This window comes from Enterobacter sp. SCRI0065, from assembly GCF_059766475.1.
In genome coordinates, this window is sequence record NZ_JCBAJB010000012.1 from 1 (window position 1) to 57142 (window position 57142).

The following is a 57142-nucleotide window of genomic DNA, read 5'->3' on the forward strand; positions in this document are numbered from 1 at the left end:
CGTTTTCCTCATTCAGAGTCAAGCGTTTATTTTCGCTTTTCTCTGCTGGCGTTCATCTCTGAACCCCGCTAACCCGGCGGCCTGTAAGCCGTTGTTCCGTGTCAGTGGAGGCGCATTATAGGGAGTTATTCTGAGGTAGCAAGAGGAAAATAAGAAAAAGTTTTCGTTCGATTATTTTTCAAACATAACGTTTATTAAACCTTCTGATTGCCCGTTAATTGTGCGATTTCCCGGGCAAACGCCGCGACCTGCGGCCAATCGGTATAGACCACTTCTTTACTCGTATCCGTTTCCCCGCCCGTCATCTTCATAATTAAGCGAATCATCACGAGGTCGTACCAACGATAACGTGGGTAACGCAGCGCTCCCGCAAAGACAGCGCACCGTTCTGGCTGCCATGGTGAGTTCAACAGGAACTTGCGCGTGTAGCTGTTGGTCTGCGGCGTACGCTTTTCGGGCTTACGCGCCACAAGGTTGACAGAATAGAAAGCGCTCGGCAGTGAATTCAACGTAACAGCATGCTTCTTCACAAAGCGATCAACCGCAGGATGGAAGTGTCCATAGCGAATCGATGCGCCAATCACCACACGGTCATAGTCCTGCCACACAATCTCTTCAGTGCGATTCAGGTTTACCACGTCGGCATAGACGCCCTGTTCTTTTAATTCAGATGCTATATAAGAGGCAATCTCACGCGTTTGTCCGTCTCGCGTGGAGAAAAGAATCAATGTCTTCACCAGATACTTCCTTAGTCGCGCCAGAATGTGGGGGTAAACAGGACCAGCAGCGTAAAGACCTCAAGACGCCCAAAAAGCATATTGGCAATCAGGATCCATTTCGCCACCGGATTCATGCTAGCAAAGTTATCCGCCACCACGCCTAGCCCAGGCCCAAGATTATTGAGCGTCGCCACTACAGAGGCAAACGCCGAGAAATCATCAACACCCGTAGCGATGATCGCCAGCATGCTGACGATGAAAACCAGTGCATAGGCAGAAAAGAAGCCCCAAACGGCTTCCAGAATACGTTCCGGTAACGCACGGTTACCAAGCTTAATACTGTAGACCGCATTCGGATGCACCAGGCGTTTCAGTTCACGGTTCCCTTGCTTAAACAGCAAAAGGATACGAATGACCTTCAGGCCGCCGCCCGTTGAACCTGCACATCCACCAATAAAAGCAGAGCATAAAAGCAATACGGGTAAGAACAGCGGCCAGCGGGCAATACTGTCTGTGGTAAACCCTGCGGTCGTCGCCATCGACACCACCTGGAAAAATGCCTGATTGACGGTGGTCACCGCCGAGCTATAGACATCGTGCAACCACAGAACCGAGGTACAGATCACCACCAGCGTGAGCTGAACCCCAATAAACATCCTGAATTCCGGGTCGCGCCAGTACACCTTCAAGCTGCGTCCACTGAGTAACGAGAAGTGCAAACCGTAGTTACAACCGGAGATCAGTAAGAAGACGGCAATAATCGTGTTGATGGTTGGGCTATCGAAATAACCCACACTCGCGTCGTGCGTGGAGAAACCGCCAATCGCAATAGTAGAGAAGCTGTGTCCGATCGCATCGAATGCCGGCATTCCGGCAAACCAGAGTGCCAACGCACAGGCCACGGTCAGTAACACATAGATGAACCAAAGGGTTTTGGCCGTCTCTGCAATACGCGGGCGCATTTTATTGTCTTTTAGCGGACCAGGCATTTCCGCGCGATACAACTGCATCCCACCAACACCCAGTATTGGCAGGATCGCCACGGCCAATACGATGATCCCCATACCGCCAAACCATTGCAGCATCTGTCGATAAAAGAGAATAGCGTGCGGGAGTGAATCCAGCCCCACCAGCGTTGTCGCGCCCGTGGTCGTTAAACCAGAAAAGGATTCAAAGAATGCATCGGTCACCGTCAGATTAGGCTGCTCGGCAAAGATAAACGGTAATGCCCCCACGCTGCCCAGCACGGTCCAGAACAGGACAACGATTAGAAAGCCTTCGCGGGATTTCAGCTCGCCTTTCTCTCGACGGTTTGGCCACCAGAGCATTGAACCAATCGCCAGTGCGGCGAAGAAGGTCTGCGTGAACGCGCGCCCCGCGCCGTCCCGATAGATAAGCGCCACCAGTCCTGGGAGGATCATTGTCCCGGAAAAGAGTATGACCAGCAGTCCAACGATTCGGGTTATGGCACGAAAATGCATCTCTGCCGTTTCCTTTGGTATTCAGAAAGTAAGGTGGGGATTATTCTTCAATCGGCAGTAATTGCAACGCACCGCGACTAAAATCAGCCAGTTTTGCCGAAAAAGCCGCCTGCTCCGCCTGAGGAAGCGCCACACGTAATTGAACCGTCGCCTGATAATCACTGAAGACAACCATGCCGTTAAACTGCTTCAACAGCGTTTCGATGCCGGATAAATGGGCGTAATCACACAACAAAGTATATTCGGTTAATGGCGTTTTGCGGAGAGTATTGAGTTGATTCAGTGCCTGCTGGACGCCACCACCGTAGGCCTTAACCAGACCGCCAGTGCCTAACAATATGCCGCCGTAGTAACGAACGACGACGGCAGTGATTTCACCGACACCACTTCCCATTAGTTGAGAGAGCATCGGTTTTCCTGCGGTTCCCGCAGGCTCACCATCGTCAGAAAACCCCAGCTTTTGCGAATCGTTTGGCGCTCCCGCCACCCAGGCCACGCAATGGTGGCGCGCATCGGGGTGTTCTGCGCGTACCGATTCGACAAAGGCTTTCGCCGCTTCCACGCCGTCGGTGTGGGCCAACAGCGTGATAAAGCGGCTCTTTTTGATCTCTTCGGTGAAAATGACCGGTTCGGCCGGTATCAGCCAGCTTTCCATCAGGCCAGCTTCTGGTCTCGCGTCATATTCTCGATATTGTTTTCGTGGATGATCACGTTATCTTCAATACGAATGCCACCAAAAGGTTTCAACGCGTCAATTTTCTGCCAGTTAAAGTGTTTGCTGTACTGACCTTCACGCCACGGCGTTAACAGTGAATCAATAAAATAGATACCCGGCTCAATGGTCAATACCATGCGCGGCTCAAGCATGCGGGTACAGCGCAGGTACGGATATTTAGACGGCGCAGCCAGATGCGTACCGGTGTCATCCTGCATAAAGCCCGCAACATCGTGAACCTGCAGACCCAACGGATGCCCGATGCCGTGCGGCATAAACGGCCCGGTGAGATCGTTCTCCACCATCGCCTCTTCGCTCATGTCGGTCACAATCTGATGTTTACGCAGCAGTTTGGCGATGCGCTGATGGAATTGAATATGATAATCAACGTAACTCGTACCCGCTTTCATGGTGCCAATAAGCGCCAGCTGTTCGTCATTCACGTCTTTGATCAGATGCGCGAAATCGGTATCGCCATTCGCAGCCCAGGTACGGGTTAAATCGGCAGCATAACCGTTGTACTCCGCGCCTGCATCCAACAGGAAGCTACGCGCTTCAGACGGCACGCGGTGATCCAGTTTGGTGTAATGCAGAACAGATGCGTGCTCGTTCAGCGCCACAATGTTGCTGTAAGGCACATCAGTATCGCGATGGCCTGTCGCCGTCAGGTACGCCTGGTTAATATCAAACTCGCTCATACCGGACAGGAATGCTTCATGCGCCGCACGATGGCCGTTCACCGCCGTTTTCTGCGCTTCACGCATGCAGGACAGTTCATAGTCAGTCTTGTAAGCGCGATAATAGTGCAGATAATCCAGCACCCCTTTCGGGTTGATTTTATCAGCCGGAATATCCAGACCCAAAGCACGTTCCGGTACAGGACCAATATAAGCAATATTGCCGCGTGCGGCGGGCAGTTGGCTGCCGATACCATCCGCTTTAGGCAGCGCGATAACGTCCACTTCTTCGGTCCAGAAAGAGGTCGGCAGAGGTTCCACGTTGTGCCAGTAATCCACCGGCAGATAGAACCACAGTTTTGGTTTGTTTACGCCGTCCACCAGCAGCCAGCAATTTGGCACCTGAGTCACCGGCACCCAGGCTTTAAACTGCGGGTTCACCTTGAAGGGGTAGGCATGGTCATCGAGGAAGACATTGATCAACTCACCGGAGTGAATAAGTAGCGCATCCATTTTAAAACGAGCCAGTACGTCGCGGGTACGTTCCTGCAACGTAACGATATGATTCTTATAAAGTGCTGCCAGTGAGTCCATCATTATTCCTTTCGTCTTTGACCTCAAGTATCCGCATATTAGCACACCTGGCTATACCTGCATCATTTCGACCGAGCGTGATCGGTGCAGCATTTTTTTAAAGAGTAATTTGCATTTCTTTAACATAAATCCCACACTCCGTCTCATCTGGTATGACCAGATCCACTTGCTGGATTCAGGAGACTGACATGCTCTACAAAGGTGACACCCTATACGTGGACTGGCTGGAAGATGGCATCGCCGAACTGGTGTTCGATGCCCCCGGCTCAGTCAACAAGCTCGATACCGCGACCGTAGCCAGTCTTGGCCACGCGCTAGATGTACTCGAAAAACAAACGGATTTAAAAGGGCTGCTGCTGCGCTCAAATAAAGCGGCCTTTATTGTCGGCGCGGATATCACCGAATTCCTCTCTCTGTTCCAGGTACCTGAAGAACAGCTGAGCCAATGGCTGCATTTTGCCAACAGCGTCTTTAATCGCCTGGAAGATCTGCCGGTTCCCACGATTTCTGCCGTTAATGGCTACGCGCTGGGCGGCGGCTGTGAGTGTGTACTGGCGACCGACTATCGTCTTGCTACGCCAGACCTGCGAATCGGCTTGCCGGAAACCAAGCTGGGCATCATGCCAGGCTTTGGCGGCTCCGTTCGTATGCCGCGCATGTTAGGTGCTGACAGCGCCCTCGAAATTATCGCCGCAGGTAAAGATGTTGGAGCCGATCAGGCGCTGAAGATTGGTCTGATCGATGGCGTCGTGAAAGCGGAAAAATTGCATGAAGGTGCGATTAGCGTTCTGCGTCAGGCCATCAACGGCGATCTCGACTGGAAAGCCAAACGTCAGCCCAAGCTTGAACCTCTGCATTTAAGTAAAATTGAAGCCACCATGAGCTTTACCATTGCCAAAGGCATGGTGATGCAGACGGCGGGCAAACACTATCCGGCACCGATTACCGCCGTGAAGACTATTGAAGCTGCCGCTCGCTTTGGTCGTGAAGAAGCGCTGAAGCTCGAAAACCAAAGCTTCGTTCCGCTGGCCCATACCAATGAGGCCCGCGCACTGGTGGGTATCTTCCTGAACGATCAGTTCGTGAAGGGTAAAGCGAAACAGTTGACCAAAAACATCGAGACGCCGAAGCAAGCTGCCGTTCTGGGCGCTGGCATCATGGGCGGCGGGATTGCATATCAGTCCGCCTGGAAAGGCGTACCGGTGATCATGAAGGACATCAACGACAAATCCCTGACGCTGGGAATGACCGAAGCCGCCAAGCTGCTGAATAAACAACTGGAGCGCGGCAAGATTGACGGTCTTAAACTCTCGGGCGTAATTTCAACCATACAGCCAACGCTGGAGTACACCGGCTTTGACCGCGTGGATGTGGTTGTGGAAGCGGTAGTTGAAAATCCGAAAGTCAAAAAAGCGGTACTGGCAGAAACCGAAGAGAAAGTGCGTCCGGATACCGTGCTGGCTTCAAACACCTCAACAATCCCCATTGGCGAGCTGGCGAGCGTACTGAAGCGCCCTGAAAACTTCTGCGGTATGCACTTCTTTAACCCGGTACACCGTATGCCGCTGGTCGAAGTGATTCGCGGGGAAAAAACGTCTGACGCCACTATCGCAAAAGTGGTGGCCTGGGCGAGCAAGATGGGTAAAACCCCGATTGTGGTAAACGACTGCCCTGGCTTCTTCGTCAACCGCGTGCTGTTCCCTTATTTCGCTGGCTTTAGTCAGCTGCTGCGCGACGGCGCCGACTTCCGCAAAGTCGATAAGGTCATGGAAAAGCAGTTCGGCTGGCCGATGGGCCCGGCGTATTTGCTGGACGTGGTTGGGATTGATACCGCACATCACGCCCAGGCGGTGATGGCCGCTGGCTTCCCGCAGCGCATGCAGAAAGATTATCGCGATGCCATCGACGCCCTGTTTGACGCCAGCCGCTTTGGGCAAAAAAACGGTCTGGGCTTCTGGCGCTATAAAGAAGACAGCAAAGGCAAGCCGAAGAAAGAAGAAGATGCCGCCGTAGACAGCCTGCTGGCCGATGTCAGCAAGCCAAAGCATGACTTTAGCGACGAAGAGATCATTGCCCGTATGATGATCCCGATGGTTAACGAAGTCGTGCGTTGTCTTGAAGAAGGCATCATCGCCAGCCCGGCAGAAGCCGACATGGCGCTGGTTTACGGCCTCGGTTTCCCTCCGTTCCACGGCGGCGCATTCCGCTGGCTGGATACGCTCGGCAGCGCAAAATATCTCGATATGGCGCAACAATATCAGCACCTCGGTCCGCTGTATGACGTACCGGAAGGGCTGCGTAACAAAGCACGCCATAACGAACCCTATTATCCCCCAGTTGAGCCTGCCCGTCCGGTCGGCGAGCTGAAAACGGCTTAAGGAGTCACAATGGAAAAGGTTGTCATTGTCGATGCAATTCGCACCCCGATGGGCCGTTCAAAGGGCGGCGCATTCCGTCACGTACGCGCGGAAGATCTCTCCGCGCATCTGATGCGTAGTCTGCTGTCACGCAATCCGGCTTTGGAAGCGAGCGCTCTGGACGATATTTACTGGGGCTGCGTGCAGCAGACGCTGGAACAAGGCTTCAATATTGCGCGTAATGCCTCGTTGCTGGCGGAAATCCCACACTCGGTTCCGGCAGTAACCGTTAACCGGCTGTGCGGATCTTCGATGCAAGCGCTACACGACGCGGCTCGCATGATCATGACCGGCGACGCGCAAGCGTGCATGGTGGGCGGCGTGGAACATATGGGCCACGTCCCCATGAGCCACGGCGTTGATTTCCATCCGGGTATGAGCCGCAACGTAGCGAAAGCAGCGGGTATGATGGGCCTGACGGCGGAAATGCTGTCCCGCATGCACGGCATCAGCCGTGAAATGCAGGATGCTTTTGCCGCGCGATCTCACGCTCGAGCCTGGGCCGCAACGCAGTCTGGCGCGTTTAAAAATGAAATTCTGCCCACTGGCGGCCATGACGCTGATGGCGTGTTAAAGCAATTTTACTTCGATGAAGTCATCCGCCCGGAAACCACGGTTGATGCACTTTCCGCACTGCGACCGGCATTCGATCCTGTGAGCGGAACTGTGACTGCGGGTACGTCTTCAGCCTTGTCCGATGGCGCTGCCGCCATGCTGGTGATGAGCGAAAGCCGTGCTCGTGAATTGGGCCTGACGCCGCGTGCGCGCATTCGCTCAATGGCGGTGGTCGGCTGCGATCCGTCTATTATGGGTTACGGCCCGGTTCCCGCATCCAAACTGGCGCTGAAAAAAGCGGGGCTGACCGCAAGCGACATCGACCTGTTCGAAATGAACGAGGCGTTTGCCGCGCAGATCCTGCCGTGCATTAAAGATTTGGGCTTGATGGAGCAAATCGACGAGAAGATCAATCTGAACGGTGGCGCCATTGCGCTGGGTCATCCGCTGGGCTGTTCCGGGGCGCGTATCAGCACCACGCTGATTAATCTGATGGAACGCAAAGATGCTCAGTTTGGTCTGGCAACGATGTGTATCGGGTTAGGTCAGGGGATCGCGACGGTATTTGAGAGAGTGTAAATCAGGAAAAGTATCTCTGCGCCAATGACGTCAGAACAAGGCGTCATTGGCGCAGAGAAACAGTTTAGTTGCCGTTCTTCCCGCCTGTCAGGGGCGGGTTTTTTTATGCCTAGATAAACGCGAAGGCATCGCCGAACAGACGGTCTTCACGCGCACCACGTTCATTGCAGAACAGGTCACGGGCAATTTTCGCCATCTCAAAACGACCGGCAATATAGATATCATGCTCCGCCAGCGTGCCGTGATCCTGCAAGACTGCCGTCAGAACAGTACCTGAACGCCCACGCCAGCCCTCTTCAGGCTGCTCGACAACCGGCTCGATACGCAGGTTCGGGTGAGTGACACTTAATGCTTCAAGCTCAGACAGATCGTAAAGGTGCTTCTCTTCACGCCCGCCCCAGTAGATGGTGATATCACGGTTTGGATTACGCGCCAGTGCGGTCAGCAGGATAGAGCGCACGTAGGAGAAGCCCGTACCGCCAGCAATGAGAATGAGCGGACGATCTTCATCGTCTCTCAGCCACGCTTCGCCGTGTGGGATATCAACGTCAATGACACGCTCTTTCAGGATGCGATCCATGACCGCCATGGCATACAGATTCAGCTCTGACGCACCAATATGAAGCTCAATAAATTCCTGCTCCGCAGGCGTCGACGCCATAGAGAAAGGGCGCTTATCACGCTCATCCATCACAACCATTAAATATTGGCCAGCACGGAAAGAGAATGCCGCCTCTGGCACTAAACGGACGCGATATACGGTGTCGGTGATAGCATCTACTGAAGTCACTTTACAGCTTAAGGTTGTCATTCGCTCTCTCTGTCGGGAAATCTATAGGGCTAACGGTCAGACTCAGGCTTACCGTTATTCATAATGGCCAGTTCATCCCAGATCGCGTCGATTCGCGCTGTCACCTCAGGATCTTTTTTGATCGGTCGACCCCATTCACGTGAGGTTTCGCCGGGCCATTTATTGGTGGCATCCAGTCCCATTTTTGAGCCAAGGCCGGAGACCGGTGAGGCAAAATCCAGATAATCAATTGGCGTATTTTCGACTAACACGGTATCGCGCGCCGGGTCCATACGCGTAGTAATGGCCCAGATAACATCATTCCAGTCGCGAGCGTTAACGTCATCATCGCAAACAATAACAAATTTGGTGTACATAAACTGGCGCAAAAAAGACCATACGCCCATCATTACGCGTTTGGCATGGCCCGCGTACTGCTTCTTGATAGTCACAACCGCCAGGCGATATGAACATCCTTCCGGCGGCAGATAGAAATCAACAATTTCCGGAAACTGCTTTTGCAAAATGGGCACGAACACTTCGTTCAGCGCGACACCCAATACCGCCGGCTCATCTGGCGGACGGCCAGTATAAGTCGAGTGGTAAATGGCATCTTCACGCTGGGTAATATGCGTAACGGTGAACACCGGGAAATTATCGATTTCGTTGTAATAGCCCGTATGGTCGCCATAAGGTCCTTCCGGTGCCAATTCGCCCTGCTCAATGTATCCTTCCAGCACGATTTCCGCACTGGCAGGGACTTCCAGATCGTTGGAAATACACTTAACCACTTCGGTTTTTGTGCCGCGCAGCAGGCCTGCGAAAGCATACTCAGAAAGCGTATCGGGAACCGGCGTTACGGCTCCCAGTATAGTCGCCGGGTCGGCACCCAACGCCACAGAGACAGGAAAACGCTCGCCAGGATGCGCTGCGCACCACTCCTGGAAATCCAGCGCGCCGCCGCGATGCGACAACCAGCGCATAATCAGCTTATTTTTGCCGATTAGCTGCTGGCGATAAATACCCAAATTTTGGCGTTCTTTGTGCGGCCCGCGCGTGACGGTGAGACCCCAGGTGATCAGCGGCGCGGCATCTTCTGGCCAGCACTGCATAATTGGGATACGGGTCAGATCAACAGCATCGCCTTCGACGATTTTCTGCTGGCAAGGCGCACCACGCAGACGCTTGGTTGGCATATTCAACACCTGCTTGAACTGCGGCAGCTTATCGAACAGATCGCGGAAACCTTTTGGCGGCTCGGGCTCTTTCAGGAAGGCCAGCAGTTTGCCCACTTCACGTAACGCAGTGACATCCTCCTGCCCCATCCCCATCGCCACACGCTTCGGTGTGCCAAACAGGTTACAAAGCACCGGCATGGAATAGCCTTTCGGTTTTTCAAACAGCAACGCGGGGCCGCCAGCACGCAAGGTACGGTCAGCGATTTCTGTCATTTCCAGATAAGGATCAACAGGAATTGTGATGCGTTTGAGTTCGCCCTGCTTTTCCAGCAGCGCCAGGAAGTCGCGTAGATCGTGGTATTTCATGCAGTTAGTCATGGCCTCTCTATAAGCGCTTCATTATACGGCGTTCGTCATCAGGACGCTGTAATTTTGTTAAATTAGCGTGAAGTTCCACGCCATCTTCCTCTTCTGGCCCTTATAATCACCTTAGCGATCCCGCCAGGGTTTTGATATGCTTGCGCCGCGAACAAAGGGAAAGAGTGATTATGCAAGCCTGGTATTTACTGTATTGCAAGCGTGGGCAACTTCAGCGCGCGCAGGAACATCTGGAACGTCAGGCGGTTAATTGTCTGACGCCTGTGATCTCGCTTGAAAAGATCCAGCGCGGTAAACGCACCACGGTCATCGAACCCCTTTTCCCGAACTACCTGTTCGTCGAGTTTGACCCAGAGGTGATTCATACCACCACCATCAGCGCCACGCGAGGCGTCAGCCACTTCGTGCGTTTTGGTACGAGCCCGGCGACCGTCCCTTCGACAGTCATCCATCAGCTTTCAATCTATAAACAGCCCGACGATATCACCGATCCTGAGACGCCGTTCCCCGGCGATGACGTGGTCATCACCGAAGGCGCATTCGAAGGGCTACAGGCAATATTTTCTGAGCCAGACGGCGAAGCGCGCTCGATGCTGCTGCTCAATCTGCTCAACAAACAGGTGCTTCAAAGCGTCAAAAACACCGCTTTTCGCAAAGTTTAAAAACTCACGCCAAACAATCGACGCACGTTTTCATCCGTTTGCGCGTCCAGCCATTGCATCTCTTCGCCACGCCAGTGTGCGATTCGCTCAACAATATGGCCAAGATAAGCAGGTTCATTGCGCCGTGATGCGGGTTTAGGCTTCATATCACGCGGTAGCAGGTAAGGCGCATCCGTCTCGATTAACAAACGATCGGCAGGAATAACTGGCAACAGTTCACGCAGTTCTAGCCCGCGCCGTTCATCGCACACCCAGCCGGTAATACCTAAGTACAGACCCCGTTTCAGACAATCTACAGCTTCCTGCCGGGAACCCGTAAAACAGTGCAGCACCGCGCCGGGTAATTTATCGAGCCAAGGTTCAAGCAGCGTCAGAAAACGCTCGTGAGCATCACGGCAGTGCATGAATACCGGCATACCCTTCTCCGCCGCCAGAGCAAGCTGGGCGGTAAATGCCGTCTCTTGCTCCGCTGGGGTCGAAAAGTTGCGATTGAAATCAAGGCCACACTCACCTATCGCGACAACGTCTTGCGCACTGGCTAATGAATAGAGCGTTTCAGCACTTTCTTCATTCCACTGGCTGCTGTCGTGAGGATGAACGCCTGCGGTGGACCAACAGTGTTGATAGCGCTGCGCCAGCAACTGTGCCTGCTCGCTTTCATGGAGGTTAGTTCCCGTCAGGAGTAACCCCTTTACGCCCGCAGAAAATGCGCGCGCGACAACATCATCGCGATCTTTGGCGAACTGGGCACTGGTCAGATTCAATCCGATATCAAACATGCGGTCTCCCATATGACAACCGCCCTTACGGGCGGCTGGTTTTATTCTTCTGTCGTTTTCTCAGGTTCGTCTTCTTCGTCTTCCTGCGAGCGTCGCTTGCCCACATAGAAGCGTGAGAAGAACACGCCCACTTCAAACAGGCAGTACATCGGTATCGCCAGCAACGTTTGCGAGAAAACATCCGGCGGCGTCAGTAACATACCGACAACAAAGGCACCGACCAGCATGTACGGACGTTTCTTGCGCAAATCTTCAGGCGTGGTCACCCCCATCCAGCACAGCAAGACAATGGCAACAGGCACTTCGAAAGCCACACCAAATGCCATAAACAGGGCCATGACAAAGCTGAGATAGCTGGCGATGTCTGTCGAGACTTGTACCCCTTCTGGCGCAGTGTGCGTCAAGAAGCCAAAAGCCAGCGGGAAGACAACGAAATAGGCGAATGCCATGCCGATATAAAACAAGAGCGAGCTGGACACCAGCAGCGGGATCACCAGCTTACGTTCATGCCTGTACAGCGCTGGCGCCACAAACGCCCACACCTGATACAAAATGACCGGCGCAGAGGCAATGAGTGACACCCAGAACGTTAATTTTATTGGTGTAAAGAACGGCGAAGCCACATCGGTAGCAATCATGGTCGCGCCGATCGGCATCTGTTTAATCAGCGGCGCGGAGACCACCTGATAGATGTCGTTAGCGAAATAGACCAGACACAGGAAAATAAGCATGACCGCAGAAATGCTATATAACAGGCGCTTACGCAGCTCGATAAGATGCGTGATGAGCGGTTGTGTATCTTCTACTGCCATAATTACGCTTTATCACTCGACGAGGGGGATGATTCGGAAACGGGTGCAGCAACTTTCACTTCCGTGGGCGTCGCTTTCACAACAGGCTCTTGCGGCGCTTGCGAAGGCGCACTAGCCTGATGCTCTGCATCTGCAGGCGTCACGCCTTCATGCTGTGCTTCGTTATCTTTCACCAATGGGTTACGAATGGTGTTAGCTTCATCGCTCGCTTTTTCAGGATCGTTGACGCTGTAGGAGCGCTTCATGGATTCAGCCGCTTCACGCAGTTCGTCCATCGAAGCTTTCAGCTCAGGCGACAGGTTCTCCATGCTCGCCTTTTCAACTTTTTTCAGGCTATCCTGAAACTCCTGGAGCTTAAGTTCCTGCGCCAGTTCATTTTGAACCGTTGTCGCCAGTGAACGCAGCGCGCGCACCCAGCCTGCAACAGTTTTTACAGCCACAGGTAAACGCTGTGGCCCTAATACGATCAGGCCAATCACGAATACCAGCAGCAGTTCACCAAAACCAATGTCGAACACGAATTACACCTGCTCTTTATCGTGGCGTTTAGCGTCTTCTTTTTTAGCTTCTTCTTGTTTATCAGCGAGAGATTTAGCCGTGAAATCCGCATCCGGGCTGGATTTTTCCTGCTTATCTTTGTCTTTGTCTTCGTCATCGCTAATGGCTTTTTTGAAGCCTTTAATAGACGCGCCGAGGTCGGAACCAATGGAACCCAGTTTTTTGGTGCCAAACAGCAGCACAACAATGACGGCAATGATCAACAATTGCCAGATACTGATACCACCCATACAACATCCTCGATAGATGATTAATTAATCAGGTCGCATTATACGTTTGCAACCCGGCGATAGCGACGCAAATTCAGCGCGTTTTTCTCCAGCCAACCAGCCAAACCACCAGGCCACCGGCCATGAGCCACGCGGGCATCATTTCCCACTCCGGGCGGTTAATCAGCAACAGCGTACCACTCAGCAACAATGTGGCACCGATCCCAAAGAGATAACGGGATTGACCCTGACGCACACGGTTAGACTGAAGCTCGCGAGCGATTTTATCCATGCTGTGCTTAAGGTTCTTGCTCTGACGCAAACTGTCGTAAATCAGTTCCGGAATCTCCGGCATTTTTTCAATCCAGAATGGTGCTTTCTCTTTAAAAGAACGCACTAGCGCAGGAAGACCAACCTGATCCTTAATCCAGGACTCCAGGAAAGGTTTAGCTGTTTTCCATAAGTCTAACTGAGGATAGAGCTGACGGCCTACGCCCTCAACGTAAAGTAATGTTTTTTGGAGTAAAACTAACTGAGGCTGAACTTCCATGTTGAAGCGACGCGCGGTGTTAAACAGATTCAGCAGAACATGGCCGAACGAGATTTCCGACAGCGGCTTCTCAAAGATCGGCTCGCAAACGGTACGGATCGCGAACTCAAACTCTTCAACGTTCGTATCTGGCGGAACCCAGCCGGAATCGACGTGCAGCTCAGCCACCTTACGATAATCGCGATTGAAAAAGGCGATAAAGTTCTCTGCCAGATAGCGCTTATCTTCTTTGTTCAGCGAGCCCACGATACCGCAGTCGATGCCGATGTATTTCGGATCTTCAGGGTGTTCATAGCTCACAAAGATGTTGCCAGGGTGCATATCCGCGTGGAAAAAACTGTCGCGGAATACCTGGGTGAAAAAGACCTGAACACCGCGCTCAGCCAGCAGCTTCATGTTGGTGCCCTGCTTTTCCAGTGCGACCACATCTGATACAGGAATGCCGTAAATGCGCTCCATCACCATCATGTCCTGGCTGCAATAATCCGAATAAACCTCAGGTACATAAAGCATCGGGCTGTTTTCAAAGTTACGGCGCAACTGGATAGCGTTTGCTGATTCACGCAGCAAATTCAGCTCATCAATAAGCGTTTTTTCATATTCGCGCACGACTTCCATCGGGCGCAGCCGACGCCCATCTGGCATCAGTCGAGGAACCCAACGCGCCAGCCGATAAATCAGCTTCATATCCGCTCTGATCACCGGCAGGATGTCCGGGCGAATGACCTTAATGACAACCTCTTTGCCGTTCTCTTTCAGGCGCGCAGTATGGACTTGCGCAATAGAAGCAGACGCTAAAGGCGTAATATCAAAATCATCAAACCAGGTTTCGACAGGAATATTGCCCATCGCCTCTTCGATCTGCTGTTTCGCCCGTGCACCATCAAAGGGAGCAACGCGATCTTGCAGCAAAGCCAGCTGATCCGCGATCTGCGGCGGGAAGAGGTCGCGACGGGTGGAGAGCATTTGCCCAAATTTTATCCAGACTGGACCAAGTTCCTGCAATGCTAGCCGTAACCGCTCGCCCAGCGGCCGATCTTTATGCCGATTTGGCATCCAGAACAGCGTGCGCCGCCAGATTCGTAGCGGCAGCGTAATACGCATTTTGGGGATAAGCTCATCGAGCCCGTAACTCAAAAAAGTGCGAACGATAAAATAGAGGCGCCGAATTTCACCAGGCGTCATTTGCCCTCCAGTTTTTCCAGCCGTGTGGTTAGCGCGTCAACCGCACGAGCAACAGCAGCGGTTTCTTCAGCGAACCAGGCCACTTCTAGCGATCCTGGAGCCATACGCCACTCTTCAGTCATCACCTCGGCAACGTAGCGCTGCTGACGCTGTACACCTTTGCGCAAGAATGACGTGCCGCCATGAATGGCCTTGCTGATACCTTCAGCCGCAATATCACCGATATAAGGTGCAAGTAACTCTGCCGGGTCAAACTCAGCCAGATCGGCAAGGGCAACAAAGTTCTGTACCACCTGAATATCGCCTGCCACTTCCAGTTCGCCGCTGCGAATGAGCGCCGTTAACTGCTGACGATCGCGAAGCTTCGGTAATACGCTCATATGGGTAATGACCGAGCAGTCCGCCTCGCCTTCCCATTCTCCCAGCACATCCAGCTGCCGTTCACTGAAGACCAGCACGAGCGGCGTCGAGAACTCTTTCAATACGATACGGAGTACCTTTCCGTTTAAACGCTGACGCGCGGTTTTCAACGCAGGTGAGCGATACAGAAAAGTATTCAGGACATTCTCGATGCCAGCAGTGATCAGGGGTTTAAAAGGCATTACCCACCTCCACTCAGAACTTGTAGCCGCGATGGAGCGCAACAACGCCTGCCGTCAGGTTGAAGTATTCAACGTTCTCCAGGCCAGCGTCCTGCATCATCGCTTTTAAGGTGTCCTGGTCCGGGTGCATACGAATGGACTCCGCCAGATAGCGGTAGCTTTCTCCGTCCTTTGCCACCATTTCACCGATACGAGGCAAAATGTGGAACGAGTAAGCATCGTAGGCTTTGCTTAACGGTTCGATAATCGGTTTGGAAAATTCCAGTACCAGCAAACGTCCACCTGGCTTAAGCACGCGGTACATGGAGCGCAGCGCTTTTTCTTTATCAGTCACGTTACGCAGACCAAAAGAGATGGTGATGCAATCGAAGGTGTTATCCGGGAACGGCAGAGCTTCTGCGTTTGCCTGAACGTACTCAACGTTACCGACCACACCAATGTTGCGCAGCTTTTCGCGCCCCATCTTCAGCATCGAATCGTTGATATCCGCCAGCACTACGCGCCCTGTCTCACCGACCATACGGGAGAATTTCGCGGTTAAATCACCGGTTCCACCTGCCAGATCTAATACCGTTTGACCACGACGAACGCCGCTACAGTCGATAGTGAAGCGCTTCCACAAGCGATGAATTCCGAATGACATCAGGTCATTCATAACATCGTACTTTGCCGCCACGGAATGAAATACGTGAGCGACCATGTCAGCTTTCTGCGCCTTGGCGACAGTCTGAAAGCCAAAGTGCGTAGTATCTTGTGAATCCTCAACCATCTCAGTGCCTGCTAATCAGTCAAATGTTCGTGAAGTGTAACAGATTGGGCGCGTTTGCCCTACGATTCAACCGCCCTGAAAGAATCGGTTTGCCTGCGTTTCGTCGGAGGTTTGTCTGGCTAAATCGTTGTCTGTACTGTGGGTATTTTGTTCATCTACGCCATCACGCAGACGATACTCTTCATCCTGAGCGGTAGCCTGTTCGGCTAATTCCGGATTAATCTCGCGTTTTACCTCAACGCCCAGGCTGCGAAACGCCTCGGCTTGCGACAGCAGATTGCCACGCCCGGAAGAGAGCTTTTTCATCGCCTGACGATAGTTATCCTGAGCACGATCCAGGCTTTGCCCGACCGAGGTCATATCGTCTACAAACAGGCGCATTTTGTCGTACAGTTTGCTGGCGCGATCGGCAATTTGCTGGGCATTACGGCTTTGATGCTCGTAGCGCCACAGGTTAGCGATGGTGCGCAACGCCACCAGCAGCGTGGTCGGGCTCACCAGCATAATGTTATTTTTGAGAGCTTCAGTAATTAGTTCAGGCTGCCTGTCGAGCGCTAGCAAAAAGGCCGGCTCGACGGGGATAAACATCAGCACATAGTCCAGCGAGCGCAGCCCCGGTAATTGCTGATAATCTTTTCTGCCCAGCAGACGAATATGGTTACGCACCGAGGCAATATGCTCCTGAAGTGCGGATTCACGAGTGAAGTCATCTTCGGCGTTGAAGTAACGCTCGTAGGCCACCAGCGTCATTTTGGCGTCGATCACCACGTCTTTGCCTTGCGGCAGGCGCACGATCACATCTGGCTGCATCCGCGAACGGGTTTCGGTTTCGATGCTGACCTGCGTCTCATATTCGTAGCCTTCACGCAGACCAGACGCTTCCAGCACGCGGGTTAACACCACTTCACCCCAGTTGCCCTGGGTTTTGTTATCGCCCTTAAGCGCACGCGTCAGGTTGACGGCTTCCTGCGTCATCTGCGCATTCAACTGTTGAAGATTGCGGATTTCATGCGCCAGGGTGTGGCGTTCACGCGCTTCCTGCCCAAAGCTGTCCTGTACCTGGCGACGAAAACCGTCCAGCTGTTCACGCAGCGGCGTCAGTAATCCGTTCAAGCTCTGGCGATTTTGTTCGTCAACGCGGCGATTGCTCTGCTCGAAGATGCGGTTAGCAAGGTTTTCGAACTGTTCACTAAGACGCTGTTCGCTGTTGATCATCTGGCGGATTTTGTCTTCCGCATGCAGCTGGGTGGATTCCAGGCGGGTGGTGACTTCGCGAAGATCGGCTTCTAACGAGGTATTAATATCGCGCAGATTGCGGAGTTCGTTGTTGAGGAGTTCACATTCTTCACGCCAGTGTCCACTCTGGGTAAGCTGCTGTTTTGCAGCGCTTAGCTCCGCCACCATTTCTTCGCGATCGGCTAATTGATCCGCTTTATGTTGCGCATGCTGGTAGCTGGACATCAGCCAGCCCACACCCGCGCCCACTAGCGCAATCACTGCATAAATGATGATTGAGATATCCACAACGCCTCCTGCATCAAACCATTACCCGCACAAAATAGAATTGTGCTGTATAAACGTCCAGTTTGAAAGGGATTTCCTGCGAGGCACTACGCAAAAAGAAAAGGCCGAACGCGTCGGCCTTGTTTCGAAAAGAAGGGATTAGATCAGGCGGCGAGCCGCTTCAACCACGATTGTCACCGCGTGGCTTTCGGTCTTCTTCATGGTCTCTGCGTTCGGGATCTCTTGCTGAGTACGGTTCACGATAACGCCCGCAACCATACCGGCACGCAGACCCTGGCTTGCGCACATGGTCAGCAGCGTTGCAGATTCCATTTCGTAGTTCATCACGCCCATGGACTGCCATTCTTCCATTGAACCTTTAAAGCGATTCACAACACGGCCTGAGAAGGTGTCGTAACGTTCCTGGCCTGGGTAGAAGGTGTCCGAAGAAGCGGTGACGCCAATGTGGGTCGTCGCACCCACGGATTTCGCGGCTTCGACCAGCGCGGTGGTACATTCAAAGTCAGCGACAGCCGGGAATTCCATCGGCGCAAAGTGCAGGCTTGCACCATCGAGACGGACAGATGCGGTCGTAACCAGCACGTCGCCCACATTGATGTGTGGCTGAATAGCTCCGGTGGTGCCAATACGCAGGAAGGTACGAATGCCCAGTTGAGCCAGTTCTTCCACCGCGATAGAGGTAGACGGGCCGCCAATACCGGTTGAACACACAATGACCGCTTTACCATCAAGCTCAGCGCGCCAGGTGGTGAATTCACGATGAGATGCCAGCTTAACCGGCTTATCCATCAGCGCGGCGATCTTTTCCACACGCTCAGGATCGCCCGGGACGATAGCCAGCGTAGCCCCTTGTAAATCGTTTTTAGTGAGGCCGAGATGAAAAACATCAGACTTAGACATAGGTGACTCCTCTGTGGGTGGGTTGTCAGCAGAAGTAAAACGGTACTTTACAGAAGCACCGAGGTAAATTTCGTGACAGACCTCACCACGAATAAAAATGATTGCAGTTAATTACCATAAAATAGTGATCATCATCACACTAACAAGTTATATCTTTTACTGCTGCACAAAAGATAGCCCGTTTCGGGCACTGTGAATTGTTAACTTGAGGTCTATATTTATTTGCACCAACGGGTACGGAGAATACCATGACTCAAAAAACGAATTTTGCACCTGCCGCCGCCCCTCTCGCGTCGACTATCGTTTCAACGTCCGAAGACGCTATCACGTCAGGCGAAACCTCAATTCCCTCTCAGGGTGAGAACATGCCCGCTTATCACGCTCGCCCAAAGGATGTGGACGGTCCACTGCCGATCGTGATTGTGGTTCAGGAAATTTTTGGCGTACACGAACATATCCGTGACGTGTGCCGTCGTCTGGCGCTTGAAGGTTACCTGGCCGTCGCGCCGGAGCTTTACTTCCGTCAGGGCGATCCCAATGAATACAGCGATATTCCGACGTTGTTCAGTAATCTGGTCAGTAAGGTACCGGATGCGCAAGTGTTGGCCGACCTCGATCACGTCGCCAGTTGGGCCGCACGTAACGGCGGCGATCCGCATCGTTTATTGGTCACCGGGTTCTGCTGGGGCGGGCGCATCAGTTGGCTCTACGCCGCGCATAATCCGCAAATTAAGGCCGCAGTGGCCTGGTACGGCAAGCTGGTCGGTGAAAAAACGCTGAATTCACCTAAGCATCCGGTTGATATCGCGGTCGATCTTAATGCGCCCGTGCTCGGTCTTTATGGCGGTCAAGATACTGGGATTTCGCTGGAAAGCGTGGAGACTATGCGTCAGGCGCTGCGTGCCGCGAATGCAAAGGCGGAAATTGTGGTTTATCCCGATGCCGGACACGCATTCAATGCCGATTATCGCCCGAGCTACCACGAGGAATCCGCCAAAGACGGCTGGCAGAGGATGCTGGCCTGGTTTGCACAGTATGGCAGTAAGAAATCCGCAGGGAATTAATCGAAGGCCGGGCAAGCGATAGCGCCGCCCGGCAATCGTGTGTGATGACTAAGCCTGACGCAGATTCTGCGCGGCTTTCACCATGTTTGCCAACGCGGCGCGAGTCTCAGGCCAGCCGCGGGTTTTAAGGCCACAGTCCGGGTTCACCCACAGGCGTTCTGCCGGGATGCGCTGAGCGGCTTTCGCCAGAAGCGCTTCAATCCATTCCACGCTCGGAACGTTCGGGGAGTGAATGTCGTACACGCCCGGACCGATTTCGTTCGGATAGTCGAACTCTTCAAACGACTCCAGCAGCTCCATGTCTGAACGCGAGGTCTCGATGGTGATGACGTCCGCATCCAGCGCCGCAATCGAATCCATGATGTCGTTAAATTCGCAGTAACACATGTGGGTATGAATCTGGGTGTCGTTCTTTGCTACTGCGGCGTTGATGCGGAAGGCCTCTACGCCCCACTGCAAGTAAGCATCCCAGTCGCTTCGACGCAGCGGCAGGCCTTCGCGCAGGGCCGGTTCGTCAATCTGGATAATGCCGATGCCTGCGGCTTCCAGATCTGCCACTTCGTCCCGCAACGCCAGCGCAATTTGCTTTGCAATGGTTTCGCGAGTCACGTCTTCACGCGGGAAGGACCAGCACAAAATCGTCACCGGGCCGGTCAGCATGCCTTTAACCGGTTTGTCGGTCAGAGACTGTGCGTACTTCGCCCACTCCACGGTGATCGCTTCCGGGCGGCTAACGTCGCCAATTACTACCGGCGGTTTCACGCAGCGGGAACCGTAGCTCTGTACCCAGCCGTTCTGGGTAAAGACGAAACCGTCTAAGTGCTCACCAAAATATTCCACCATGTCATTACGTTCGGCTTCACCGTGGACCAGCACGTCCAGACCTAAGCGCTCCTGCTCAACAATCGCCTGCTTGATGTGCTCGGCGATGCCAGTGCGATAGTTGTTGGCATCAAGGTTGCCCTTTTTGAAGTCCAGACGCAGGCCGCGAATTTCGGTGGTCTGCGGGAAAGAACCGATCGTGGTCGTCGGCCATGCTGGCAGATTAAAGCGAGCGCGCTGCGCTTCGGCACGCACTTCATAGGCATTTTCACGCTGGCTGTCTTTCGCAGTAATGCCCGCCAGACGTTTTTCCACCGCTGCATTGTGTACGCGAGTCGAATGACGACGCGCCTGAATCGGGGTGCTCCATTCAATCAACTTTTCCGTATCGCCACTGTTCAGGGCATCACGCAGCAGGGCCAGCTCTTCACATTTTTGCAAAGCAAAGGCAAACCAGCTTTTCACTTCCGCATCCAGACGGGTTTCCACGCTCAAATCGATCGGGCTGTGCAACAGGGAGCAAGAAGAGGCGACCCATAATTCACGTTTGCCGACGATAGCTTTAATCTGTGCGTATTTCTCGGTGAGATCGGCACGCCAGACGTTACGACCGTTGATCAGGCCCGCAGAGAGCAACCAGTCGGACGGCAGGCGCTCGTTCAGCTCGGCGACATCATCTTTGCCGTGAACCAGGTCAACGTGCAGACCCTGCACCGGCAACGTGGTGATGGTATCAAGATTCGGCGTGACGCCTTCAAAATAGGTGGTCAGCAACAGCTTAACCTGGCCTTGCAGTGCGTCATAAGCCGGTTTGAAGGCATCCAGCCATTCCTGCGGCAGCTCAAGCACCAGCGCAGGTTCGTCGATCTGTACCCATTCGATACCGCGTTTTGCCAGCTCAGCCAGCACCTGCTGATATACGGGGAGGATATCGTTGAGCAAGCTCAGACGGTCGAACGGTTCACCCTTCACTTTACCCAGCCACAGATACGTTACCGGCCCCAGCAGCACAGGTTTGATGTTATGACCCAGCGCCAGCGCTTCGTCCACTTCATCCAGAATCTGCGTCCAGGTCAGCTTGAACTGCTGCCCTTTTACAAACTCCGGCACCATGTAGTGATAGTTGGTGTTAAACCATTTGGTCATTTCCGCTGCGGCCGCTGGCTCACCGGTTGGCGCGCGACCACGGCCCAGACGGAACAGGGTATCGATATCGACCGATCCATCGCTGTTCTGATGACGAGCCGGCACGTTACCAAGCAGCAGGCTCGTGGTCAGAACATGGTCGTACCAGGCGAAATCGCCCACTGGCAGCAGATCGATTCCTGCCTGCTTCTGCTGATCCCAGTGGCGAGCACGCAGCTCGCGGCCAACGGCCAGCAGATCTTCACGGGTAGAATTGCCCGCCCAGTAGCTTTCTTGTGCTTTTTTCAGCTCGCGGCGCAAGCCAACGCGAGGGAAACCGAGAGTGTGATTGCGAATTGTCATGGTGTGTCCCCTGTGAATTTTTGGTATTTAGACGTCCAGATGTTTACACATCCATAATTGACAGTTACTGTATATTCCTCAAGCGCAAAATGTTCATGGCGAAGTGAAGGACTTTCATGATCGAGATAAAACACCTGAAAACGCTACAAGCGTTGCGGAACTGCGGTTCTCTCGCGGCGGCTGCGGCCACGCTGCATCAGACCCAATCCGCCCTTTCTCACCAGTTCAGCGATCTGGAACAACGCCTTGGCTTTCGTCTGTTCGTGCGTAAGAGCCAGCCGCTGCGCTTTACGCCGCAGGGTGAAGTGCTGCTTCAACTGGCAAATCAGGTGCTGCCGCAAATCGCCACCGCACTACAGGCCTGCAATGAGCCACAGCAGACTAAGCTGCGCATCGCGATTGAGTGTCACAGCTGTATTCAGTGGCTGACGCCCGCACTGGAGAATTTTCGCCAAAGCTGGCCGCAGGTGGAGATGGATTTTAAATCGGGCGTGACCTTTGATCCGCAGCCGTCGCTTCAGCAAGGCGAGCTGGACCTGGTGTTGACCTCCGATATTCTGCCTCGCAGCGGCCTGCATTATTCGCCGATGTTTGATTACGAAGTGCGCCTGGTGCTGGCTCCGGATCACCCACTAGCGGCCAAAACGCGCGTTACGCCGGAAGACTTGGCGACCGAAACGCTGCTGATTTATCCGGTGCAGCGCAGTCGTCTGGATATCTGGCGTCACTTCCTGCAACCGGCGGGCATTAGCCCCAATTTGAAGAGCGTGGATAACACACTGCTGCTGATCCAGATGGTGGCCGCGAGAATGGGTATCGCCGCGCTGCCGCATTGGGTGGTCGAGAGTTTTGAGCGCCAGGGTCTGGTGGTGACTAAAACCCTGGGCGAGGGATTATGGAGCCGACTGTACGCTGCCGTGCGCGATGGCGAGCAGCGTCAGCCGATTACGGAGGCGTTTATTCGCTCAGCGCGGAACCACGCTTGCGATCATTTGCCGTTTGTTCGGAGCGCGGAGCGACCCAACGGCGATGCACCCACAGCGAAGCCAGGATTACCGTTCCCCCAATAATAAAGCTCGGCCAGTGCGGTTGCTGCTGCCAGATAGCAAGGTTAACCAGCAGGCCAGCGGGCACATGAACGTTATTCATAATGCCCAGCGTCCCGGCGTCTACCTGCGTAGCGCCGTAGTTCCACATAAAGTAACCCAGTCCAGACGCGACCACGCCTAACCAAATCAGCACGCTCCACTGTACCGTGGTGGTTGGCAGCTTTTGCGGATTGCCGAGCATAAACCACGCCGCCACCGCGACAATAGCCGCGCCCATATAGAACCAGGCAAAAGCGTTATGCTGCGGCATCGGACGCGTTTCCATCAGGCGCTTGTAGCCGACCATACCGATGGCAAAACTTATGTTGGCAAGCTGGACAAACATCAGACCGGTCCAGAAGTGATCGCTCACTTTGTCGTAGCGAATGATCGCCGCACCCGCCACCGCCAGAAGCGCACTCAGCAGATAGCCCCAGCGCAAGCGGCGCTTGCTCAGCAGGTCGTAAATCAGCGTGATATAGAGTGGCGTCAACACCGTGAACAGCAGGAATTCCGATACCGACAGGTAGATATACGCCCGGAAGCTGAACAGATACATGATACCGAGCTGCAACGCGCCCACCAGCATGTACAGCAGAATGGTTTTGAGCGTTTGCCCACGCGTGCGCAGGAACGGCAGGAAGACCAGCGCCGCAAGCCCTACCCGCATCAGTACGGAGAAATAACTATCGACGTGCCCGGCAAGGTATTCACCGATCAGGCTGAATGAGAAGGCCCACAGAATAGTGGTGATAATGAGTAGCGCCACAATGCTTGTCTCTCAGAAAGAAGGATAGGCATTGTAGCGGACTATTCAGTTGACAACTGACCAATAATCAACCAGTCGTGACGTTGTGAGAATTATTCAAGGAACAGCTTACGCAGATAGTTCGGCACGGCGTTATCGCCGTTAGTGCCAATCACTTCTAGCTCAGGGTGCAAATCTTTCAAACGCTGGTGCGCGTTTTCCATGATGCAGCCTTTGCCCGCCATGGAGAGCATCTCAGCATCGTTCATGCCATCGCCAAACGCGATGCAGTCTTTCAGTTCAAAGCCCATACGCTTCGCAACCGCTTCCAGCGCGTGGCCTTTGGATACGCCGCCCGCCATCACTTCCAGACAGGTCAGAGTGGAGAAGCTGACGTTCACCCGATCGCCCCAGCGCGCATTAATCGCCTGCTCCAGCGGCAGCAGATCTTCGTGCTTTTCGCAGGTGAAGAACACTTTGCTGATCCCTTCCGGCTCCAGCAGGCCTGGTTCATACAGCGTGTAGTTGAATACCGCTTCTTTGAAGAAACGCATTTCATCCGGGCGATGGCGGTTCATAAACCAGTCATCGTTGCGATACACGTTGGTGACGATATCCGGGTTGCTATGCACCACGCCGAACAGATCGGCGGCGATGTCGCGGTCCAGGTTATGAGTGAAGATCAGATTGCCATCGGTATCGTGCACGCGCGCACCGTTGGAGGTGATCATATAGGCTTTGATTTCCAGGTTATCGCGAATCTGCCCCACGTCCACGTGGTGGCGGCCCGTCGCGAAAACAAAGTTCACACCGCGGGCAGTCAGGAGTTTTAAGGTCTCTTTCGCGAAAGGCGACAGGGTGTGGTCGGGGGAAAGCAACGTGCCATCTAAGTCAGATGCAACAACCTGGTACATAGGGGAATTTAACCTCAATAGAAAATCAGTTATGCCTGTCGAAAAATTCAACAATGGCGTTGAGCGCGACTGAGCGCATGGCGTCCTTTTCAAAAAGGATCTCATGGTACGCACCGTTTATGACCAGCGGTTTATTCCCTTCACAAGGGTGTCCGGCGGCGGCGCGCAGTTCGCAGAAGCGTTCATGCATGCGGTTGTCCACCACACGCTCCTCTTCCGCCTGAATCAATAATGTCGGCGTAGCATCATCGCTAACCCCTGCCAGCGCGGATTCGCCCGCGAGTATGCCTTCGCGCACCCAATGGTAAGTTGGGCCACCGACGCGTAAGCGCGGTTCATCGGCGTAAAAGCGCAGGTTGCGGCGATAACGCTGCCGGCTGTGGGTCAACACGTTGAGGGCAAACGGCAATGCCCGCCAGCGTCCCGTTCCCATGGCGTAGCCTTCACGAATGCGCTGATGGCCCTCAGCCCAGTCGAGAATATGGCGCACCATCCAGTCGGGAAATCGCATGACGATGCCAAACATCGGTGCGGTCAATGCAATCGCATCACACTGATGCGGATGACGTTGTAAAAACAGCGTCGCAATCGCGCCGCCCATCGAGTGCGCGAGGATATAGCGTTTACGCCACGGGCCCGGCTGCACTTCCTGCTGCCAGAACGCGGCGAGATCGTCGACGTAATCGCTGAAGTTGTCCACATGACCGCGATGCGAATCCGACAATAATCGCCCGGAACGCCCCTGCCCACGGTGATCGATGATCAACACATCAAAACCAAGATGGAACAGATCGTACGCCAGTTCAGCGTACTTGACGTAACTCTCAATGCGACCCGGACAAACCACGATCACCCGATCGTTTTTTTTATCCCGAAAACGCACAAAGCGTACCGGAACATTGTCCACGCCTGCGATCTCGGCTTCTTCGCGCTGACGCCAGAAATCGGTCAGCGGCCCCATGGAGAAAGCAGCAAATGCGTTCTCGCGTGTTTCCCAGTCCTTTTTCTGCTGAAACATTGGGTTTCTGCCCCTGTAAGCCACGGAATATCGTTTTTTTGTGAAGCATCACAAAATGACTCAACAATAGCGTATTGTGGCATAAAAATAGACGATTCGGGAGTTTCAAATGACCTTAGAGTGGTGGTTCGCTTACCTGCTGACATCCATCATCCTGAGCCTTTCACCAGGCTCGGGCGCGATCAATACCATGACCACCTCCATCAACCACGGCTATCGTGGGGCAGTGGCGTCCATCGCCGGTTTGCAGACCGGGCTGGGCATTCATATCGTGCTGGTTGGCATTGGTCTGGGGACGTTGTTCTCGCGTTCGGTAATGGCATTTGAAGTGCTGAAGTGGGCCGGTGCGGCCTATCTGATTTGGCTGGGGATCCAGCAGTGGCGCGCGGCGGGGTCGATTGATTTGAACACCCTCGCTCAGACGCAAACGCGCGGGCGTCTCTTTAAGCGCGCGGTGTTCGTGAACCTGACCAACCCGAAAAGTATCGTCTTTCTTGCCGCCCTGTTCCCGCAGTTTATCGTCCCTCATCAGCCGCAGGTGATGCAGTACGTCGTGCTCGGCGCGACGACGATTATTGTCGATATTATTGTGATGATTGGTTACGCGACGCTGGCGCAGCGGATTACGGGCTGGATCAAAGGGCCTAAGCAAATGAAGGCCCTGAATAAGATCTTTGGTTCGCTGTTTATGCTGGTGGGTGCGCTGCTTGCGTCAGCGCGTCATGCTTAGCGAGAGATGATGAGGTGAATACCGAAGCCGGCGAACAGTGCGCCGGCAAAGCCGTCGATCCACTTCGCCATACGCTGATAACCACGACGCATCGCAGGCATGGCAAACAGACTTGCCACCACGGTAAACCACGCAAAGGTTTCCACGACGATCAGCAGGAAAATACCCCAGCGCGCACCCGCGCCGACGTCATCGCCCACGAATAACGAAAAGACGGAACCAAAGTAAATAATCGCTTTTGGGTTGGCGAGATTCGTGAGTAAACCTTTCAAAAAGCTGCGCCCGCCCGTCGCGAGTTCAACCTTCGGCTCTTCCGGTGCTTTTTGTTCTTTCTTCAACGCCCCGCGCAGCATCTGGTAGCCCATCCAGCACAGGTATAAACCACCGCCGACCATGATGATGTTATGCAGCCAGGCCATTTTTGCGAGGATCAAGTTCAGGCCAAGCAGTGCAACCGCAGCCCAGACCATTACGCCCATAGTAATCCCGAGCACACCCATCATCGCCTCTTTGCGGGAACGGCTGACAGCCGTCTGCGAGACGAAGAAGAAATCTGGGCCAGGGCTCATCAGCGCAACGATATGCACCAACGCCACGGTGAGAAATAGCATTACCATAATTTACTCGCGGGGAAAGAGTTTTGTGAGTCATCATCCTGGCACTTTTCAGCCGGTCTGACTACTCCTCATCATCACCGTCAGCATGCGAACGGATTAACGCCATAAACTCTTTACCAAAACGCTCCAGCTTACGCGTACCGACGCCGTTGACGCTGAGCATTTCACCAGCACTCAGTGGCATCTGCTCGGCCATTTCAATCAGCGTCGCGTCGTTAAAGACCACATAAGGCGGGATATTCTCTTCATCGGCGATGGCTTTACGCAGCTTACGCAGTTTGGCAAACAGCTTACGGTCATAGTTACCGCCGTAGGATTTCTGCATCACACGCGGCTTAAGCGCGATCACGCGTGGCACAGCAAGTTTCAGTTCGATATCACCGCGCAGTACCGGACGTGCGGCTTCGGTAAGCTGGAGCGCAGAGTGCTGTGCAATATTTTGTGTGGCAAATCCGAGGTGGATGAGCTGGCGAATAATGCTGACCCAGTGTTCATGGCTTTGTTCTTTGCCAATGCCGTAAACCGGCAGCTTATCGTGGCCCATCTCGCGGATACGCTGGTTATTTGCGCCACGCAGCACTTCCACCACGTAGCCCATCCCAAAGCGCTGGTTGGTGCGCCCGATAGTGGAAAGCGCCTTACGCGCATCCATCAGACCGTCGTATTGCTTTGGCGGGTCGAGACAGATATCGCAGTTGCCGCACGACTCCTGACGCCCTTCACCAAAATAGTTTAGCAGCACCAGGCGGCGGCAGGTTTGCGCTTCGGCAAATGCGCCCATCGCGTTGAGCTTGTGACGTTCGATATCCAGGAGCGGCCCTTGCGGCTTCTCTTCGAGACAGCGACGTAGCCACGCCATATCCGCTGGATCGTAAAACAGCCTTGCTTCGGCAGGCAGGCCATCGCGCCCGGCACGACCGGTTTCCTGATAGTAGGACTCGATATTACGCGGGATGTCGAAGTGCACCACAAAGCGCACGTTGGGTTTATTGATGCCCATCCCGAACGCCACGGTAGCGACAACGATTTGCAGATCGTCACGCTGGAATTTTTCCTGCACGTCGGCGCGGATATGGTTTTCTAACCCAGCATGATAGGCCGCCGCGCTAAAGCCGCGATTTTGCAGACGTGCGGCGGTGTCTTCCACCTTCGCACGGCTGTTGCAGTAGATGATACCGGACTTGCCGCGCTGCTCCTGCACGTAGCGCAGAAGCTGGTCCAGCGGCTTGAATTTTTCCATCAGCATATAGCGAATGTTAGGGCGATCGAAGCTGCTGACCTGGATAAACGGATCGTTAAGTCCTAACAGGCGGACGATGTCCTGACGCGTGGTGTCGTCTGCTGTCGCCGTGAGCGCCATAAATGGCAGGGCCGGGAAACGCTGACGAAGCTGGCCGAGCGCGGCATATTCAGGGCGGAAGTCGTGTCCCCACTGAGAGATGCAGTGCGCTTCATCCACTGCCAGCAGTACCGGATTCCAGTGCGCTAAATGCTCAAGGAAGTTGTCCAGCATCAGACGTTCCGGCGCGATATACAGCAGGCGGATCTGCCCGTTACGGCATCCTGCCATGACGTCTTGCTGCTGTTCGCGGGTTTGAGTCGAGTTGATACAGGCAGCGGCTACGCCATTCGCCAGTAGCTGGTCCACCTGATCCTTCATCAGTGAGATGAGGGGGGATACCACCACCGTCAAGCCGTTCAGCACCAGCGCGGGAACCTGATAGCACAGTGATTTCCCACCGCCCGTCGGCATCACCACCAGACAATCGCGGCCTTCCAGCACGGTTTCAATGATGGTTTCCTGGCCAGGACGGAATTGCTGATAGCCGAAGGTTTCCTGCAAAACCTGCTTAGCCAGCGATTCCTGATTCATTACTTCCGCCTGCGCCACGTTAACCCCATTTGCCTGAAATAAAACATTGAACGAACAAAAAATCAGCCCGAAGGTTGAGCATGATAAACGCTAACAAGAAGAAATTCGACTCAGTTCTCTTCGGCGGTATAAATTTGCGATCCTGTTAGAGCAAATTACATCGTCAACTATACCCCTGCCTTTTTAGATCATAACGGCATTTAGCAATCACATGTAACGCAATGATTTATTTGATTTTATTATAGCATTAATTGCATAACTACTTTTTGCACAATGAGCGTCTATTTAGCAGTTAAACCTAAGGAAAAGATAATGCTCAAAGGATTGTTACTCGCCTTGATTACCTTGATGTTGCCCGCCTGCAGCGAGCCAAAAAACCAATCTCCAGAAAGTGTCGTTCAGGCTTTTTATCAGCAATATCTTCGGGCCTTTGCGGATTTTGACCCCGTAAATGCTGAGCACTCCCCAATGGCTGATAACTCACCGTTGATCGGAAAATACATTGCCGCCGATACAGCGGCGCGAATTGCCGATCTTCACCAAATTTATGAACAGGGCATTCTGGACTCTGACTATTTCACATACTGCCAGGATTACGCCCCTGAATGGGTCGCTGCGTTAAAGGTTGGCAAAGCATCCCCGCAAGCTGATAGCGTCTCCGTACCCGTCAGTATTGGTATTGAAGAGGGAAAATATTTACAACTGATGGTCTATCTCAAACACGAAGGGAATGGTTGGAAAATATACAGAGTCAAAAATAAAACCGACAATTATGAGCAAAATATTTTTGATGATGACGCCATTAAGCAAGCGAGAGCTCATACCAGGTAAGTCATCGTTAAAAACAATCGGGCGCTGTTGCAGCGCCCGAGACGGACTTAGAAAATATCGTTCAACATCACGCCCACGCCTACGCGCGTCTGGTTGAAGTTATAGTCGATAAGCGACTCACCGTAACCGCTATACACTTGAGTATAGAGGCGGACATGCTTAGTGACAGGATAGCTTAAGCCCATTTCCGCGCCGCCGTAGCCAGTGTTCCAGTTATACTGCCCTTTCACGCTCAACACCGCGTCACCCAACTGATAACCCACTTTCAGCTGGTAATAACCCATGTATTTGGTGATATCCGGATTATCGTCGGTGTCACCAATGACGTACCACGGTTTCACTTCAGCCATCCAGTTGCCGTTTTGCGTCATCAGACGGGTGTAAAGTCGGTTCCAGCTGCGGGATGTCGGATCGGAGCGGCCGTTCGAGTCATGGTTGTAGCCCATTTCAACGTCGCGCAGGGTCCAGCCAGCAAACTCATAATCGGTCGCGAAACCTAGGAACAGCTGAGGTTCGTAGTTAGTTTCACGGAACGGGGACGATTCTTCCTTGTTGGACAGTTGCCACCAGGATTTCTGCGTGTAAGACGCGCCCAAAACCGAGTTGGGTCCCAAAATACCGCGCCACAGCGGGAAGGCCAGGCTGAGCTGGAACTTTACTTCATCCTTGCGCGCGTTATCAGACCAGTTGTAAGAACTTATCGCCTCTTTGTTCAGGTCGTTGGTTTGGGTGTAAATCACATAGTTCGTGTCATACGGATAAAGCGTGAACGGATTATCATGCTCCAAAAGCATGTTAGCGATAATACTGCCGTGAACGGCGGGCTTATCATGTACTTCTTTGACTGTCGCTTCCTGCGCAAATGCCGTGAAGGGCAGCGCAACCGCCGCCAGTAACCAACCCAGATACGTCCGCATCGGTGGTGCTCTCCTGCGAAATAAGAATAATGTGAATAGTTATGTGGAACGTATTCTACCTATTTCTTGATTCACGTCTCCTCCTCGTTTCTGAAAGTGGTAATCCTTTTGCTTGAAGCATAAAATCAACAATTATTTAACAACAAGGATGCAATTTTTCATGTCAGCTACGCTTACCGCGGAAGAAGCTTTAAAACTGGTCGGAGAGATCTTTGTTTACCATATGCCGTTTAACCGGGCGCTGGGACTGGAGCTGGAGCGTTACGAAAAGGGGTTCGCTCAGATGAGCTTTAACAATCAACCGATGATGGTGGGCAACTGGGCGCAAAGTATCCTCCATGGCGGCGTGATTGCCTCAGCGCTGGACGTTGCGGCCGGGCTGGTCTGCGTGGGCAGCACTTTGACGCGCCACGACACCATTAATGAAGATGAGTTACGTCAGCGCCTGTCCCGTATGGGCACCATTGATTTGCGCGTCGACTATCTGCGTCCTGGCCGGGGCAACCGCTTTACCGCCACCAGCAGCCTGCTACGCGCGGGCAACAAGGTCGCCGTCGCCCGCGTCGAATTACATAACGAGGAACAGGTTTACATCGCCAGCGCAACCGCCACTTATATGGTGGGTTGAGACGCTAAAATCGGGTAAAATTAGCTCACTTTTTTGTAACGGATTATCCAGATGGATGCTAAACAGACGCGGCAGGGCGTTTTACTCGCCCTTGCCGCTTATTTTATTTGGGGCATTGCACCCGCCTACTTCAAGCTGATTTACTACGTTCCGGCTGATGAAATTCTCACCCACCGCGTCATCTGGTCATTCTTCTTTATGGTCGCGCTGATGAGCGTGAGCCGCCAGTGGTCAGGCGTGAAGACGCTGCTGAAAACACCGAAAAAGGTCTTCCTGCTTGCCCTGTCTGCGGTACTGATCGGGGGAAACTGGCTGCTGTTCATTTGGGCCGTGAATAACAACCACATGCTTGAAGCCAGCCTCGGTTATTTTATTAACCCGCTGGTAAATATTGTTTTGGGAATGCTGTTCCTCGGCGAACGCTTCCGCCGTATGCAATGGGTGGCCGTACTTCTGGCGCTTTGCGGGGTACTGGTGCAACTCTGGACCTTTGGTTCCCTTCCTGTCATTGCGCTGGGACTGGCATTTAGCTTCGCGTTCTACGGTCTGGTGCGTAAGAAAATTGCCGTAGAAGCGCAGACCGGAATGCTGTTCGAGACCCTGTGGTTGCTCCCGTTGGCAGCAATCTATCTGTTTGGCATTGCCGACAGCAGCACCAGCCATATGGGTAGCAACCCCATGTCGCTGAACCTGATGCTGATCGCTGCGGGTGTCGTTACCACGATCCCGTTGCTGTGCTTTACCGGCGCGGCAACGCGCTTGCGCCTTTCCACACTGGGCTTCTTCCAGTACATCGGCCCAACGCTGATGTTCCTGCTGGCGGTGACGTTCTATGGTGAAGTGCCAGGTGCCGATAAGATGGTAACGTTCGCGTTTATCTGGGTCGCGCTGGCAATATTTGTCGCGGATGCCATTTATACCCAGCGTCGCGTGAAGAAAGGACTGTAGGTCTTTGCCCTCTCCGCCCGGAGAGGGCCTGTTACTCACAGCCAGTTACGGCGCTTGAAGTACAGATACGGTGCCAGCCCGGCCAACAGCATAAAGATAATCGCCCCCGGATAGCCAAAGCTCCACGTCAGTTCTGGCATAAACTCAAAGTTCATCCCATAGCTTGATGCCACAAGCGTTGGCGGCAGGAACACCACGGAGACCACTGAGAAGATCTTGATGATGCGGTTCTGCTCGATGTTGATAAAGCCCATCGCCGCCTGCATCAAGAAGTTAACCTTCTGGAACAGGGATTCGTTGTGCGGCAGAAGAGATTCGATATCGCGCAGGATCTCACGCGCCTGCTCCAGCTGACCACCCGGTAAACGTGCCTTACGCACCAGGAAGTTTAACGCGCGCTGGGTATCCATCAGACACAAACGCACCTTCCAGCCGATATCTTCCTGCTCCGCCAGCGTGGAGAGCGCTTCGTCGTATTCATCGCCCTGATGGCCTTCCATGATGACACGGCTCAGCTTTTCCAGATCGCTATAGATGTTTTCGATTTCATCCGCCAGCTGTTCGATTTTGGTTTCGAAGAGATCGAGCAGCAGCTCGTAGGCATTGCCGTCCACCATCGCCTGACTACGGGCGCGCATACGGTAGAGACGAAAAGCGGGCAATTCGCGCTCACGTAAGGTGAACAGACGACCATCACGAATGGTAAAGGCGACGGTGGAGTTACCGGCGTGATCTTCCGCATCTTCAAAAAAGAAAAAGGAGTGAATATGCAAACCGTCTTCATCTTCAAAAAAACGCGCGGATGCTTCGATATCTTCCAGTTCAGGACGAGTTGCCAGGCTTTGTCCGAGTTCAGATTGCACGCGAAGGCGTTCATCGTCGTCCGGCTCGACCAGATCCACCCATACGGCGTCAATGAGGGGCTGTGACTCTTCAGCTTCAAGCCGAATCAGTCGGTTATTTTCCAGTTGAAATGCGCTCAACATGACCGGGACTCCCAATGCAAAAAATATCGGACAGTTCGGTGGGCACACAGAAACAATAAGGGTTTCAGACCATTAAAAAGCCTGACTCAGCGCGACGGGAATTATTGTCGCTGACAACCACTAAGGCCATCAGCAGGAGGAGATAGCCTTAGGAGTTGTTCCTGGATGACAGGGAATTGAGCCAGTATTTACTGGGTGTGTCCAAGGCGAATGTCCTCTTAGCGTAATCGTGCGCGCATGTTACGCCAGCATGAATACTGGCGTCAACACGCAGGGGAACGCTGGAGAGCAATAAATCGCCTTCCGTTAATAAGGCTAGCAGATTATGACAAAATAATGATATTTTTCTGAAAGTTACACATTTTCCAGACGAGCATAAGCGGCCACCAGCCATTTAATACCCTGCCCCTGGAACGCGACCTGCAGGCGGCTGTGCTCCCCACTCCCTTCCAGATTCACTATGGTGCCTTCACCAAATTTTGAATGGCGCACACGCTGACCCAGCTTGTAGCCGGTGTCGTTCTCAGAAATCGGGGTGCCCATTCGCTGATGGTTCACCGGACGGCTGATACTGGCTCGCAGGCGCACTTCTTCTACGCATGCTTCTGGCAATTCGCCAATAAAGCGCGACGGACGGTGATAGACCTCTTTGCCGTACAGACGGCGGGTTTCGGCGTAGGTCAACGTCAGCTTTTGCATTGCACGCGTCACGCCCACATACGCCAGGCGACGTTCTTCTTCCAGCCGCCCGCCTTCATCCAGCGACATCTGGCTCGGGAACATGCCCTCTTCCATCCCCACGATAAATACCTGCGGGAACTCAAGGCCTTTGGCCGAGTGCAACGTCATCAGCTGTACCGCATCCTGCCACGTATCCGCCTGCCCTTCGCCCGCTTCAAGCGCAGCGTGGGACAAGAACGCCTGCAGCGGCATCAAATCTTCATCTTCTTCGTTGTAGCTGAACTGGCGCGTTGCCGTGACCAGTTCCTCTAAGTTCTCAATACGCGTCTGGCCTTTTTCGCCTTTCTCCTGCTCGTACATCATGCGCAGGCCCGAATCCTTCACGACACGGTCGGTTTGCACATGCAGCGGCATATCGGCCGTCTCCTGCGCCAATGCATCAATCAGTTCGAGGAAGCGCTGTAATGCACTCGCCGCGCGCCCGGCTAACGCCTTTTCCTGCAACAACTCACGACAGGCCTTCCACAGCGTCAGTTGACGTTCACGGGCGGCCTGACGGACAACGTCCAGCGTACGGTCGCCGATTCCACGCGTAGGCGTGTTGACCACGCGCTCAAACGCCGCATCGTCATTACGATTGGCGATCAGGCGTAAATACGAAAGCGCATCTTTGATTTCCTGACGTTCGAAGAAGCGCATGCCGCCATAAATGCGATACGGCATACTGACCTGCAACAGCGCCTCTTCCAGCACACGCGACTGGGCGTTGCTGCGATAGAGGATGGCGCATTTTTCCAACGCACCGCCGTTGTCTTGCCAGGTTTTGATCCGGTTTACCACGAAACGCGCTTCATCCAATTCGTTGAACGCGCAGTAGATAGAAATCGGTTCGCCGTCGACGCCGTCGGTCCACAGTTTTTTGCCCAGACGCCCGTTGTTATTCTCAATCAGAGCGTTGGCCGCGCTCAGAATATTATTGGTTGAACGGTAGTTCTGCTCCAGACGAATGGTTTCTGCGCCGGGGAAGTCCTTGAGGAAACGCTGGATGTTTTCTACCTGCGCGCCGCGCCAACCGTAAATGGACTGGTCATCATCGCCGACGATCATGACCTTGCCGGTATCACCTGCCAGCATACGGATCCACGCGTACTGGATATTGTTGGTATCCTGGAATTCATCCACCAGAATGTTGGTGAAGCGTTCGCGGTAATGCTGAAGAATATGCGGTTTGTTGAGCCACAGCTCATGCGCGCGCAGCAGCAGCTCGGCGAAATCCACCAGCCCGGCGCGATCGCAGGCTTCCTGATAGGCCTGATAGACCTTCTGCCAGGTTTGCTCAACAGGGTTGCCAAAGCTCTGGATATGGTGCGGTCGCAGCCCTTCGTCTTTCTGGCCATTGATGTACCACATCGCCTGACGCGGCGGCCATTGCTTCTCGTCCAGATTCATCGCTTTGATCAGACGCTTCAGCAAACGCAGCTGGTCTTCGCTGTCGAGGATTTGGAAATCTTGCGGGAGATTGGCATCCATATGGTGCGCACGTAACAGCCGGTGCGCCAGACCATGGAAAGTACCAACCCACATGCCGCCCTGGTTTGACCCCATCAGCTGTGCGATACGGTGGCGCATCTCCGCTGCCGCTTTGTTGGTGAACGTGACCGCCATAATCGAGTACGGCGAGCAGTTTTCTACGCTCTGTAGCCACGCGATACGGTGTACCAGCACACGCGTCTTACCACTGCCCGCCCCAGCCAGCACCAGCATATTGGTACGCGTCGCGGCAACCGCTTCACGTTGTTTGTCATTAAGGCTGTCGAGCAGGTAAGAAACGTCCATTGGCACCGCCAGAAGTCATCTGCCCGGCGGCGTTTGCCAGCCGGACATACTGTTGATTTATACAATACTGCTGGTGATTATATCAGCGTGGTGAGGGATGCCAACCGCGAAATTTCTACGTGCGGCAATAGGCGGCTATCGAAGGTCTGCATGAGATCGGCATTTTCAGGCTTAATCCAACAGGCCTGCATGCCACAGCGGATCGCACCGGCAACGTCGGTGGTCAGGTCATCGCCCACATGCAGGATGTGGCCCAACGGCAAATCGAGTTTTTCTGCAGCAAGGTAGTACATATCGTTAAACGGCTTGGAGCGCCCGTGCGGACCTGCGCGGAGTACAAACTGGAAATAGTCGCCAAGCCCGAACAGTTCCGGCTGCGCGTTACCGTTGGTGATCGCCACCAGCGGCCATTTCTCGGCAAGCTTCGCCAGCGTGTCGTGCGTTTCTTGCGGCACGTCAATACGGCTACGCCATTTGGCAAAGTTGGCCATCGAGGCTTCGGCGCCCCGCGCGGCGTCTTGCGCACTCAGGCCCGCATTGCGCATTGCCTGCTCAACGGCACGGCGTCGCCACTCGGTGACATCGTGATAAATCTCCGGCTCGGTTTCACGCAGTGCCTGACGCAAGCGCTGAAAGTCTTTGTTTTGCAATGCTTTTAACGATGGATGATAGTTTTGCACAAACGACAGCGATTCTTTCTCGGTACGCAAGATCACCTGTCGGTTGTCATAGAGCGTGTCATCAAGATCAAAGGTAAGAGCAGAAATCTGACCTAAAGGGCGGTAAAAACGCATTATTTCCCCCGTTTGGCGCGTGGATGCGCCGAGTCATACACCGAGGCGAGGTGTTGGAAATCGAGATGGGTATAGATTTGGGTGGTCGATAAATTGGCATGACCCAGCAGTTCTTGCACACCGCGCAGATCGCCGCTGGATTCGAGCATATGGGTGGCAAAGGAGTGACGCAGCTTGTGCGGATGGACGTGGCTATTCAGCCCCTGCTTGATGCCCCACTCGGCGAAACGCTTTTGCACGTTACGCGCGGAGATACGTTTACCGAGCTTAGAGAGAAACAGCGCGTTTTCTTCCGCACCAAATAGTCCGCGTAAATCGAGCCAGTGTTCAATCCAGCTCACCGCATTGCGGCCTATCGGCAAACGGCGCTCTTTGCTGCCCTTGCCCATTACCCAGACTTCACCCGTATCCAGGTCGAGATGTTTAAGATCCAGATTAACCAGCTCAGAAAGACGTAAACCCGCGCCGTACATCACTTCCAGCATGGCACGATCGCGGACCGCCAGCGGATCGTTGAGATCGATATTCAGGAGGCGATTCACATCATCAACGTCAATGTTTTTGGGTAAATGACGTGGGGCTTTAGGAGTCGAAATACCTTTTGCCGGATTGGCCTTTAACTCGCCCTGGCTCACCAGCCAGTCAAAGAAACTGCGCAAGGCAGAAAGCCGCAGCGCCAGACTCGCGGGACCTAATCCTTTGCGCCGACTCCGCACGACAAATGAACGAACGGTCGCTGCATCGCAGAGAGGCCAGCTTTTGAGGCCCGTTTCTTCGGCAATCTGCATGATGGCATCAAGCTGACGCTGATAGTTAAGCAGCGTTATCGGGCTGAGTTGGCGCTCCACGCCTAAATAGCGCAGAAACCGGGTGACGTACGGCGCAAGCTCTGAATCGGTCATACGCGCTCAATCCAGCGCTCCAGCAGCTCTGGCAGCATTAGGGCAATCTCTTGCAGCAGATGCGTACCCTGGCCTTGCTCGTAATGATGCGCGTCACGACTGGTAAATATCATCACGCCCAGATCGCCTTCGCGTCCCATCAACGACATCGCAACCGACCCTATCGCTTTGGCTTCGGGCAGAACTAACAGCAGCTCCGGACCGTTGAGCGGGCCGAGATAGTGATTTTCATGCCCCAGACGCTGAATACGCAGCTGTTCAAAGGCCTGACGGTTTAGCGCCAGATGGGTGAATCCAGACGGCGCACCAATGCGCCAGCGGTCGGGAAACAGCCGAATTGTCGCGCCAGCCAGACCCAGCTCACGCGCCCAACGATGAAAGCGGCTGAGAAACTCTTCCAGGCTGTGCGCCGAGGCCAACCTCGCCTGCAAATTAAGCAGACGATAGAACAGGCTTTCGTTGCTGCTGGCCTGTTCCGCAAGCAGCGTCATATTCTCTTCAAGCTGGTCGATGTGCTTACGCGATCGCGCCATGTGCCATTCCACCAGTGATACGGTTTCACGGACTGGATGCGGCACGCGCATCTGTTCGACGATGCGTGCATTGCGGATAAAAAACTCAGGATTGTGCAGCAGATAATCAACGACAGCCCGATCATCCAGTTCCGTCAAAGGTTCCTGCAGTTCTTCCCCTGGTTGCTTCATAGATGGATAAACCCGTCATAGACATGTGCCGCCGGGCCACTCATAAACAGCGGATGTCCCGGACCTTTCCAGGCGATATCAAGACGACCGCCCGGTAATTCCACACGAACCTCTTCTGCCAGTAGCCCCTGAGAAATACCGACAGCCACAGCAGCACAGGCACCGCTGCCACAGGCTCGCGTTTCGCCAGCGCCGCGCTCATAGACGCGCAGGCGAATATGTTCACGTTTCATCACCTGCATGAAACCGATGTTGGCCCGCTCCGGAAAACGATCGTGGCTCTCCATCATCGGACCCACCGTTTCTACCGCGGCCACATCAACATCATCCACCTGAATCACACAGTGCGGATTGCCCATAGAGACGACGCCGCACAATATTGTCTGCTCGGAAGCCCGCATGATATAGGTCTTTTCCGCTTTGATGGCGCGGAACGGGACGGCGGATGGCTCGAAATTAGGCTCGCCCATATTCACCCGCACCAGCTCGTCTTCAGTAACGGTTAACACCATGCGGCCATTCGCCGTACTGACCCGAATGTCACGCTTGTTGGTCAACCCTTTCAGCCGTACAAAGCGGGCGAAACAGCGCGCGCCGTTGCCACACTGTGACACTTCGCTGCCGTCAGCGTTGAAAATGCGGTAATGAAAATCGAGATCCGGATCGTAAGGCGGTTCGACGACCAGAAGCTGGTCAAAGCCAACGCCCAGATGTCGATCCGCAAGACGGCGAATCAGCTCCGGGGAAAAAAAGACATTCTGCGTTACCGCGTCGACGACCATAAAATCGTTGCCAAGGCCATGCATTTTAGAGAACTGCATCATCTACTCCACTGCGCGGGTACAGAACGTGATTATCAGTAGTTCACCTGGCTTGGGCCACCATTATCGCCGCGATCGTTGCTGACCGGCGTAGAGGACTCAATCTGACTATTGACCGGTTTTGTCGGTGGCGGCGCGGTTTTATCAGCAGGAGGGAAATAGAGCGGTCCCTTCAGCCCACAACCGGTCAGACTAAACAGAGTGATGAGAACGGCAAGCGTTCGGAAAACGTTTTTCATGATAAGTTGCCCGTAAGTTCATGCTTTCTGTTTTCTATCATCGCAGGAGGAGGCACAAAAGCAAGAGTTTGCCGCTTTCCTGCAACGGGAATTATTTAGCGTTATACTGCCGCCATCACGAAAAACAGGAACATAACCATGAATGACAGTGAATTCCATCGCCTCGCCGATACCCTGTGGCAGACCATTGAAGCGCACCTGGACGACTGGGATGGCGACAGCGATATCGATTGTGAAATCAACGGTGGCGTACTGACCTTAAGCTTTGAGAATGGCAGCAAAATTATTATTAACCGCCAGGAACCGCTTCACCAGGTTTGGCTCGCAACCAAACAAGGTGGTTACCACTTCAATCTGAAAGGTGACGACTGGGTTTGCGATCGCAGCGGTGAGTTGTTCTGGGATGTACTGGAGCAGGCTGCTACCACGCAGGCAGGCGAGAAAGTCAGTTTCAGATAAGCTCGGACCGTAGGCCGGGTAAGCGTAAGCGTCACCCGGCTAAAAGCCTCAGGAAAAATACTGCTGCAACAGCGGCGTATTGGCGTCCTGATTGGCGGGCACCACTGGTGTGATAGCCTGATTGCGGAACGGAATGACCTGCGCGCGTCCATCGACTTTTACAATCTGATAGAACTGCGGCAGATTGAAGTTGATGAAGCTTGAACCGTAGGTAAAACGATCGTGCGAAGAAGAATAGAAACGACTGACATCGCGGACTAAATCCTCTTTGCTGCCCTCGCAGTGGTGATAGACCTCCGCGCGATTGGTCTCATCCAGAATGTAGATATTGAATCCAGACTCATCATCCGCCTCTTCAAAGAAGAACTGGATAATCCCTTCACTGGCAAAGCCATCGATGACCTGAGGCAGTTTAACCGGGTTGGTTTCGACCTGTACCGACAGGCTGTGCAGCTTGTTGTGCGAAATCGCGCCATAGAACTCAATCGCGTTTTCCAGTTTCTGTACGGAGACGTTCAGACGTTCGAAGAACAGACCCCACGTTTGGCCGGAAACGCGCAGCGCTTTAAAGCGGCCGGTTTCATGACGGGTGCTGGAAAGACGCAGTTCGATGCATTCCGATACCAGTTGCTGCACGCGCGTTCTGATCAGGCCGCGCAAATGCTGGCTGTAGCAGAAGACCTCAACGCTGTCCGGCGGCGCGGCATCCTGATGCATTTTGCCGAGAATCGTTTTCAGCGCTTCAATCATCGCCTGCTCGCCGTTGAAGTGCAGCGTGCGCACTTCATTCCACGAGTTGCGGTACAGCAGATCAACGCTGCCTATCAGGCAGTTTTGCTGCTCGCCAAAGCTGAAGACATCCAGCTTGCGGAAATCGAAATGGACAACCTGGTTACGGAACGCGGTCGTCGGGTCGTATTCAAGGTTGACGATAATCGCCAGATGACGGATTTCGCATGGGCTGTAGAGCGCTTTTGGTGTTGGAGAAGGCAGGCGCAGCGGGAAGTGGTGCGACACATCGGCAACCATTTCCTGCAGCTTGGCTAAATCGACAACCTCATTGCCCTTGATAAACAGACGGGTGCGAGAAGTCAGCAGGCCGTTAAACCAGGCCCAGGCCACCAGCTTGTTAAGATAACGGTTATATTCCAGCGGCTGATGGCTGACGATCGAATCCATGCTTGGCGCACGGTTGTACAAATACCAGCCGGTACGGTTCGCACGACCCGGTGGGACATAAATAAAGGTCAGATTGGGTTCTGAGAGATCCGGCGAAATTTGCGGGTTCACCAGCGTCACTTTGCCCGGCAGCGCTTCAAATGCCGCGTACAGCTTACGGGTTAATACACCGATATCCTGCGGGCTGGCGGAAACGCTGAGGTTATTGCGACGAGCAAAGCGGATCAGGTTACGGTAACTCTGCATCATCGCATCAAGCAGTTCGTTGTGCGCTTCACGAACTTGATCGATTTTCCAGTTTGCGCGGTTGTCGAGCATGGACAAACGTTCTTCGTCCCATCCCCACTCTTTCACCAATTGACTGACCACTTCACGACGCCAGCCAACGCATGCACGTTCGCGACTGAGTTTTTCACAGACTTTTAAGTAGAAACATCGACGCACCAGGTCGAGACGCGTGGGGTCATCAATGGCTTTCAGATATTCGGTCACGCGTTCAAGCATCATGCAGTAGGCATCAAGACCGAAGGAGACAATTTCTCCGTCATGCAGACGCTGTTTGATGTCTTTTGCCAACAGACGCGGCGTAGGGTATTCCCACGAATAGGCTTCAAGCAGCAGCGTTTTCAACACCGCTTTGTACGGTGAGTCGATGCTTTTATAGAGCTGCCACAGGCTTGCACCAAAGTACTCTTCAGCGGATAGCGTGCTTAAGCCGCCCAGATCCATCCATTCATTCGGCGTCAGCACTCCCTGCGAATAGAGCGACATCACGTAATCGTCGTAATGTTCTTCTTCTTCGCACGGCACCATATTCCACAGAATACGCTTGCCCGCTAAACGCACGGCGCTGCGATAAAATTCGTCCAGCAACAGCATATGCTGGGTTGAGCCACAGTCTTCGCCACCCAGACTGCCGCTTTCGTTATGACGGAATCGGTTTTCATCAATCAGGAAGAAGCTGACTTCTACGCCAAGCGATGCGGCCCAGCTTTCAAGCAGGCTGCATTTGCGCTGCAATAGCTGGCGCTCATCGTTGTCGAGCCAGGATTGATGGCAGACCCAGATATCGAGGTCCGAAGAACAGCTTTGCCCTACCGACGAGGTACTTCCCATTGAGTAAACGCCAGTGATCGGCAGCTCGCCTTTTGGGGATTCCTGTGGCGGCATGCCACGGTAGAGTTCTAATTCGCTGAGATAGTGCTGTTGGGTTTCATCAGGCGTGAAAAGGCAGATGCCCTGGGGAACGTTACCGTCGAGGTAACCCGGCATCAGCGGATGGTGATAATGCAATAACGTTGGCAGCAGACTGTAAACCTGCTGGAAAGCAGGCCCCATGGCAGCAAGCGCGCGATCCACACGCAATTGATTTATGGCATCCAGTCTCTGTTTCAGAGTCTCAATATAGAGGTACAAGACATATCGCCTGATGTTTCCGGACGTGGCAATCGTTCAATACATCAAAAGATTGCGGGCCCGCAGTATTTCAAAAGGATAACCGTTACCTTTTTTCGCCCTTATGATTTTAGTGGTACAGACGAAAAAATGGTCTAAAACGTGATCAATCTAACACCTTGCCGGTTGACCGTAAAGAAAGATGCACTACATACAAAGTGTAGCACCGTTCTGCAGGTGTAAATTCCTTAATACGGTAGCGAATGACCGATGCATCGCCTTGTCCCTCACTGCATCATTGACCGTAAAACTGACATCCCAGAGACAACAATGTTAGGATGGACAGTGGACGATAATGACGGTAACAAGCATGTTAGACAATGTTTTGAGAATTGCCACACGCCAAAGCCCACTCGCGCTCTGGCAGGCACACTATGTTAAGCAGCGCCTCGAAGCCTGCCATTCGGACCTACGTGTTGAACTGGTGCCAATGGTCACGCGCGGCGACGTTATTCTGGATACACCGCTGGCGAAAGTGGGCGGTAAAGGTCTGTTTGTCAAAGAGCTGGAAGTGGCACTGCTTGAAAACCGCGCCGATATCGCCGTTCATTCGATGAAGGACGTCCCGGTTGAATTTCCTGACGGCTTAGGTTTGGTGACCATTTGCGAGCGTGAGGATCCCCGCGACGCATTTGTTTCCAATCATTTTGCTTCTCTCGATGAGTTACCTGTTGGTAGCGTCGTTGGCACGTCAAGTTTACGCCGCCAGTGCCAGTTGGCCGAACGCCGCCCGGATCTGATTATTCGATCCCTGCGCGGAAACGTCGGCACACGCCTTGGTAAACTCGATAACGGTGATTACGATGCCATTATTCTGGCGGTCGCTGGCCTGAAGCGCCTGGGTCTTGAATCGCGCGTTCGTGTCGCCATGCCGCCTGAACTGTCCTTGCCTGCCGTAGGCCAGGGTGCAGTCGGTATTGAATGTCGTCTGGACGATGAGCGTACCCGCACGCTGCTGGCACCGCTCAACCATGATGAAACGGCCATCCGCGTAAAAGCAGAACGTGCCATGAACATGCGTCTTGAGGGCGGCTGTCAGGTGCCTATTGGCAGCTATGCTGAATTGATTGAAGGTGAGCTTTGGCTGCGTGCGCTGGTTGGCGCGCCGGACGGTTCACAGATGGTACGCGGCGAACGTCGCGGACAACCACAAGATGCAGAAACGCTGGGTGTATCGCTTGCTGAAGAGTTACTCGATAACGGCGCACGTGAGATCCTGGCGGATGTTTACAATGGAGAACCACCGGCATGAGTATCCTCGTCACCCGCCCTTCTCCCGCAGGAGAACAATTAGTGAGCCGTCTGCGCACACTGGGGCAGGTGGCATGGAGCTTTCCGTTAATTGAGTTCTCCCCTGGTCGGGAGTTACCCACACTCTTCGACCATCTTAGCACCCTGCAGGAAGGTGATTTAGTCTTCGCCTTATCGCAACATGCGGTGGAATTTGCCCACGCGCATTTACAGCAACACGCCCACACCTGGCCGATAGCCCCACATTATTTCGCCATTGGGCGCACCACCGCGCTGGCATTACATACCGTCAGCGGAATTGACGTTCGCTATCCGTTAGATCGGGAAATCAGCGAAGTCTTGCTACAATTACCTGAATTACAAACTATTGCGGGCAAGCGAGCGCTCATACTCCGCGGTAATGGCGGTCGTGAACTGCTGGGTGAAACGTTAACCGCCCGTGGTGCCGACGTCACCTTCTGCGAATGTTATCAGCGCTGTGCAAAATATTATGACGGTGCGCAAGAAGCGATGCGCTGGAAGGCACGTGGCGTAAACACACTGGTGATCACCAGTGGCGAAATGCTGCATCAGCTCTGGTCGCTAGTCCCGGAATGGTATCGTGACAACTGGTTACTCCGCTGCCGACTGCTGGTCGTCAGCGAGCGTCTGGCGAATCTGGCCCGGGAGCTGGGCTGGCAAGATATTCTGATCGCTGAGAATGCCGACAACGATGCGCTGCTGCGCGCATTACAATAATCTCATAATGGGAAGCCATAATGACGGAACAAGAAAAATCCTCCGCCGTGGTTGAAGAAACCAGGGAGACTGTGGAAGTTAAACCACAGTCAGAAACGACTGAGAAAACAATTGAGAAAAAAAACGGCAGCAATAAAACGAGCCTGGCGCTAAGCGCCATCGCGATCGCTATTGCACTCGCAGCCGGTGTCGGCCTGTACGGACTGGTGAAGAAACAAGCCACCAATCAGTCTGTGACCAGCGATGCGCTGATCAATCAAATTAGCGCCCTGCAAAAAGCGCAGGAGACGCAAAAGACCGAGTTTGAGGGCGTCATTAAGCAGCAGGCGACCCAGCTTACCGAGGCCAATACCCGGCAGGAAGAGCTGACGAAACAGCTCGGCGAAGTGCAAGAAAAAGTCGCGACTATTTCTGGCACTGACGCAAAAACCTGGCTGCTGTCACAGGCCGATTTCCTGGTGAAAATGGCCGGGCGTAAGCTGTGGAGCGACCAGGATGTGACCACTGCCGCTGCGCTGCTGAAAAGCGCAGATGCCAGCCTGGCAGATATGAACGACCCAAGCCTGATTAGCGCGCGTCGTGCCATCACGCAAGATATTGCGAGCCTGGGTGCCGTTTCTCAGGTGGATTATGACGGCATTATCCTCAAGGTGAATCAGCTTTCAAACCAGATTGATAATCTGCGTCTGGCCGATAATAACGACGACGATTCCCCGATGGATTCCGACGGCACCGAGCTCTCCAGTTCGCTGAACGAATGGCGCATCAACCTGCAAAAAAGCTGGCAGAGCTTTATGGACAGTTTCATCACCGTTCGCCGTCGCGATGAAACTGCGGTACCGCTGTTAGCGCCGAATCAAGATATCTACCTGCGCGAAAATATTCGCTCCCGACTGCTGGTCGCGGCGCAGGCCGTTCCACGCCATCAGGAAGAGACGTATAAGCAGGCACTGGATAGTGTTTCGACGTGGGTACGCGCTTACTACGATACGAGTGACGCCACCACAACGGCATTCCTTGATGACATCGACAAGCTCAGTCAGCAGAACATCACCATGGATGTGCCTGACACGCTGGAAAGCCAGCCGATTCTGGAAAAGCTCATGCAAACGCGCGTCCGTAACCTGCTGGCGCAGCCTGGCGTGGCGGCGGAACCAGATGCAGCCGCCCCTGCGCCTGAAAGCGCCGCTCAAGCTCAAGGAGAGTAATCATGTTAAAAGTCTTATTACTCTTTTTATTGTTGATCGCGGGGATCGTACTGGGTCCCATGCTGGCCGGGCATCAGGGCTACGTCTTAATCCAGACTGACAATTACAACATTGAAACCAGCGTCACGGGCCTGGTGATCATCTTGATCCTCGCGCTGGTCGTGCTGTTTGTTGTGGAGTGGATCCTGCGCCGTATTTTCCGCACGGGCGCGCATACCCGTAGCTGGTTCGTTGGACGTAAACGCCGCCGCGCGCGCAAGCAAACCGAACAGGCGCTGCTGAAACTGGCAGAAGGTGACTATCAGCAGGTAGAAAAGCTGATGTCGAAAAATGCCGATCACGCCGAGCAGCCAGTGGTTAACTATTTACTGGCCGCAGAGGCCGCACAGCAACGTGGTGATGAAGCACGTGCCAATCAGCATCTTGAGCGCGCCTCGGAACTGGCATCTAACGATCAGATCCCGGTTGAGATCACCCGGGTTCGTCTGCAGCTGGCACGTAATGAAAATCACGCCGCCCGTCATGGGATTGACCGTCTGTTAGAAATTACCCCACGCCACCCGGAAGTGCTGCGTCTTGCAGAGCAGGCGTACATCCGTACCGGCGCCTGGGGATCGCTGCTCGATATCATTCCGTCTATGGCGAAAGCAGACGTTGGCGACGATGAGCATCGCGATGCGCTTCAACGGCAGGCGTGGATTGGCCTGATGGACCAGGCGCGTGCCGATCTGGGCAGCGATGGATTGAAAACCTGGTGGAAGAATCAAAGCCGTAAAACGCGTCAGCAAGTTCCACTGCAGGTTGCCATGGCAGAGCATCTTATCGAATGTGACGATCATGACACCGCGCAGGAGATTATTCTTGATGGACTGAAGCGTCAGTACGATGACCGCCTGGTAATGATGATTCCGCGCCTCAAAACGAATAACCCGGAGCAAATGGAAAAAATGCTCCGCCAGCAAATCAAAAACGTGGGCGATCGTCCGCTGCTTTGGAGCACGCTGGGTCAGTCGCTGATGAAACACGGTGAATGGCAGGAAGCGAGTCTCGCCTTCCGCGCCGCGCTGAAACAGCGCCCTGACGCGTTTGACTATGCATGGCTTGCCGATACGCTGGATAAGCAGCACAAGCCAGAAGAGGCCGCCGCGATGCGTCGCGATGGGCTGCTGCTAACGTTACAGAACAATCCTTCTCAGTAATCACCTACACGACCTGCTGCCCGGTGACGCGTTGCTTACCGGGCCAGCCAATCCCCTTTTTGACCATAAAAAAACGCCTGCTTAAAAAAGCAGGCGTTAAACAGGTCTGTTTGACAACATAGCGGTGCTTCACTCAACGTAATGCCCATGGTGTTTGATGAGGCCGAAGCGACATCTTTCAGTGGACGATAAGCACCTTAATTGGCTCTGCGTCATTCCTGAGTTTATGAGGCCCGAAGGCGAACATAAGAGGTGGAATGAGCATCTACACGGATATTATTGCATGTAACGTGCCAACGTTACACGTAGAACTTTTACATAACGCAACATTTTAAGATTAAACGTTTTTTTCCCGTAAAGACGCTTCCAGTACGCAGAATTAAGCGTCATGAAAGGCTCGAGTGTCGCCTGAAAGAGACAACTATAGGATGAAAATAAAAAACCAATGAAAATCAGTTGATTAAGTGTCATCAAATGACGACAAAGGGACAGTTTTATGTGTGGAAATAGCGACAGAGGAGTTGAAACGGTAGAAAACAAAAAACCCCGCCGAAGCGGGGTTCAAAATTGGTCGGCGAGAGAGGATTCGAACCTCCGACCCACTGGTCCCAAACCAGTTGCGCTACCAAGCTGCGCTACTCGCCGATATACTGCTTTTTTAACTTTTTAGTTTAATGCTTTAAGTCGTGGTGCGAGGGGGGGGACTTGAACCCCCACGTCCGTTAAGACACTAACACCTGAAGCTAGCGCGTCTACCAATTCCGCCACCGTCGCGTATCACAACTTATTTAATAATGGGGTGGCTAATGGGACTCGAACCCACGACAACTGGAATCACAATCCAGGGCTCTACCAACTGAGCTATAGCCACCACAACTTATTCTTTCACGCGGTTCTGTCTACTTAACAGACCACCGCAGCTCTAGCACCGGGTAAATGGTGCGCCCGACAGGATTCGAACCTGAGACCTCTGCCTCCGGAGGGCAGCGCTCTATCCAGCTGAGCTACGGGCGCTTAGCGCCGTTGCGGGGCTGGATATTACGGAGGTCTCGGTCTGCTGTCTAGTGCTTTTTCAAAATAAATGCGCGTTTGGTTATGCTTTGCGCACTTTGTCGCTAATTACTCCACTTTCTGGCTTTCCGCCCGGCCGCTGAGACCAAAGAGTTTGTATCCCACACTGACGGCGGCCATAAAGATCATCCCGACAAACAGCGACATGCGGGTGTCTTCATTAAAGTACATCCCGATTAAAACGCAAACCAGGAACGCCATCGTGAGGTAGTTTGCCCACGGGAACATAATCGAGCGGAACGGATGGCTGGCAATCGCCTCTTTGTGAGCCTGTCGGAAGCGCAGTTGGCTAATCAGTATGACAAACCACGGCACCATCCCCGGCAGTACGCTTGCGCTATACACGTAGACAAACACACGCTGCGGATTGGGGATAATATAGTTCAGGCACGATCCAATCAGCAGAATAGCAATGGAAATCGCCACACCCACAACCGGCACGCCTACGCGGGAGACTTTCCCAACCACCGCCGGAAGTTGACGGTTATTAGCCAGTGCATAAAGCATACGCCCGCAGCTATACATCCCGCTGTTACAGCCTGAAAGCGCCGCCGTCAGCACCACGAAGTTAATAATACCTGCTGCTGCGGTAATACCGATTTTGGCGAACGTCAGCACAAACGGGCTGCCGGTGGTGCCAATCTGATTCCACGGGAAAATAGTCACGATGACGAAAATCGCGCCCACATAGAAAATCAGGATGCGCCACAGCACTTTGCCCACCGCGCTACGCAGCGTAACCTGCGGGTTTTTCGCTTCACCGGCAGTAATGCCGATAAGCTCAACGCCCTGATAGGACGCGACAACGATACAGAGCGCCGTCAGGAAGCCCTTCCAGCCGCCCGCAAAGAAGCCGCCATGGTCGGTTAGATTACCAAAGCCAATCGCCTGTCCGCCGTTGCCAAAGCCAAAGAAAATCACGCCCAGACCCACCACTATCATCACGATGATGGTGGTGACTTTAATCATGGCAAACCAGAACTCAATTTCACCGTACAGGCGCACGGCCGCGAGATTAGCGAGAGCGACTAGCCCTACCGCAATCAACGCGGGTATCCATTGCACCATGTCCGGGAACCAGAACTGAACGTAGACCCCTATTGCGGTGATTTCCGATATCCCAACGGCCATCCACATAAACCAATATGACCACGCCGTGAGATAGCCAAAAAACGGGCTCATATAACGATGAGCATAGACCGCGAATGAACCGGCAACCGGCTCAAGGAAAAGCATTTCGCCCATCGAACGCATGATGAAGAAGACGAACAGGCCAGCAACGATATAGGCCAGCAGTACAGACGGGCCAGCCCATTTGAGCGTGCTGGCGGAGCCCATGAACAGGCCTACGCCAATCGTGCCGCCTAGCGCTATCAATTCGATATGTCGAGCTTCCAGCCCACGCTGTAGCTCAGGTTTTTTCTCTGCCATAAATCCTCGGTTGTGTTTGCTGTTGCCCGGCTTTTGCCGGTTATTTTTATGGGGTACTGAAATACGGGGAGGAATGGTTTCGTAAAATGTGCCAAATGGCAAACGATGCATTAAAAAAATGAACGTATTGCACATAAAGGCAGCGGTTTTGCAGGGGAGTTGGAGCGCGAACAGCATATCGCGCTACATTTTGATTACATTTTCCCGGTGTAGTGCCAGCCGAGGTAACGCAGTAGCTTAATCTGTCGTGTAATGCGGGTAGGCTGAGATAAGAGGCGATAGAGCCACTCTAGCCCTAAATTTTGCCACACTTTTGGTGCGCGCTTAACGTGGCCAGTAAAGACATCGTAGGTACCGCCAACCCCCATATAGAGTGCATCAGGACATACCTGCCGGCAGTCACGCATCAGGATCTCCTGGCGCGGCGACCCCATCGCGACGGTCACAATCTTCGCCCCGCTGTCACGGACGCGTTCAAAAAGGGCATGACGGTCTTCCGGCTTAAAATACCCATCCTGGCTGCCCACAATATTAACATTCCACTGCGCACGCAGTTTCTGCTCCGTTTGTGAGAGCACGCCGGGCTTGCCACCGATAAGAAAAACTGGCGTATTTTCTGCTCCGGCTCGCGCCATTAACGCTTCCCACAGATCCGCGCCTGCCACGCGCGAGACGCGCGCCTGAGGGAATTTCTTACGTATCGAGCGCACCACGCTGATGCCGTCGGCGTATTTGAACTCTGCCGCCTCGATCAGGCCTTTAACTTCCGCGTTATCTTCTATCGCCAGCATCTTTTCTGCGTTGATAGCAACCAAGGTACCGGATTTGATTTTGCCATCGGCGCACAGGTAGTCCAGTGCATGCTGCATATCACGCCAGCCGATAAGCTTGAGGCCGCGCAGTGCATAGACTGGCGCGGAGGTATTGTCAGTCATGATTATCCTTACTCAGACTTGAGAAAGCGTCCTGATGGGCCGAGGTTCACGTTTGTGGATAAGCCCTGCGGCTTCAAATAGCCAGTACAACAGCTTCGCCAGTAACAGGCAGATGCCGAAAACCACCATAAAGAACACAACGCGTGAAACGAACGAATCCAGCCCTTCGCGTGCCAGCACGATCATATTGAAAATGGCACCAAAACAGAAACTGTGCAAAATGGCTGCCTTATAGCGATTCGTCTCTTCGTTGCCCCGCACGTATAGCCAGTCAAACCATTTGATGATAAGCCCAACCGCTACCGCACCAGGCAGAATAAACCAGACCCCACCCATGACGACCAGCGAACCGATTAACGTCGGGGAAATCGCAAGCCCCGAGTGGTTGTTGAGCACTTCCCACGTAAAGTAGTTTGCCGTATTCAGAACAACGCCAGGCCTGTCCGGCCACAGCCAGGTGGGGATGAATACGTAGAAATCACGCACAATTGGCGCCAGCCCCTGAAAATCAATTTTATCGTAGTTTTGCAGCAGCAGGGCCAGGTTTTCCCACGGTGAGAAGGTATCGCGCGTAAGGTACAAGAAGGTGTAAAAGGCTTCGTCACCCGCAACGTTAAGCCCATAGCGTTTTAGGGCCAGCCAGAACATCCCCACAATACCGAACACCCCCGCCGCGACTAACATCCACAACGAGATCCATCCGCGAATAATGCCAATAAACAGGAAGATAGCGAAGGCGATAATGATATTGGCGCGCGTACCGCCAACAATCATGTAGGTCAGCAAACCAAATGCTACGGTGCTCACCAGGAAAAAGAGCCACGCCTTGCTGTCCTGTCGCAGGAAATAGACCACCAGCATTGCCGGAATGAAGAAGTAAAAGAAACGCTTGAGCGCAACGCCTGAAACTTCCGCCGAGAAAATCTGGCTATACGACTGGAGCTTAAACAACAGAAAGCCGTTATGCATAAAGAAGATGCCGACGCTGACCAGCGCGATAATCATCAACATCACCCATGTCAGGTGCGTCTCAACCCGATTCATCGTGAACAACGCCCGTCGCGGAGCATGATTCACCGGCCGCAAGCGCGTTTTATAGGTAACGTAGTAGACCGCGTAGAAGCAGGTTGCTGACAACAAGGCCTGCATGAGGATTTCTGGCGGCGCGACACCAACGTCAAAGCGGAAGACTAAAATGCTGGTCAGCGGGAAGCCGAAGAAAAAGGTGAGCAAAAACAACAACGAGAAGAAAACGTTGAAGTTAAAACGGACGCGGCGGAATTCAAACCAGGTCAATGTCGCGATAAACAGTGAGCTGAGAAGCCAAATCACCAACAGGCCGCTAAATTGCAATTGGCTCATGCTTTTTCTCCGGAAGCAATCCGCAGCGCCTGATGCCACGGCGCGAGATAATTTGGGCTGAAAAAGTCGATGGCATTTTTATCCACCAATGCCAGCTGACGTTGAGCTTCCCGCACCACACCTTCGTTGAGATCGTCTGACGTGAACAATACGGGAATCTGCTGCTCCGCCATGTCCTGCCAGAACGGATTTTCGCGATTGAGCACGCATGGAATTCCGGCCTGAATAAGCAGGCACAGCGTCCCAATCCCCTGCTGGCGGGCGAAAATGAAATAGCCAAGATCGCACTGTCGAAGCAACGTCAGATACGCTTCAAATGCGAGTTTCTCACTCAGAATCTGAAGATTTTCAGGGCTAAATAACGCTAATCCACTCTGACGAACTTCTGAAATGTAAGCGTCGTTATTTGCAGGATAGCCCATCGGGACAATAACGTTCACCGTGTCGCCAAACTGCTGATGGACAGCTTTCAACGCCGCGATATGTTCGTTGCTGCGATCGCCCGAATTACCCACCAGAATCGTCAGCTTCCCTTCACGTTGGCGGTCGTTCGCCAGGGTGTTTAGCGCGGGATCCATGCGCGTCGGAAAATAAAGTAACTCTCCCCGTACGTTTGGATGCTGTTTCGCAAAGTGATTGAGATCGCCTCGCGTGGCAAACACACAGCCAACCCGCGCTTGCGCCATACGACGCAGCGGATAAAACAGTCGGAATTTCCAGCCGCGTGAGATTTCGTAAAGATCTGCGCCCCAGATATGCCAGTTAAACTGCGCGGGCTTGATAGCTCCACTCAGCAGCGCCAGCCATAGTCCGGTATTAAATTGTCCGTGAAAGAAGAAATGCTGCTCGCGACTGGATTTCGCCATGGCAATCACCGCTTTTGCCAGCGTTGCTTTATCCGCAAAGAAGGTGATTGTTAGCGCCGGAAATTCGGCGCTCAACCCGTTATCCTGGCCCGCCACCATAAATTCGCGCGTGTCTACGCCAGTAGCAGCCAGTTCGTCGTTAAAGAACCGCAAAACGGTTTGGTTATGATGCGGGATATTCGATCCCAGCACGTGTATCAGTGCAGTCATGCGCGTCTACGCCAAAGTAAAAATACGCCGCAACAGGCAGCGAAGTAAACAATATAAGTCGCCATATAGGCTTGAGCCGCGCCCAGCGCACCGTGCGTCGGGATCAGCCAGTGCGAAAAGCCCGTCAGCAGGGCAAATTGGCTAATTTCCGCCAGAATATACAGCCGCAAAGACGCTTTAGCGATCACCAGATAACCGAAAACGTAAGCGCCCACTTTCAGCACATCCCCCACCAGCTGCCAGGCAAACAGGTCGCGCATAGCGATAAACCTGGCAGAAAACAGAAGCCAGATGGCGACATCACGTAGCAGCCAGACGGTAAAACTCGCCGCAGCAACAGCCGGAAGGACAAAGCGTAAGGAGCGGACAATCTCGCGGGTAATATCCTGCCTGGACGTCAGGCGAGATAAGGTTGGCAGCAAATAGACGCTAAAGGAAGCCGTTATAAATTGGAGGTAGGCATCCGAAATACTGCTCACACCTTGCCAGATACCCACTTCATCCCAGCTGTAATGGGCCGCTAACAGGTTTCGCATCATCACATAGGCAACGGGTATCGTGACGGAAGTAATGAGTGCCATTAGGGTAAATTTCCCTAACTGCCCCGCCAGGACTTTATCCCACTGTGGCTTTAAATAGTGAAGCGGAATGGTTCCTCTGCGTATCAGCATAAACGCAGCCGGAATGACAACCAGCGCAGGGACTAGCGCCAGGCCAAGCAGCGCACCTTCGTAACCGCCCAGGCGATAACAGAAGTAATAGGCGATAACGCCAATAATACTGCCCAGAATCAGCGCCAGCGCATTTCCGGCAGCGTCCCGGAAACCTTTCATCAGCGCCAGAAGCAGGTTGGCCCAGGCGATACCCATCTGCACCAGTGCGACCAGGCGCACCAGCCCCTGGTAATCGGTGTGGCCAAAAAGCCCCTGGCTTATCGGTGCCGCTGCCAGCAGAAAAATCACCGCCAGCAGCGTTGAAAAGCCCAATACCATAGCGGAAGAGGTTCCCACGACCGTACGGAGCTTTTCTGCATCGTCGTGATGCTGCGCGACGTATTTGGTTACGCCGTTGAAAATACCGGCTCCTGCGAGTACGCCAAGCACGGTGACCAGTTGACGAAAATTCCCCGCCTGACCTACGCCCGAAGGACCAAATGAGACTGCCAGCAGCTTAACGACCAGTAATCCGACGCCAATCTTGACGAGTGTGGACGCCGCGGTCCACACGGAGGCTTTAGCAAGAGACATATCAGCCGAAATAACTCAGAAGCGTGTTAATCACCGTGCGCTGGTTTACTGGCGCGAGGTTGTAGAACAGCGGCAGGCGAAGCAAACGCTCACTTTCTTTTGTGGTGTAGCGGTCTTCACCAATAAATTCGCCAAACGCCTCTCCGGCAGGGCTGGAGTGCAGCGGAATATAATGGAATACCGCCATAATTTCGGCTTCTTTCAGATACGCAATCAACGCATTACGATCGTCGTTATCGCGCAGCTTAAGGTAGAACATATGCGCGTTATGCACGCAGTCAACCGGAATGGTTGGTAACTCAATACGCCCGCTTTTAGCCAGCGGCTCAAGCGCATCATAATAGGTTTGCCACAACGTCAGACGCTGCTGATTAATACGATCTGCCGCCTCCAGTTGCGCCCAGAGATAGGCCGCCTGCAGGTCAGCCATCAGATAGCTGGAGCCAATATCACGCCAGGTATATTTATCAACCTGTCCACGGAAGAACTGGCTGCGGTTAGTGCCTTTTTCACGGATGATTTCCGCACGTTCAATCAGCGCACGATCGTTAATTAACGTTGCGCCGCCTTCACCACCCGCGGTGTAGTTTTTGGTTTCGTGAAAACTAAAGCAGCCGATATGACCAATGGTTCCCAGCGCACGACCTTTGTAGGTCGACATCACGCCTTGCGCGGCATCTTCCACAACAAAAAGATTATGCTTTTTGGCGATCGCCATAATGGTGTCCATTTCACACGCTACGCCAGCGTAATGAACGGGCACAATCGCGCGAGTTTTGTCGGTGATCGCCGCTTCAATTAAGGTTTCGTCGATGTTCATGGTATCCGGGCGGATATCGACAAAGATAATTTTGGCTCCACGCAAAACAAACGCATTCGACGTTGAAACAAAGGTGTAGCTCGGCATGATGACTTCATCACCAGGGCCGATATTCAGCAGCAAGGCTGCCATCTCCAGCGACGCGGTGCAGGATGGCGTGAGAAGGACTTTAGCGCTGTGAAAACGCTGCTCCATCCACTGCTGGCATCGACGGGTAAAGCCGCCGTCACCACAAAGTTTGCCGCTGCCCATCGCAGACTGCATGTAATCGAGTTCGGTTCCCACAACGGGAGGTGCGTTAAATGGAATCATCTTGTCACCTGTATAGCCAGTAGGCGGTGGCGTCTACATTGGCACCACTCGCAATATAACGTTTAAGCGCGGCGGTATTACCCATTTGGGTCGCCACCCGCAGAATTGAAAGCTGACGCTGTTGCGCCCAGTTCAATGCGGCCTGCATGAGTTTGTCGCCCATGCCACGTCCGGCCAGCAGGCCAATGCGCGCCTCGCTGTCATTGAGCTGCCGCAATGAAACAAAGGCCTGAATCGCACCATCAGGATCTCGAAAGACCAAACATTCATGATCGAACGTGCCTTTGACTGCATTTTCTACCCACTGGGCGTAAAAACGACCGCTATCTTCCATGGCGTACCACGGCGAGCGGAACCGACTCTGGGCAAAGGCCAGCGCGGCCATCTGGCGCAGGGCAGGAATATCTTGTGCTGTCGCCCTGTCGGCTTCCGTTGCGCGATGTAACCCAACGGCAATCGTTAGATCAACTTCGCCTTCAACCAACTGGAAGCCAGACTGCTGGAGCGCGTCCAGCAGATCGGCGCACCCTGCCGGAATTTTGGCCTGAAGCCGTTGCCACGGTAAGAAATCTGCCAAAGTCAGTTCTGGAGCGTTGTCACTGAAGCGAACAATCGCGGAGGAAATGCCAAAAAACTGGCTTTCCCAGGCCAGCGGTTCAAGAGAACCACGTAATGGACTCAACGCCAGACGCCCCTGGTATCAACAATGTATTGTTGACGCACAGCGTCACCGCTGACCGCTTTAAATTCTTTGTGATCCACCAGCAACACCAACACGTCTGCCGTCGCAAGCGCATCGTCTAAGCTTGTCAGCTGGCAATGCCCGACCAGTTTCTTTGGCAGAACATGAATGTTGGGTTCAACCACCAGCGTTTCACCGGTGTGCCAGGCGGCAATCATCTCGGCGATACCCATTGCCGGGCTTTCGCGCAGGTCGTCAATATTGGGCTTAAAAGCAAGGCCGAAGCAGGCGATTTTCAGCTCGCTTACGCGCTTACCGCTCTCGGCGAGGCAATCCGCTACCGTCGCTTTGACCTGATTCATCACCCAGTGGGGCTTGCCATCATTCACTTCACGAGCGGTTCGGATCAGTCTTGCCTGATCCGGGTTTTGCGCCACGATAAACCACGGGTCAACGGCGATACAGTGACCGCCTACACCCGGGCCGGGTTGCAGGATATTCACTCGCGGATGGCGATTCGCCAGACGGATGAGCTCCCAGACATTGATCCCCTGATCGGCGCAAATTAGCGATAACTCATTCGCGAAAGCAATATTGACATCGCGGAAGCTGTTTTCAGTGAGCTTGCACATTTCTGCGGTGCGAGAGTTCGTCACCACGCATTCGCCTTCGAGGAAAATTTGATAAAGCTCGCTGGCACGCGCGGAGCACACTGGCGTCATCCCGCCAATTACGCGGTCATTTTTAATCAGTTCAACCATGACCTGCCCGGGTAAAACGCGTTCAGGACAGTACGCAATATTGATATCAGCCAGTTCCCCCGACTGCTGCGGGAAGGTGAGATCTGGACGAGCCTCAGCCAGCCACTGCGCCATTTGCTCGGTCGCACCGACAGGAGACGTAGACTCCAGAATCACCAGCGCACCTTTTTTCAGCACCGGCGCGATTGATTTCGCTGCCGCTTCGACATAAACCATATCAGGCTCATGGTCGCCTTTGAACGGTGTGGGAACGGCGATCAGGTAGGCATCTGCCTCGACTGGCGCAATGCTGGCGGTCAGATATCCACCTTCGACGGCGGTCTTTACCACGCTGTCGAGGTCGGGTTCTACGATGTGAATTTCACCACGGTTAATGGTATCAACCGCATGTTGGTTGATATCCACCCCGATAACCTGCTTTTGACGTGAGGCAAAGGCAGCTGCGGTCGGCAGTCCAATATAGCCAAGGCCAATGACGGAGATGGTCGTAAAACTCATAGCGATACCCGATTGTGTTTAAGTGCATGCAAAATACGGCTACAGGCCTGTCCGTCGCCATAAGGATTATGGGCACGGCTCATGGCTTGATATTCCTCTTCGTCGTGCAGCAAGCGCGTGACTTCTTCCACGATACGCTGTGAGTCGGTGCCCACCAGACGTACCGTGCCAGCTTT

54 protein-coding genes and 4 tRNA genes (1 of these 58 cut by a window edge) are annotated in these 57142 nt (G+C 53.6%); 14 read left to right on the forward strand and 44 right to left on the reverse strand.

Going from position 1 to position 57142, the window contains the following annotated elements; all coding sequences use genetic code 11:
• Window positions 1–194: 194 nt before the first annotated feature.
• From hemG to pepQ, 4 genes are read right to left on the reverse strand one after another with little or no spacing between them, the layout of a single operon-like run.
• On the reverse strand, window positions 195–737 hold the full coding sequence (hemG, locus tag AC6EMZ_RS21035; protein WP_498404780.1) for a menaquinone-dependent protoporphyrinogen IX dehydrogenase: 543 nt from the start codon (window positions 735–737) through the stop codon (window positions 195–197).
• A gap of 11 nt (window positions 738–748) precedes the next feature.
• A complete protein-coding gene (trkH, locus tag AC6EMZ_RS21040; RefSeq protein ID WP_498404781.1) occupies window positions 749–2200 on the reverse strand; it encodes a Trk system potassium transporter TrkH in 1452 nt (483 codons plus the stop codon).
• Between the two features lie 40 nt (window positions 2201–2240).
• Entirely contained in the window at window positions 2241–2855 is a 615-nt protein-coding gene (locus AC6EMZ_RS21045) for an IMPACT family protein (protein ID WP_498404782.1), read from the reverse strand.
• On the reverse strand, window positions 2855–4186 hold the full coding sequence (gene pepQ, locus AC6EMZ_RS21050) for a Xaa-Pro dipeptidase (RefSeq protein WP_498404857.1): 1332 nt from the start codon (window positions 4184–4186) through the stop codon (window positions 2855–2857). The genes AC6EMZ_RS21045 and pepQ overlap by 1 nt, the downstream gene beginning before the upstream one ends.
• 188 nt (window positions 4187–4374) lie before the next feature.
• Between pepQ and fadB the strand changes: the two genes are divergently transcribed.
• Both fadB and fadA read left to right on the forward strand, forming a co-directional pair.
• Window positions 4375–6564: a fatty acid oxidation complex subunit alpha FadB gene (gene fadB, locus AC6EMZ_RS21055; protein ID WP_498404784.1), complete on the forward strand. Its 2190-nt coding sequence runs from the start codon at window positions 4375–4377 to the stop codon at window positions 6562–6564.
• Between the two features lie 9 nt (window positions 6565–6573).
• The gene (gene fadA / locus AC6EMZ_RS21060; protein ID WP_498404785.1) at window positions 6574–7737 is read left to right on the forward strand and encodes an acetyl-CoA C-acyltransferase FadA; all 1164 of its coding nucleotides are present in this window, start codon (window positions 6574–6576) and stop codon (window positions 7735–7737) included.
• Between the two features lie 109 nt (window positions 7738–7846).
• On the opposite strand, the gene fre is transcribed toward fadA, so the two are convergent.
• Both fre and ubiD read right to left on the reverse strand, forming a co-directional pair.
• A complete protein-coding gene (fre, locus tag AC6EMZ_RS21065; protein ID WP_498404787.1) occupies window positions 7847–8548 on the reverse strand; it encodes an NAD(P)H-flavin reductase in 702 nt (233 codons plus the stop codon).
• A gap of 29 nt (window positions 8549–8577) precedes the next feature.
• Window positions 8578–10083, reverse strand: a complete 1506-nt coding sequence (ubiD, locus tag AC6EMZ_RS21070) for a 4-hydroxy-3-polyprenylbenzoate decarboxylase (RefSeq protein ID WP_498404788.1) — start codon at window positions 10081–10083, stop codon at window positions 8578–8580.
• A gap of 170 nt (window positions 10084–10253) precedes the next feature.
• Between ubiD and rfaH the strand changes: the two genes are divergently transcribed.
• The gene (rfaH, locus tag AC6EMZ_RS21075; protein WP_498404789.1) at window positions 10254–10745 is read left to right on the forward strand and encodes a transcription/translation regulatory transformer protein RfaH; all 492 of its coding nucleotides are present in this window, start codon (window positions 10254–10256) and stop codon (window positions 10743–10745) included.
• On the opposite strand, the gene tatD is transcribed toward rfaH, so the two are convergent.
• From tatD to udp, 9 genes are all read right to left on the reverse strand, one after another.
• Window positions 10742–11524, reverse strand: a complete 783-nt coding sequence (gene tatD, locus AC6EMZ_RS21080; RefSeq protein WP_498404791.1) for a 3'-5' ssDNA/RNA exonuclease TatD — start codon at window positions 11522–11524, stop codon at window positions 10742–10744. The genes rfaH and tatD overlap by 4 nt on opposite strands.
• Window positions 11525–11565: 41 nt before the next feature.
• A complete protein-coding gene (gene tatC, locus AC6EMZ_RS21085; RefSeq protein ID WP_498404792.1) occupies window positions 11566–12336 on the reverse strand; it encodes a Sec-independent protein translocase subunit TatC in 771 nt (256 codons plus the stop codon).
• A 2-nt stretch (window positions 12337–12338) separates the two neighbouring features.
• Window positions 12339–12854, reverse strand: coding sequence for a Sec-independent protein translocase protein TatB (gene tatB / locus AC6EMZ_RS21090; RefSeq protein WP_498404793.1), 516 nt, complete (start codon window positions 12852–12854; stop codon window positions 12339–12341).
• Between the two features lie 3 nt (window positions 12855–12857).
• A complete protein-coding gene (gene tatA, locus AC6EMZ_RS21095) occupies window positions 12858–13124 on the reverse strand; it encodes a Sec-independent protein translocase subunit TatA (RefSeq protein WP_498404794.1) in 267 nt (88 codons plus the stop codon).
• A 73-nt stretch (window positions 13125–13197) separates the two neighbouring features.
• On the reverse strand, window positions 13198–14838 hold the full coding sequence (gene ubiB, locus AC6EMZ_RS21100) for a ubiquinone biosynthesis regulatory protein kinase UbiB (RefSeq protein ID WP_498404795.1): 1641 nt from the start codon (window positions 14836–14838) through the stop codon (window positions 13198–13200).
• Window positions 14835–15440: a ubiquinone biosynthesis protein UbiJ gene (gene ubiJ, locus AC6EMZ_RS21105; RefSeq protein ID WP_498404796.1), complete on the reverse strand. Its 606-nt coding sequence runs from the start codon at window positions 15438–15440 to the stop codon at window positions 14835–14837. The genes ubiB and ubiJ overlap by 4 nt, the downstream gene beginning before the upstream one ends.
• Window positions 15441–15453: 13 nt before the next feature.
• Window positions 15454–16209 carry a bifunctional demethylmenaquinone methyltransferase/2-methoxy-6-polyprenyl-1,4-benzoquinol methylase UbiE gene (gene ubiE, locus AC6EMZ_RS21110; RefSeq protein WP_498404797.1) on the reverse strand — a complete coding sequence of 252 codons (756 nt, stop codon included), beginning with the start codon at window positions 16207–16209 and terminating at the stop codon, window positions 15454–15456.
• Between the two features lie 66 nt (window positions 16210–16275).
• On the reverse strand, window positions 16276–17733 hold the full coding sequence (rmuC, locus tag AC6EMZ_RS21115; RefSeq protein ID WP_498404798.1) for a DNA recombination protein RmuC: 1458 nt from the start codon (window positions 17731–17733) through the stop codon (window positions 16276–16278).
• A gap of 138 nt (window positions 17734–17871) precedes the next feature.
• Entirely contained in the window at window positions 17872–18633 is a 762-nt protein-coding gene (gene udp / locus AC6EMZ_RS21120) for a uridine phosphorylase (protein ID WP_498404799.1), read from the reverse strand.
• 248 nt (window positions 18634–18881) lie between these two features.
• Between udp and AC6EMZ_RS21125 the strand changes: the two genes are divergently transcribed.
• A complete protein-coding gene (locus AC6EMZ_RS21125) occupies window positions 18882–19697 on the forward strand; it encodes a dienelactone hydrolase family protein (RefSeq protein WP_498404800.1) in 816 nt (271 codons plus the stop codon).
• A gap of 48 nt (window positions 19698–19745) precedes the next feature.
• On the opposite strand, the gene metE is transcribed toward AC6EMZ_RS21125, so the two are convergent.
• Window positions 19746–22007 carry a 5-methyltetrahydropteroyltriglutamate--homocysteine S-methyltransferase gene (metE, locus tag AC6EMZ_RS21130; protein ID WP_498404802.1) on the reverse strand — a complete coding sequence of 754 codons (2262 nt, stop codon included), beginning with the start codon at window positions 22005–22007 and terminating at the stop codon, window positions 19746–19748.
• Between the two features lie 116 nt (window positions 22008–22123).
• On the opposite strand from metE, the gene metR reads away from it, so the two are divergent.
• A complete protein-coding gene (metR, locus tag AC6EMZ_RS21135; protein ID WP_498404803.1) occupies window positions 22124–23077 on the forward strand; it encodes an HTH-type transcriptional regulator MetR in 954 nt (317 codons plus the stop codon).
• On the opposite strand, the gene AC6EMZ_RS21140 is transcribed toward metR, so the two are convergent.
• The 3 genes from AC6EMZ_RS21140 to pldB all read right to left on the reverse strand — a co-directional run bounded on the left by AC6EMZ_RS21140 (window position 22965) and on the right by pldB (window position 25775).
• Entirely contained in the window at window positions 22965–23864 is a 900-nt protein-coding gene (locus AC6EMZ_RS21140) for a carboxylate/amino acid/amine transporter (RefSeq protein WP_498404804.1), read from the reverse strand. The genes metR and AC6EMZ_RS21140 overlap by 113 nt on opposite strands.
• 92 nt (window positions 23865–23956) lie before the next feature.
• Window positions 23957–24757, reverse strand: coding sequence for a sugar/pyridoxal phosphate phosphatase YigL (gene yigL, locus AC6EMZ_RS21145; RefSeq protein ID WP_498404805.1), 801 nt, complete (start codon window positions 24755–24757; stop codon window positions 23957–23959).
• 25 nt (window positions 24758–24782) lie between these two features.
• Entirely contained in the window at window positions 24783–25775 is a 993-nt protein-coding gene (gene pldB / locus AC6EMZ_RS21150) for a lysophospholipase L2 (protein WP_498404806.1), read from the reverse strand.
• 109 nt (window positions 25776–25884) lie between these two features.
• On the opposite strand from pldB, the gene rhtB reads away from it, so the two are divergent.
• Window positions 25885–26505, forward strand: a complete 621-nt coding sequence (gene rhtB / locus AC6EMZ_RS21155; protein ID WP_498404808.1) for a homoserine/homoserine lactone efflux protein — start codon at window positions 25885–25887, stop codon at window positions 26503–26505.
• On the opposite strand, the gene rhtC is transcribed toward rhtB, so the two are convergent.
• Window positions 26502–27122 (reverse strand): threonine export protein RhtC, encoded by a 621-nt coding sequence (gene rhtC / locus AC6EMZ_RS21160; protein ID WP_498404810.1) that lies wholly within the window; start codon window positions 27120–27122, stop codon window positions 26502–26504. The two genes, rhtB and rhtC, sit on opposite strands and share 4 nt — an antisense overlap.
• A gap of 61 nt (window positions 27123–27183) precedes the next feature.
• Entirely contained in the window at window positions 27184–29013 is a 1830-nt protein-coding gene (recQ, locus tag AC6EMZ_RS21165) for an ATP-dependent DNA helicase RecQ (protein WP_498404811.1), read from the reverse strand.
• Between the two features lie 294 nt (window positions 29014–29307).
• On the opposite strand from recQ, the gene AC6EMZ_RS21170 reads away from it, so the two are divergent.
• Window positions 29308–29826 (forward strand): DUF3828 domain-containing protein, encoded by a 519-nt coding sequence (locus AC6EMZ_RS21170; RefSeq protein ID WP_498404812.1) that lies wholly within the window; start codon window positions 29308–29310, stop codon window positions 29824–29826.
• A 47-nt stretch (window positions 29827–29873) separates the two neighbouring features.
• Here the strand turns inward: AC6EMZ_RS21170 and pldA are convergent, their stop codons facing one another.
• Complete coding sequence (gene pldA, locus AC6EMZ_RS21175; RefSeq protein WP_498404814.1) at window positions 29874–30743, reverse strand: phospholipase A; 870 nt, start codon at window positions 30741–30743, stop codon at window positions 29874–29876.
• 160 nt (window positions 30744–30903) lie between these two features.
• On the opposite strand from pldA, the gene yigI reads away from it, so the two are divergent.
• Window positions 30904–31371, forward strand: coding sequence for an acyl-CoA thioesterase YigI (gene yigI / locus AC6EMZ_RS21180; RefSeq protein ID WP_498404815.1), 468 nt, complete (start codon window positions 30904–30906; stop codon window positions 31369–31371).
• Between the two features lie 51 nt (window positions 31372–31422).
• Window positions 31423–32319 (forward strand): EamA family transporter RarD, encoded by an 897-nt coding sequence (gene rarD, locus AC6EMZ_RS21185; protein ID WP_498404817.1) that lies wholly within the window; start codon window positions 31423–31425, stop codon window positions 32317–32319.
• A gap of 35 nt (window positions 32320–32354) precedes the next feature.
• On the opposite strand, the gene corA is transcribed toward rarD, so the two are convergent.
• From corA to lptM, 8 genes are all read right to left on the reverse strand, one after another.
• Window positions 32355–33305, reverse strand: a complete 951-nt coding sequence (gene corA, locus AC6EMZ_RS21190) for a magnesium/cobalt transporter CorA (protein ID WP_498404818.1) — start codon at window positions 33303–33305, stop codon at window positions 32355–32357.
• Window positions 33306–33453: 148 nt separating this feature from the next.
• A complete protein-coding gene (gene ysgD, locus AC6EMZ_RS21195) occupies window positions 33454–33699 on the reverse strand; it encodes a YsgD/CorL family protein (protein WP_498404819.1) in 246 nt (81 codons plus the stop codon).
• Entirely contained in the window at window positions 33660–35822 is a 2163-nt protein-coding gene (gene uvrD, locus AC6EMZ_RS21200) for a DNA helicase II (RefSeq protein ID WP_498404820.1), read from the reverse strand. The genes ysgD and uvrD overlap by 40 nt, the downstream gene beginning before the upstream one ends.
• A 77-nt stretch (window positions 35823–35899) precedes the next feature.
• Entirely contained in the window at window positions 35900–36616 is a 717-nt protein-coding gene (gene yigB, locus AC6EMZ_RS21205; protein WP_498404821.1) for a 5-amino-6-(5-phospho-D-ribitylamino)uracil phosphatase YigB, read from the reverse strand.
• Window positions 36616–37518 (reverse strand): tyrosine recombinase XerC, encoded by a 903-nt coding sequence (xerC, locus tag AC6EMZ_RS21210; RefSeq protein WP_498404822.1) that lies wholly within the window; start codon window positions 37516–37518, stop codon window positions 36616–36618. The genes yigB and xerC overlap by 1 nt, the downstream gene beginning before the upstream one ends.
• Complete coding sequence (locus AC6EMZ_RS21215) at window positions 37515–38222, reverse strand: DUF484 domain-containing protein (RefSeq protein ID WP_498404823.1); 708 nt, start codon at window positions 38220–38222, stop codon at window positions 37515–37517. Before AC6EMZ_RS21215 ends, xerC begins: the two co-directional genes overlap by 4 nt.
• Window positions 38219–39043, reverse strand: a complete 825-nt coding sequence (gene dapF / locus AC6EMZ_RS21220; RefSeq protein ID WP_498404858.1) for a diaminopimelate epimerase — start codon at window positions 39041–39043, stop codon at window positions 38219–38221. The genes AC6EMZ_RS21215 and dapF overlap by 4 nt, the downstream gene beginning before the upstream one ends.
• A gap of 35 nt (window positions 39044–39078) precedes the next feature.
• Window positions 39079–39282, reverse strand: coding sequence for an LPS translocon maturation chaperone LptM (lptM, locus tag AC6EMZ_RS21225; RefSeq protein WP_498404824.1), 204 nt, complete (start codon window positions 39280–39282; stop codon window positions 39079–39081).
• A gap of 138 nt (window positions 39283–39420) precedes the next feature.
• Between lptM and cyaY the strand changes: the two genes are divergently transcribed.
• The gene (cyaY, locus tag AC6EMZ_RS21230; RefSeq protein ID WP_498404825.1) at window positions 39421–39741 is read left to right on the forward strand and encodes an iron donor protein CyaY; all 321 of its coding nucleotides are present in this window, start codon (window positions 39421–39423) and stop codon (window positions 39739–39741) included.
• 48 nt (window positions 39742–39789) lie between these two features.
• Here cyaY and cyaA read toward each other — a convergent pair whose 3' ends face one another.
• Window positions 39790–42336, reverse strand: coding sequence for a class I adenylate cyclase (cyaA, locus tag AC6EMZ_RS21235; RefSeq protein ID WP_498404827.1), 2547 nt, complete (start codon window positions 42334–42336; stop codon window positions 39790–39792).
• A 349-nt stretch (window positions 42337–42685) separates the two neighbouring features.
• Here cyaA and hemC point away from each other — a divergent pair, with 349 nt between their 5' ends.
• The 4 genes from hemC to hemY are packed head-to-tail and all read left to right on the forward strand — an operon-like array spanning window position 42686 to window position 46771.
• Window positions 42686–43627, forward strand: coding sequence for a hydroxymethylbilane synthase (hemC, locus tag AC6EMZ_RS21240; protein WP_498404828.1), 942 nt, complete (start codon window positions 42686–42688; stop codon window positions 43625–43627).
• Window positions 43624–44364, forward strand: a complete 741-nt coding sequence (hemD, locus tag AC6EMZ_RS21245; protein ID WP_498404829.1) for a uroporphyrinogen-III synthase — start codon at window positions 43624–43626, stop codon at window positions 44362–44364. The genes hemC and hemD overlap by 4 nt, the downstream gene beginning before the upstream one ends.
• Before the next feature lie 20 nt (window positions 44365–44384).
• Window positions 44385–45572, forward strand: coding sequence for a uroporphyrinogen-III C-methyltransferase (gene hemX / locus AC6EMZ_RS21250; protein WP_498404831.1), 1188 nt, complete (start codon window positions 44385–44387; stop codon window positions 45570–45572).
• 2 nt (window positions 45573–45574) lie between these two features.
• Entirely contained in the window at window positions 45575–46771 is a 1197-nt protein-coding gene (hemY, locus tag AC6EMZ_RS21255; RefSeq protein ID WP_498404832.1) for a protoheme IX biogenesis protein HemY, read from the forward strand.
• 568 nt (window positions 46772–47339) lie between these two features.
• On the opposite strand, the gene AC6EMZ_RS21260 is transcribed toward hemY, so the two are convergent.
• The 13 genes from AC6EMZ_RS21260 to wecB form a co-directional block, all read right to left on the reverse strand.
• Window positions 47340–47416, reverse strand: a tRNA-Pro gene (locus tag AC6EMZ_RS21260).
• A 42-nt stretch (window positions 47417–47458) separates the two neighbouring features.
• Window positions 47459–47545, reverse strand: a tRNA-Leu gene (locus AC6EMZ_RS21265).
• Between the two features lie 21 nt (window positions 47546–47566).
• A tRNA-His gene (locus AC6EMZ_RS21270) sits at window positions 47567–47642 on the reverse strand.
• 66 nt (window positions 47643–47708) lie between these two features.
• Window positions 47709–47785, reverse strand: a tRNA-Arg gene (locus tag AC6EMZ_RS21275).
• Window positions 47786–47890: 105 nt separating this feature from the next.
• Window positions 47891–49273 (reverse strand): bifunctional threonine/serine APC transporter ThrP, encoded by a 1383-nt coding sequence (thrP, locus tag AC6EMZ_RS21280; RefSeq protein ID WP_498404833.1) that lies wholly within the window; start codon window positions 49271–49273, stop codon window positions 47891–47893.
• Between the two features lie 194 nt (window positions 49274–49467).
• Window positions 49468–50208: a lipopolysaccharide N-acetylmannosaminouronosyltransferase gene (gene wecG / locus AC6EMZ_RS21285; protein WP_498404834.1), complete on the reverse strand. Its 741-nt coding sequence runs from the start codon at window positions 50206–50208 to the stop codon at window positions 49468–49470.
• A gap of 12 nt (window positions 50209–50220) precedes the next feature.
• On the reverse strand, window positions 50221–51570 hold the full coding sequence (gene wzyE, locus AC6EMZ_RS21290) for an ECA oligosaccharide polymerase (RefSeq protein ID WP_498404836.1): 1350 nt from the start codon (window positions 51568–51570) through the stop codon (window positions 50221–50223).
• Window positions 51567–52646, reverse strand: coding sequence for a TDP-N-acetylfucosamine:lipid II N-acetylfucosaminyltransferase (locus AC6EMZ_RS21295; protein WP_498404837.1), 1080 nt, complete (start codon window positions 52644–52646; stop codon window positions 51567–51569). The genes wzyE and AC6EMZ_RS21295 overlap by 4 nt, the downstream gene beginning before the upstream one ends.
• Window positions 52643–53893: a lipid III flippase WzxE gene (gene wzxE, locus AC6EMZ_RS21300; protein ID WP_498404838.1), complete on the reverse strand. Its 1251-nt coding sequence runs from the start codon at window positions 53891–53893 to the stop codon at window positions 52643–52645. Before wzxE ends, AC6EMZ_RS21295 begins: the two co-directional genes overlap by 4 nt.
• A 1-nt stretch (window position 53894) precedes the next feature.
• Window positions 53895–55025 (reverse strand): dTDP-4-amino-4,6-dideoxygalactose transaminase, encoded by a 1131-nt coding sequence (rffA, locus tag AC6EMZ_RS21305; protein WP_498404839.1) that lies wholly within the window; start codon window positions 55023–55025, stop codon window positions 53895–53897.
• Window positions 55026–55029: 4 nt separating this feature from the next.
• Window positions 55030–55707 carry a dTDP-4-amino-4,6-dideoxy-D-galactose acyltransferase gene (gene rffC / locus AC6EMZ_RS21310; RefSeq protein ID WP_498404840.1) on the reverse strand — a complete coding sequence of 226 codons (678 nt, stop codon included), beginning with the start codon at window positions 55705–55707 and terminating at the stop codon, window positions 55030–55032.
• Window positions 55704–56966 carry a UDP-N-acetyl-D-mannosamine dehydrogenase gene (wecC, locus tag AC6EMZ_RS21315; RefSeq protein WP_498404841.1) on the reverse strand — a complete coding sequence of 421 codons (1263 nt, stop codon included), beginning with the start codon at window positions 56964–56966 and terminating at the stop codon, window positions 55704–55706. The genes rffC and wecC overlap by 4 nt, the downstream gene beginning before the upstream one ends.
• Window positions 56963–57142 carry the 3' end of a non-hydrolyzing UDP-N-acetylglucosamine 2-epimerase gene (gene wecB / locus AC6EMZ_RS21320; protein WP_498404842.1) on the reverse strand. The gene runs 951 nt beyond the window's last position, so the window shows 180 of its 1131 coding nt (coding positions 952–1131); the start codon falls outside the window, past its right edge; it ends in the stop codon at window positions 56963–56965. The genes wecC and wecB overlap by 4 nt, the downstream gene beginning before the upstream one ends.

What these genes read in the sequence shown, in the direction of transcription:
- trkH (WP_498404781.1), bottom strand. Translation starts at nt 2,200, where the DNA reads ATGCATTTTCGTGCCATAACCCGAATCGTTGGACTGCTGGTCATACTC.
- AC6EMZ_RS21045 (WP_498404782.1), bottom strand. Translation starts at nt 2,855, where the DNA reads ATGGAAAGCTGGCTGATACCGGCCGAACCGGTCATTTTCACCGAAGAG.
- pepQ (WP_498404857.1), bottom strand. Translation starts at nt 4,186, where the DNA reads ATGGACTCACTGGCAGCACTTTATAAGAATCATATCGTTACGTTGCAG.
- fadB (WP_498404784.1), top strand. Translation starts at nt 4,375, where the DNA reads ATGCTCTACAAAGGTGACACCCTATACGTGGACTGGCTGGAAGATGGC.
- fadA (WP_498404785.1), top strand. Translation starts at nt 6,574, where the DNA reads ATGGAAAAGGTTGTCATTGTCGATGCAATTCGCACCCCGATGGGCCGT.
- fre (WP_498404787.1), bottom strand. Translation starts at nt 8,548, where the DNA reads ATGACAACCTTAAGCTGTAAAGTGACTTCAGTAGATGCTATCACCGAC.
- ubiD (WP_498404788.1), bottom strand. Translation starts at nt 10,083, where the DNA reads ATGACTAACTGCATGAAATACCACGATCTACGCGACTTCCTGGCGCTG.
- rfaH (WP_498404789.1), top strand. Translation starts at nt 10,254, where the DNA reads ATGCAAGCCTGGTATTTACTGTATTGCAAGCGTGGGCAACTTCAGCGC.
- tatD (WP_498404791.1), bottom strand. Translation starts at nt 11,524, where the DNA reads ATGTTTGATATCGGATTGAATCTGACCAGTGCCCAGTTCGCCAAAGAT.
- tatC (WP_498404792.1), bottom strand. Translation starts at nt 12,336, where the DNA reads ATGGCAGTAGAAGATACACAACCGCTCATCACGCATCTTATCGAGCTG.
- tatA (WP_498404794.1), bottom strand. Translation starts at nt 13,124, where the DNA reads ATGGGTGGTATCAGTATCTGGCAATTGTTGATCATTGCCGTCATTGTT.
- ubiB (WP_498404795.1), bottom strand. Translation starts at nt 14,838, where the DNA reads ATGACGCCTGGTGAAATTCGGCGCCTCTATTTTATCGTTCGCACTTTT.
- ubiJ (WP_498404796.1), bottom strand. Translation starts at nt 15,440, where the DNA reads ATGCCTTTTAAACCCCTGATCACTGCTGGCATCGAGAATGTCCTGAAT.
- ubiE (WP_498404797.1), bottom strand. Translation starts at nt 16,209, where the DNA reads ATGGTTGAGGATTCACAAGATACTACGCACTTTGGCTTTCAGACTGTC.
- udp (WP_498404799.1), bottom strand. Translation starts at nt 18,633, where the DNA reads ATGTCTAAGTCTGATGTTTTTCATCTCGGCCTCACTAAAAACGATTTA.
- AC6EMZ_RS21125 (WP_498404800.1), top strand. Translation starts at nt 18,882, where the DNA reads ATGACTCAAAAAACGAATTTTGCACCTGCCGCCGCCCCTCTCGCGTCG.
- metE (WP_498404802.1), bottom strand. Translation starts at nt 22,007, where the DNA reads ATGACAATTCGCAATCACACTCTCGGTTTCCCTCGCGTTGGCTTGCGC.
- metR (WP_498404803.1), top strand. Translation starts at nt 22,124, where the DNA reads ATGATCGAGATAAAACACCTGAAAACGCTACAAGCGTTGCGGAACTGC.
- yigL (WP_498404805.1), bottom strand. Translation starts at nt 24,757, where the DNA reads ATGTACCAGGTTGTTGCATCTGACTTAGATGGCACGTTGCTTTCCCCC.
- pldB (WP_498404806.1), bottom strand. Translation starts at nt 25,775, where the DNA reads ATGTTTCAGCAGAAAAAGGACTGGGAAACACGCGAGAACGCATTTGCT.
- rhtB (WP_498404808.1), top strand. Translation starts at nt 25,885, where the DNA reads ATGACCTTAGAGTGGTGGTTCGCTTACCTGCTGACATCCATCATCCTG.
- rhtC (WP_498404810.1), bottom strand. Translation starts at nt 27,122, where the DNA reads ATGGTAATGCTATTTCTCACCGTGGCGTTGGTGCATATCGTTGCGCTG.
- AC6EMZ_RS21170 (WP_498404812.1), top strand. Translation starts at nt 29,308, where the DNA reads ATGCTCAAAGGATTGTTACTCGCCTTGATTACCTTGATGTTGCCCGCC.
- pldA (WP_498404814.1), bottom strand. Translation starts at nt 30,743, where the DNA reads ATGCGGACGTATCTGGGTTGGTTACTGGCGGCGGTTGCGCTGCCCTTC.
- yigI (WP_498404815.1), top strand. Translation starts at nt 30,904, where the DNA reads ATGTCAGCTACGCTTACCGCGGAAGAAGCTTTAAAACTGGTCGGAGAG.
- rarD (WP_498404817.1), top strand. Translation starts at nt 31,423, where the DNA reads ATGGATGCTAAACAGACGCGGCAGGGCGTTTTACTCGCCCTTGCCGCT.
- corA (WP_498404818.1), bottom strand. Translation starts at nt 33,305, where the DNA reads ATGTTGAGCGCATTTCAACTGGAAAATAACCGACTGATTCGGCTTGAA.
- ysgD (WP_498404819.1), bottom strand. Translation starts at nt 33,699, where the DNA reads ATGGCTGGTGGCCGCTTATGCTCGTCTGGAAAATGTGTAACTTTCAGA.
- uvrD (WP_498404820.1), bottom strand. Translation starts at nt 35,822, where the DNA reads ATGGACGTTTCTTACCTGCTCGACAGCCTTAATGACAAACAACGTGAA.
- yigB (WP_498404821.1), bottom strand. Translation starts at nt 36,616, where the DNA reads ATGCGTTTTTACCGCCCTTTAGGTCAGATTTCTGCTCTTACCTTTGAT.
- xerC (WP_498404822.1), bottom strand. Translation starts at nt 37,518, where the DNA reads ATGACCGATTCAGAGCTTGCGCCGTACGTCACCCGGTTTCTGCGCTAT.
- AC6EMZ_RS21215 (WP_498404823.1), bottom strand. Translation starts at nt 38,222, where the DNA reads ATGAAGCAACCAGGGGAAGAACTGCAGGAACCTTTGACGGAACTGGAT.
- dapF (WP_498404858.1), bottom strand. Translation starts at nt 39,043, where the DNA reads ATGCAGTTCTCTAAAATGCATGGCCTTGGCAACGATTTTATGGTCGTC.
- lptM (WP_498404824.1), bottom strand. Translation starts at nt 39,282, where the DNA reads ATGAAAAACGTTTTCCGAACGCTTGCCGTTCTCATCACTCTGTTTAGT.
- cyaY (WP_498404825.1), top strand. Translation starts at nt 39,421, where the DNA reads ATGAATGACAGTGAATTCCATCGCCTCGCCGATACCCTGTGGCAGACC.
- hemC (WP_498404828.1), top strand. Translation starts at nt 42,686, where the DNA reads ATGTTAGACAATGTTTTGAGAATTGCCACACGCCAAAGCCCACTCGCG.
- hemD (WP_498404829.1), top strand. Translation starts at nt 43,624, where the DNA reads ATGAGTATCCTCGTCACCCGCCCTTCTCCCGCAGGAGAACAATTAGTG.
- hemX (WP_498404831.1), top strand. Translation starts at nt 44,385, where the DNA reads ATGACGGAACAAGAAAAATCCTCCGCCGTGGTTGAAGAAACCAGGGAG.
- hemY (WP_498404832.1), top strand. Translation starts at nt 45,575, where the DNA reads ATGTTAAAAGTCTTATTACTCTTTTTATTGTTGATCGCGGGGATCGTA.
- thrP (WP_498404833.1), bottom strand. Translation starts at nt 49,273, where the DNA reads ATGGCAGAGAAAAAACCTGAGCTACAGCGTGGGCTGGAAGCTCGACAT.
- wecG (WP_498404834.1), bottom strand. Translation starts at nt 50,208, where the DNA reads ATGACTGACAATACCTCCGCGCCAGTCTATGCACTGCGCGGCCTCAAG.
- wzyE (WP_498404836.1), bottom strand. Translation starts at nt 51,570, where the DNA reads ATGAGCCAATTGCAATTTAGCGGCCTGTTGGTGATTTGGCTTCTCAGC.
- AC6EMZ_RS21295 (WP_498404837.1), bottom strand. Translation starts at nt 52,646, where the DNA reads ATGACTGCACTGATACACGTGCTGGGATCGAATATCCCGCATCATAAC.
- wzxE (WP_498404838.1), bottom strand. Translation starts at nt 53,893, where the DNA reads ATGTCTCTTGCTAAAGCCTCCGTGTGGACCGCGGCGTCCACACTCGTC.
- rffA (WP_498404839.1), bottom strand. Translation starts at nt 55,025, where the DNA reads ATGATTCCATTTAACGCACCTCCCGTTGTGGGAACCGAACTCGATTAC.
- wecC (WP_498404841.1), bottom strand. Translation starts at nt 56,966, where the DNA reads ATGAGTTTTACGACCATCTCCGTCATTGGCCTTGGCTATATTGGACTG.